This is a genomic window from Nocardioides sp. B129/18, assembly GCF_055282735.1.
This window is the reverse complement of record NZ_JBUZJI010000002.1, coordinates 69,802-125,210: the sequence shown is the minus strand read 5'-3', so window position 1 is coordinate 125,210 and position 55,409 is coordinate 69,802. Positions and strand designations below refer to the sequence as shown.

Here is a 55,409-nt window from a genome sequence, read left to right as displayed (position 1 = left end):
CGACTACCCGTTCACCACCCTCGTCCCGAACCTCGGCGTCGTCACCGCCGGTGACACCGTCTTCACCGTGGCCGACGTCCCGGGGCTCATCGAGGGGGCCAGCGAGGGCCGCGGCCTGGGCCACGACTTCCTGCGCCACATCGAGCGGTGCGCCGCGCTCGTCCACGTCATCGACACCGCCAGCATCGAGCCGGGGCGCAACCCCGCCGACGACCTCGACGTCATCGAGAACGAGCTGGCCCGCTACGGCGGCCTCGAGGACCGTCCCCGCCTGGTGGCCCTCAACAAGGTCGACGTGCCCGACGGCTCCGACATCGCCGACCTCGTCATCGACGACCTGCGCGCCCGGGGCCTGCGGGTCTTCCCGGTCTCGGCGGCCTCCGGCGCCGGCACCCGCGAGCTGACCTTCGCGATGGCCGAGATCGTGCAGGCCGCCCGCGCGGCGAAGCCGGTCGTCGAGGCCACCCGCATCGTGCTGCGTCCGCGCTCGGCCGACGGGTCCTCGGACTTCACCGTGGCCCGCGACGGCGACGGCTGGCGGGTGCGCGGCGAGAAGCCCGAGCGCTGGATCCGCCAGACCGACTTCAGCAACGACGAGGCCGTCGGCTTCCTCGCCGACCGGCTCAACCGCCTCGGCGTCGAGACCGAGCTGGTCAAGGCCGGCGCCGTCGAGGGCGACGCCGTGCTCATCGGTCACCCCGACAACGCGGTGGTCTTCGACTTCCGCCCCAGCGTCGACGCCGGCGTCGAGATGCTCGGACGCCGCGGCGAGGACCAGCGCTTCGAGGAGCAGCGGCCCGCCTCGCACCGCCGCCGCGCGATCGAGGAGAAGATGGACGACCGCGGCGAGAACGAGACCCGCGCCGACGTCGCCCGCCGCATCGACTCGCCCGACGTCTACGGCCCCACCTCCTACGAGATCGGCACCGCCGCCGACCCCGACTGGGACGAGTACGACCCCGACTCCGAGCAGGGCCGCTCGTCATGACCGCGGCCCGGGAGCCGGTGCTGGCGGCGCGCCGCGTCGTCGTCAAGGTCGGCTCCTCCTCGCTCACCACCGCCGAGGGCGGGCTGGACCCCGAGCGCCTGCGCGCGCTCGTCGACGTCCTGGCCGCCGTGCGGGAGCGGGGCGCCGAGGTGGTGCTGGTGTCCTCCGGCGCGATCGCGGCCGGGCTCGCGCCGCTGGGCCTGACCCGGCGTCCTCGCAACCTGCCCGCCCAGCAGGCCGCCGCGTCGGTGGGGCAGGGGCTGCTCGTGCACCGCTACACCGAGGAGCTGCGTCGCCACGGGCTCACCGCGGGCCAGGTGCTGCTCACCGTCGACGACGTCACCCGGCGCACCCACTACCGCAACGCCGCCCAGACCTTCGCCCAGCTGCTCGAGTACGGCGTGCTGCCGATCGTCAACGAGAACGACACGGTCGCGACCTCCGAGATCCGCTTCGGCGACAACGACCGGCTCGCCTCCCTGGTGGCGCACCTGGTGCACGCCGACCTGCTCGTGCTGCTCTCCGACGTCGACGGTCTCTACGACGGGCCGCCCAGCCGCCCCGGTGCCCGCCTGATCACCGACGTGCGCGGCCCCGAGGACCTCCTCGAGGTCTCGATCGGCAGCGTCGGCTCGGCCGTGGGCACCGGCGGGATGGTCACCAAGGTCGACGCCGCCCGCATCGCCACCGGTGCCGGCATCCCCGTGGTGCTCACCAGCGCCGATCGCGCCGCGGCCGCCCTGGCCGGCGAGGAGGTCGGCACGCTGTTCCACGCCACCGGCAAGCGGGTGCCGACCCGGCTGCTGTGGCTGGCCCACGCCACCGAGCCCAAGGGCGCCCTGGTGCTCGACGCCGGCGCCGTGCGCGCCGTCCTCGAGCGGCACGCCTCGCTGCTCGCGGCCGGGCTCACCGGCGTCACCGGCGAGTTCGAGGCCGGCGAGCCGGTCGACCTCATCGGCCCCGACGGCGCCCGCATCGCCCGCGGGCTGGTGAACTTCGACGCCGCGGAGATCCCGGCGCTGCTGGGCCGCTCCTCCAGCGACCTCAAGCGCGAGCTCGGCGCGGCCTACGAGCGCGAGGTCGTGCACCGCGACGACCTCGTCCTGCTCTGACCTGACACGACGCGGCACGACGCGGCACGACGCGCCCCGACGCGCCGCCGTCATCGGCCCGCAACACCGCGGGGCTAGCGTCGCAGCCGTGAGCGCGCCGTTCGTCGTCCCCGCCCTCGACCTGGGGCCCTACGTCGGCGACGGCACGCCGGCCGAGCGGGCCGCCTGCGCCCGGGCGCTCGACGACGCCTGCCGCCGCACGGGCTTCATGCAGGTGCACGGCCACGGCGTCCCCGACGCCGTGCTCGCCGGGCTCGGGACGGCGATGGACGACCTCTTCGCGCTGCCCGAGGACGTCAAGCGGCGGTGGATCCGCCCGCCGGAGGAGAACCGCGGCTACACCCCGCCGCGCACCGAGCGGCTGGGCCTGAGCCTGGGGCTCGAGGGCGTGCGGATGAACGACCTCTTCGAGGCCTTCAACGTCGGCGTCGGCCTCGCCGACCTGCCCGATCCCGCCGCGGTGCCCGCCGAGCTCGCCGGCCACTACGCCCCGACCACCTGGCCCGACGTCCCCGGCTTCGAGCCCCGGGTGCGGGCGTGGTTCGCCGAGGCCGCGCGGGTGGCCCGCACGCTGGGTGATGGCCGATGCCCTGGGACTGCCGTCCACGGCCTTCGACGACCTCGCCGGCCACGGCATCCAGGTGCTGCGGCTCAACCACTACGCCCTGCCGCCCGGCACGCCCGTGCCGCCGGGGAGCGACCTGACCGGCATGGGCGAGCACACCGACTTCGGCCTGGTGACGGTGCTCTGGGCCGACGACGAGCCCGGCCTGCAGGTGCTCGGCGCCGACGGCGTGTGGCACGACGTCTCGCCCGAGCCCGGCGCGCTGCTGGTCAACCTCGGCGACCTCACCGCCCGCCTCACCAACGAGCGCTGGCTCTCGACGCTGCACCGGGTGCGGCCGCCGATCCTCGAGGGGACGGTGCGGCGTCGTCGCAGCGCCGCGTTCTTCCACGACGGCGACGCCGACGCGCTCATCGCCCCGTGGCCGGCGCTGCTCGCGCCGGGGGAGGAGCCGCGCTACGACCCCGTCACCGTCGACGCCCACGTGCGCGCCAAGCTCGCCGGCTCGCGCGCCGGCGTCCGCAACGGCGCCGCCGAGCGCGAGCTCGCCCGGGTGCGGGCCGCCGCGGCGCGCTGACGGGGCTCCGACGCGGGCACCGTAGGCTGGACCCGAGATGTCCGCCCGCACCGTCTACCTCGATCACGCCGCCACCACCCCGATGGTGCCTGCGGCTATCGAGGCGATGACCGCCGAGATGGCGGTCGTCGGCAACCCCAGCTCCCTGCACGCGGCCGGGCGCCGCGCCCGCCGCGTCGTCGAGGAGGGGCGCGAGCAGATCGCGGCCGCGCTGGGGTGTCGTCCCGGCGAGGTGGTGTTCACCTCCGGCGGCACCGAGGCCGACAACCTCGCGCTCAAGGGCATCGCCTGGGCGCGCCGCGAGGCCGACCCGCGCCGCCGCCGCATCGTCTCCTCCGCCGTCGAGCACCACGCGGTGCTCGACCCGCTGGCCTGGCTCGCGGAGTCCGGTCACGCCGAGGTCGACCTCGTCGACGTCGCCGCCGACGGCCGCCTCGACCTCGACGCGCTCGACCGCACCCTCGCCGCGGATCCCGCGAGCCTCGCGCTGGTCTCGATCATGTGGGCCAACAACGAGAGCGGCGCAGTGCAGCCGCTGCCCGAGGTCGTCGAGCGGGCCGCCCGCCACGGCGTCCCGGTGCACTCCGACGCCGTGCAGGCGCTCGGCACCCAGCCGGTCGACTTCGCCGCCAGCGGCCTCGACGCCCTCAGCCTCAGCGCACACAAGATCGGCGGCCCCATCGGGATCGGCGCGCTCGTCGTGCGCCGCGAGGTCGCCGTGACGCCGCTGGTGCACGGCGGCGGCCAGGAGCGCGACATCCGCAGCGGCACCCTCGACGCCCCCGCGGTGGCCGGCTTCGCGGCCGCCGTCGAGCTGGCCGTCGAGCAGCGCGACGCCCACGCCGCCCGCCTCGCCGGCCTCTCCGAGCGCCTGGTCGCCGGGCTGCGCGCGGCGGTGCCCGGCGTCGTCGTCAACGGGCCGGCCGACCCCGCGCTGCGGCTGCCCGGCGTCGTCCACGCCTCGTTCCCCGGCTGCGAGGGCGACTCCCTGCTCATGCTGCTCGACGCCCGCGGCATCGAGTGCTCCACCGGCTCGGCCTGCTCGGCCGGCGTGCCGCAGGCCTCGCACGTGCTGCTCGCCATGGGCCACGACGAGGACGAGGCCCGCTCCTCGCTGCGGTTCTCGCTGGGCCACACCTCCACCGAGCGCGACGTCGAGGCGGTGCTGGAGGCGATCCTCCCCTGCGTCGAGCGCGCCCGCGCGGCGAGGGCCTGAGACCGTGCGCGTCGTCGCCGCCATGTCCGGCGGGGTGGACTCCGCCGTGGCCGCCGCCCGCGCCGTCGAGGCCGGCCACGAGGTCACCGGCGTGCACCTCGCGCTCTCGCGCAACCCGGCGTCCTACCGCACGGGGAGCCGCGGCTGCTGCACGATCGAGGACGCCGACGACGCCCGCCGCGCCGCCGACGTGATCGGCATCCCCTTCTACGTCTGGGACCTCTCCGAGCGCTTCCACGACGACGTCGTCGAGGACTTCCTCGACGAGTACGCCGCCGGCCGCACGCCGAACCCGTGCCTGCGCTGCAACGAGCGGATCAAGTTCGCCGCCGTGCTCGAGCGGGCCCTCGCGCTGGGCTTCGACGCCGTCGCCACCGGCCACTACGCCCGCCTGCGCACGGGCGCCGACGGCCTCGTGGAGCTGCACCGCGCGGTCGACGACGCCAAGGACCAGTCCTACGTGCTCGGCGTGCTCGACCAGCGCCAGCTGCGCCACTCGCTGTTCCCGCTGGGGGAGTCCACCAAGCCCGAGGTGCGCGAGGAGGCGGCCCGCCGCGGGCTGCGGCGCGTGGCCGGCAAGCCCGACAGCCACGACATCTGCTTCATCTCCGACGGCGACACCGCCGGGTTCCTGCGCGAGCGGCTGGGGGAGCGGGCGCCCAACCACGGCGGCGCGATCGTCGACGACGCCACCGGCGAGGTGCTCGGCGAGCACGCCGGCACCTACGGCTACACCATCGGCCAGCGTCGCGGCCTGCGCCTGGGACGTCCGGCGCCCGACGGCCGGCCTCGGTTCGTGCTCGACATCGAGCCGGTCTCCGGCACCGTCCGCGTCGGCCCCCGCGAGGGCCTGGCCGTCCACGCTCTGCGCGCCACCGCGCCGCGCTGGGCCGGCACCGCCCCCGACGTCCTCGACGAGGCCACCGTGCAGCTGCGCGCCCACGGCGCCGAGCACCGTGCGCGCGTGCGGGTCGAGGACGACGTCGTGCACGTCGAGCTGCTCGAGCCGGCCAGCGGCATCGCGCCGGGCCAGGCCGTGGTGATCTACGACGGCACCCGCGTGGTCGGCTCGGCCACCATCGACGCCACCGTCCGCGAGGGGAGCCCCGCATGAGCGTGCGCGCCACCGGCGTCGGCTCCCACCCCGGCGACGACCAGCCCGCCTTCGACGACGCCCTGCAGGTCGTGCTGCGCGAGCTCGCCGAGGAGCCCGGCCTGCCCTACCTGCCGGAGGTGCCGGGCCGCGGCGCGGTCGCCGCGATGACCGGGCGGACGCTCGCCGTCGTCGCCGAGCTCGGGGCGGACCTGCAGCCCGCCGGCTGGCGGCTCACCGGCGGTGGCTCGGGCGTCGACCACCGCCGTGCTCGCAGCCTGCTGGCCCAGGACCTCGACGCCCTCGAGGAGCACGCCGCCGGGTACGCCGGCGACTGGAAGGTGCAGCTGGCCGGCCCCTGGACGCTGGCCTCCACGGTCGAGCGTCCGCGCGGCGACCGCGTCCTGGCCGACCACGGCGCCCGTCGCGAGCTGGCCCAGGCGCTGGCCGAGGGCGTCGGCACCCACGTGCGCGACCTGCGGCGCCGCCTGCCCGACGCCGCCCGCCTCGTGGTGCAGGTCGACGAGCCCGCGCTCGCCGCCGTCCACCACGGCCAGGTGCCCACGGCGTCCGGCTTCCACCGGCACCGCAGCGTCGACCGGCCCGAGCTCACCGAGACCCTCGCCGGGGTGATCGACGCGATCCGCGCCGCCGGGGCGGAGCCGTGGGTGCACGCCTGCGCTCCCGACACCCCCTGGGACCTCGTGCGCGCCGCCGGCGCCGCGGGGCTCCTCGTCGACCGCGGCACCCTCGCGCCGCGTGACCTCGACCAGCTCGCCGAGGCCCTCGAGGCCGGCGTCGTCCTCGGGCTCGGCGTGCTGCCCGGCCTGGCGCCCCGCGGCTCGGCGGTCCCCAGCGGCGACACCGTCGTCATCGAGGGCGTGCTGCGCTGGCTCGACCTGCTGGGCCTGGACCCCGCCGAGCTCGGCGACCGGCTCGTGCTCACGCCGGCCTGTGGCTTCGCCTCGGCCGATGCCGCCTGGGCGCAGCGCGCCCTGCGGCTGCTGCGCGGCGCCGCTCGCGGCGTCGCGGACTCCGCCGGCTGACCGCGCCGACGCACGAGGGCCCCGGACCGATCGGTCCGGGGCCCTCGTGCTGGTGCAGGAGCGGGATCAGCCCACGTGGACGCCCTCGGGCGCCTCGCCGGCCAGCTCGGTGTGCTTGACGCCGAGCAGCGACCAGACGATGAGCGAGGCGGTCCAGATCATGAAGGCGCCCACGAGGAACGCGTGGGTGGCGCCCTCGGTGAAGGCTCCGAAGTAGGCCTGGGTGCGCAGCGCGGCCTGGTCGACGCCGGCGAGGTCCGGGCCGAGACCCTGGAGCGCGCCGGTCAGCGAGCCGAGCTTGTCGGTGGTGTAGTGCGCGGCCACCGTCGAGAGGCTGGCCAGGCCGAGCGCGCCGCCGACCTGCTGCATGGTGTTCAGGACGCCCGAGCCGATGCCGGAGTCCTCGGCGCGCACGCCGTGGACGGCCACCAGCGTCATCGGGACGAACGTCAGGCCCATGCCCAGCGCCATCACGACGATGAACGGCGCGATGTCGGTCCAGTAGCTGACGCTGTCGCCGAGGCTGCTCTGGCCCTTGGCGGCGGCCACGACGGCGGCGGCCGACACGTCGGCCTGCAGCCGGGAGAACATCAGCAGCGCGAAGCCCGCGAGCAGGGTGCCGGTGCCGGCCAGGAAGCGCGGGTCGACGCGGGCGATGAGCTTCGAGGACGTCGTCGCTCCGACGACCATGCCGATCGCGAACGGCAGGAACGCGAAGCCGGTGCGCAGCGGGCTGTAGCCCATGACGTTCTGGACGTACTGGGAGAGGAAGAAGAACATCGCGAACATCGCGGCCGGGGTGATCATCATGGCCACGAAGGCGACGGCGCGGTTGCGGCTGGCGAAGATCCGCAGCGGCATGATCGGGTGCGGGCTGCGGGTCTCGACGAACACGAAGACCGCGAGGAGCACGACGCCGAGCGCGATGAACGTCAGCGCCATCGGGTCCGACCAGCCGTAGGTGTTGCCGGCGCTGTCGCTGTTGCCGGTGCGGGTGATGCCGTAGACCAGGGCCAGCAGGCCGCCGGTGCCGAGCACCGCGCCGGGGACGTCGAGACGGCCGGCGTGGTGGGAGGTGTCGGGCAGGACGCGCGGCGCCAGGAAGGCGGCGCCCAGGCCGATCGGCACGTTGATGAGGAAGGTCAGGCGCCAGCCCCAGCTGGGGTCGAGGTCGGTGAGCCAGCCGCCGAGGATCAGGCCGATGGCCGCACCGAGGCCGGACATCGCGGCGAAGACCGAGAACGCGCGGTTGCGCTGCGGGCCGGCCGGGAAGGTCGTGGTGATCAGCGCGAGCGCGGTGGGCGAGGCCAGCGCGGCACCGACGCCCTGCAGGCCTCGCGAGCCCAGCAGCATGGCCTCGTTCTGGGCCAGGCCGCCCAGGGCGGAGGCGAAGGCGAACAGCGCGACGCCGATCATGAACACGCGACGACGGCCGTAGAGGTCGCCGAGACGGCCGCCGAGCAGCAGCAGACCGCCGAAGGCCAGGGCGTAGCCGGTGACGATCCACGAGAGGTTCGTGCCGACGATGTCGAGGTCGCGGCCGATGAACGGCAGCGCGATGTTGGCGATGGTGGAGTCGAGCACCACCATCAGCTGCGCGGAGCAGATGAGCACCAGGGCCAGCGCCGCGTTGGCGTGACGCGGCGCGTCGACGACCTCCGCTGCGGAGGCGTCGTCAGGACCGAGGTCCTCGACGGGCTTGGTCAGATCGGTCATGGGTTCCCTCTGTCGTGTCGGGCGGTTCAGGGCGGTTCAGGGCGGTTCAGGCGGTCGGTCGGGTCGGGCGCGTCAGGCGGGCCGGCGATGGGCGGCGACGGGCAGCACGATCTGGTCGATCACGCGCTCGACGAGGTCGGCGTCGGGCTGGTCGCCGAGCACCAGCGCGCGGTGCAGGACGATGCCGGGCAGGGCGGGGACGAGGAGGTCGAGGTCGACGTCGGGGGAGATCTCGCCTCGCTCGACGGCGCGCTCGAAGACCGCCCGGGTCAGGGCGGCCTTGGGGCCGATGACGCGCGAGCGGAACTCGTGGGCGAGGTCGGCGTCGCGGTGCATGGCGGTGATGACGCTGGCGAAGATCGAGAGCTGCTCGGGGGCGAGCGCGCCGCCCATGCCGCAGAAGGCCGCCAGGAGGTCGCCGCGCAGGGTGCCGGTGTCGACGTCGGCGGGCTGCTGCTGGCGCTTGTGGTGCACCAGGGCGTCGACCACGAGGTCGGACTTGCCGGCCCAGCGCCGGTAGAGCGTGGCCTTGGACGCCCGCGCGGCGGTGGCGACGGCGTCCATGGTGAGGCGGTCGTAGCCGACCTCGCCGAGCACGGCGAGCGCGGCCTCGAAGATCTCCTGCTCGCGGTCGCCCTCGATCCGCGGACGCGCGGCGGGCGCCTCGGACTCGGAGCGGTCGAGCGTGGTCACGGTGCCTCCCGGCGGAGATGGAACGAAACGGTTTCGTTCCACCCGAACCGTAGGACCCCTCCGGTCATTCCCGGACATCCACGATCGCCGTGTGGCCTGGACCACACGGAGCACCCGGACCTCCGGTCGCGGGGGACGCTCAGTCGCGCAGGAGGGAGAGGCTCTGCTCGCGGGCGACGTCGTTCCACGCCGAGATGCGGCGCAGCATGTAGTGGCCGACGTGGCCCATGTCGACGAAGTCCGTCGACGCCGCCACCTCCGCAGCGCGTCCGACCAGGGCACGGGTCGCGCGGTAGGAGGTGATCTTGTCGGCCGCGCCGTGGGCCGCGCGCAGGTGACGTCCGCGGAGGGGCTCCACCGAGGTCTCCGGCGGCCACCAGGGCGCGAGTCCGACGACGCCGCGCACCTGCGGGGCGTCGCACACGTGCAGGGCGGTGCGTGCGCCCATCGAGTGGCCCAGCAGCACGACGGGGACGTCGTCGTAGGTGCGGGCGATCTGCTCCAGTGCCCAGCGGGCGTCCGCGATGGGCGACTCGCCGGTGTCGTTCCAGCCGCGCACCCGGTAGCGCAGCAGCCAGGTGGCCACGCCCGAGCGGTGGGCCTGGGGCGTGACGGCCCGCTGGATCGCGGCCATCCGGTGCCACGACGCGCTGCGGCCGTCGACGACCTCCTCGGAGTGCTCGGTGCCGCCATGGAGCAGCAGGACGACGCCGCGCACGACGCCGCCGGGGTCCTGGCGGGTCAGGGAGGGGAGGGGAGGGCTCGTCACAGGGGTCACCACATCACGGTGTTCGGCGTCGGCGCCTCATCGGATCGGCGGGGGTCGGGGCTGTCGGAGGTCCCCGGCATGATGAGGCCATGACCAGCGCGCCCACCCCGGTCCCCGACGCCGCCCGCGAGGAGCACCGCGCCCTCGCCGACGAGGTCGAGGACGCCCGCTGGCGCTACTACGTCCTCGACTCCCCGGCCCTCGACGACGCCGACTTCGACCGTCGTCTGCGCCGCCTCGAGGCGCTGGAGGAGGAGTTCCCCGAGCTGCGCACGCCCGACTCGCCCACCCAGAAGGTCGGCGGGGCGGTCTCCACCGAGTTCACCCCGGTGGCCCACCTGCAGCGCATGGAGAGCCTCGACAACGCCTTCTCCGCCGACGAGCTCGCCGCCTGGCACGCCCGGCTCGAGCGCGACGGCGTCACCGCGCCGGCGCTGCTGTGCGAGCTGAAGGTCGACGGCCTGGCCATCAACCTGCTCTACGAGGACGGCCGCCTGGTGCGCGCCCTCACCCGCGGCGACGGCACCACCGGCGAGGACGTCACCCCCAACGTCCGCACGATCGCCTCGATCCCGCACCGGCTCGCCGGCACCGACGAGCACCCCGTGCCGCGGCTGGTCGAGGTGCGCGGCGAGGTGTTCCTGCCCGTGGCGGCCTTCGAGCGGCTCAACGAGCAGATGCTCGAGGCCGGCCGCCCGATCTTCGCCAACCCCCGCAACGCCGCCGCCGGCTCCCTGCGGCAGAAGGACCCGCGCGTGACGGCGTCCCGGGCCCTCGACATGGTCTGCCACGGCATCGGCGCCCGCGAGGGCTTCGAGCCGGTCAGCCAGTCGCAGGGCTACGAGGCGCTGGCCGCCTGGGGCCTGCCCACCAGCGAGCGCGTGCGCGTGCTGCCCGACCTGGCGGCGGTGCAGGAGTTCATCGCCCACTACGGCGAGCACCGTCACGACGTCGAGCACGAGATCGACGGCGTCGTGGTGAAGGTCGACGAGGTGGCCCTGCAGCGTCGACTCGGCTCCACCAGCCGGGCGCCGCGCTGGGCGATCGCCTTCAAGTACCCGCCCGAGGAGGTCAACACCCTCCTCAAGGACATCCGCGTCAACGTCGGCCGCACCGGCCGCGTCACGCCGTTCGGCGTCATGGAGCCCACCCGGGTGGCCGGCTCCACCGTCGAGAACGCCACGCTCCACAACGCCCACGAGGTCAGGCGCAAGGACGTCCGTCCGGGCGACACCGTCATCCTGCGCAAGGCCGGCGACGTCATCCCCGAGATCCTGGGCCCCGTGCTCTCGCTGCGCCCCGAGGGCCTGCCGGAGTGGGTGATGCCGGCGGAGTGCCCCGCCTGCGGCACCCCGCTGGTGGAGCAGAAGGAGGGCGACAAGGACCTCCGCTGCCCCAACCACCGGCTGTGCCCCGCGCAGGTGCGCGAGCGGGTCTTCCACGTCGCCGGCCGTGGCGCCTTCGACATCGAGGGTCTGGGCTACGAGGCGGCCGTCGAGCTGCTCGAGCACGGCGTCATCGCCGACGAGGGCGACGTCTTCGACCTCGACGCCGAGCGGCTGCTGCGCACCGAGCTGTTCACCCGCGCCCCGAAGAAGGGCGAGGAGGGCCGCCAGCTCACCGCCAACGGCGTCAAGCTGCTGGAGAACCTGCAGAAGGCGATGACCGTCCCGCTGTGGCGGGTGCTCGTGGCGCTCTCGATCCGCCACGTCGGCCCCACCGCCGCCCGGGCGCTGGCCACCCAGTTCGGCTCCATGGAGGCCATCCGCGCCGCCGACCACGACTCCCTCGCCGCCGCCGAGGGCGTCGGCCCCACCATCGCCGAGGCGGTGCTGGAGTGGTTCGAGGTCGACTGGCACACAGCGATCGTGGAGAAGTGGGCCGCGTCGGGGGTCACGATGGCCGACGAGCGCGACGAGTCCGTCCCGCGCACCCTCGAGGGGCTGACGGTGGTCGTCACCGGCTCGCTGGTCGGCTTCAGCCGCGACTCCGCCAAGGAGGCGATCCTCGCCCGCGGCGGCAAGGCCGCGGGCTCGGTGTCGAAGAAGACCGACTTCGTCGTCATCGGCGAGAACGCCGGCTCCAAGGCCGAGAAGGCCGAGCAGCTCGGCGTCCCGATCCTCGACGAGGCGGGCTTCGTCAGCCTGCTCGAGAGCGGTCCGCCCGACGTCGTCGACGGCCCGCTCGCGTAGCGACCCAGTGCCCGAGGCCGAACCCGAGAGCGATCGGTGTCAGGGCGGCCAGAGCCAGGACGCCCGTCGTCGTGGAGGCCAGGAGCCGGAGAATCTCCGAGAGGATCCACATCGCGGTCAGGAGCCCGCCGATCACGAGGGCCGGCAGCAGTCCGAACCGCGCCAGCGCGCCACGAACGCCGCCGCCCTGCACCCGTCTCTCGATGACCCTGTCGAAGCCGCCGGCCCACCGGAAGAACCAGCCACGGCGGTGGAACTCCGAGCCGAGCGCGTGAGGCTCGACGATCCGTACGGAGGGATCCACCTGTGCATCGATCAGGCCAACGGCCTCTGCGCCACCGTGCCACTGGTGCGGGTCGACGGTGATCGCGTAGCCGCCAGCGCCGACGATGTGCCGTGCCCCGTCGTCGCCGACGTGCATGCCCACGACGTCATCGAGGGCGATGCGCCGCGCGATTCCGGACTCCACCAAGGCGATCCCCTCGGTGTCGATGCTGAGCCGTTCGCCGATCCACGGCGCATCCTTGTGCCGGAAGGTCCGCGCCTCAGCGGGCATCGGCGACTCCGCAAAGCGCAGGAGCGGGACGATGCCGCCCAGCACCCGATGGTCCTGAGTCGGACTTGCGCCGGGCAGTCCGATGAGGAGCGAGTCGTGCCAGTCGGTGAGCGCGTCGGCGACGTTCGCGACGTCGAGGCCCACCACCTGCCGGATTAGGTCGTCGCGCGTCGTCTCAGCCCGTCCCTCCAGCCAGCGGAGACCGGCGGTCCACGCCGCCGATGCCGCGGCCCGCGGATCTGCGAGATCCTGGAGCCGCGACGCCCGCAGGTGCTCCAGGTCGCTCGCGAGCGGACCCCGCGCGAGGTACTGCTCGAAGGCGAACAGGGCGCGTGCGGCGCCATCGCGTCGTAACGGATCGGCGAGGTCCGTGCCTGCGATCATCAGCGCTCGGTGAGCGTCCACGGGCTCGTAGAGCGACCACGGGGCATAGGCGCCCGCCGCCTCCTCCCGCAGCTCGCGCTCCAGCACGGTCCGCACGAGCTCGTGCGCGATCCACAGCAGCCCGGAGCGGTCGACGAGTCCTGACAGCACAGCACCGGACTCCTCGACGTACGCCGCCGGGAAGGTGTCCTCGACGGGACTGGCCTCGGGCACCGCGAGTCGTCGACCCTCCCGGAGGAGCAGCCGCAGATCCGGCGGGGGAGGACCGTCGAGGACCAGGACGGCGTTCTCGCGGGCGAACACCCGTCGTGTTCGATCGAGCAGCCCATCCTCGTCGACGCGTCCGAGACCGGGCTCGCCCTGAGCGACGACGCCCGCACCGCTCGCCCCGAATCGCCGGCCGAGCGCGCGACTCACGGGGCCGCTGTCTCCTCGCAGCTGCCTCTCGGCGGCGAGCACGGCCGCCTCGTGCTGGACAGGGCCGAGGTCCGGTGAGCTCAGCCAGGCAGTCAGGTCCTGCAGGTGCGCTGCGACTACGTCTGCCGGCCCGTGGGCATGGAAGCCGGTGGTCAGCAGGCGGACTGCTCCGTTGACGTGGAGCGCTCCCTTGCCTCGCCCGTGCAGGGCGCAGTGCTCTAGCAGGTGTTGCCAGCCCGCCTCGGCGTAGGGCTCGTCGGCCTGGCCGAACCGGAAGATCAGCTCGGCGGACAGGCTCGGGAGGCCGGAGTCGACCCAGAAGCATCGGACGCCGTCGACGTCCGTGGAGTGCACCGAGGTCACCGGCGGAACGGTAGTGCGGGCGTGAGCGGTGCGCGCGGGAATTCGCCAGACCGCGGGCGACGGCCGGGTCGGCGGGTCCCGGTGCGCCTCCCTAGGATGGGGGCCATGCCTGAGATCTCCCGTGACGAGGTCGCCCATCTGGCGACCCTCGCCCGGATCGACCTGTCCGACGCCGAGCTCGACCACCTCGCACCGCAGCTGTCGGTGATCCTGGAGTCGGTCGCCTCGATCAGCGGCGTGGCCGGCGACGACGTCGCTCCGACCTCGCACCCGCTGCCGCTGGTCAACGTCTTCCGCGACGACGTCGTCCGCCCGAGCCTGACCCCCGAGCAGGCGCTGTCGGGCGCCCCGGCCGCCGAGGAGCAGCGCTTCATGGTCCCGCGCATCCTGGGGGACGAGCAGTGAGCGACCTGACCCGCCGGTCCGCCTCGGACCTGGCCGACGCCCTCGCCGCGGGCGAGATCACCTCCGTCGAGCTGACCCAGGCCCACCTCGACCGCATCGCCGAGGTCGACGGCGCCGTCCACGCCTTCCTGCACGTCGACGCCGAGGGCGCGCTGGCCGCGGCCGCCGAGTCCGACGCCCGGCGTGCCGCCGGCACCCCGGCGTCCGCGCTCGACGGCGTGCCGATCGCCGTCAAGGACGTCCTCACCACCACCGGCCTGCCCACGACGTGCGGCTCGAAGATCCTCGAGGGCTGGATCCCGCCCTACGACGCCACCGTCGTCGCGCGCCTCAAGGCGGCGGGCCTGCCGATCCTCGGCAAGACCAACATGGACGAGTTCGCGATGGGCTCCTCCACCGAGCACTCCGCGTACGGCCCCACCCGCAACCCGTGGGACCTCGACCGCATCCCCGGCGGCTCCGGCGGCGGCTCGGCCGCGGCGCTGGCCGCCTTCGAGGCGCCGCTGGCGCTCGGCACCGACACCGGCGGCTCGATCCGCCAGCCCGGTGCCGTCACCGGCACCGTCGGCGTGAAGCCCACCTACGGCGCGGTCTCGCGCTACGGCCTGGTCGCGATGGCCAACAGCCTCGACCAGGTCGGCCCGGTCACCCGCACCGTGCTCGACTCCGCGCTGCTGCAGGAGCTCGTCGGCGGGCACGACCCGCTCGACTCCACCTCGATCGTCGACACCCTGCCCTCGCTCGTCGACGCCGCCCGCCAGGGCGCGGCCGGCGACCTCTCGGGCCTGCGCGTGGGCGTCATCCGCGAGCTGTCCGGCGAGGGCTACCAGGACGGCGTGCTCGCCCGCTTCCAGCACGGCGTCGACCTGCTCGTCGCCGCCGGCGCGGAGGTCGTGGAGGTGTCCTGCCCGAGCTTCGTGCACGCGCTGGCCACCTACTACCTGATCATGCCGTGCGAGGTCTCCAGCAACCTCGCCAAGTTCGACGCCATGCGCTACGGCCTGCGCGTCCAGCCGGCCGGCATCGACTCCCCGAGCGCCGAGGAGGTCATGCGGGCCAGCCGCGACGCCGGCTTCGGCGACGAGGTCAAGCGCCGCATCATCCTGGGCACCTATGCGCTGTCCAGCGGCTACTACGACGCCTACTACGGCACCGCGCAGCGCGTCCGCACCCTCATCAAGGGCGACTTCGACGCCGCCTTCGGGCAGGTCGACGTGCTTGTCAGCCCCACCTCGCCCACCACCGCGTTCAAGCTCGGCGAGAAGCTCGACGACCCGCTGGCGATGTACCTCAACGACCTCGCCACGATCCCGGCCAACCTCGCCGGCGTCCCCGGCATCTCGCTGCCGGCGGGCCTGGCCGACGACACCGGCCTGCCCGTCGGCTTCCAGGTGCTCGCGCCCGTCATGGCCGACGACCGCCTCTACCGCGTCGGCGCCGCCCTCGAGGCCGCGCTGGAGTCCGAGTGGGGCGGGCCGCTGCTGGCCCAGGCCCCGGCCCTGGAAGGAGCCACCCGATGAGCGGCGCCACCGAGACCCTCGTCCCGTTCGAGGACGTCCTCGCCTCCTACGACCCCGCGCTGGGCCTCGAGGTCCACGTCGAGCTCAACACCGCCACCAAGATGTTCTGCGGCTGCTCGACGGTCTTCGGCGGCGAGCCGAACACCCAGGTCTGCCCGACCTGCCTGGGCCTGCCGGGCGCGATGCCGGTGGTCAACGGCACGGCGGTGGAGTCGGCGATCCGGATCGGCCTGGCCCTGAACTGCTCGATCGCCGAGTGGTGCCGCTTCGCCCGGAAGAACTACTTCTACCCGGACATGCCGAAGAACTTCCAGACCTCCCAGTACGACGAGCCGATCTGCTTCGAGGGCTGGATGGACGTCGAGGTCGACGGCGAGACCTTCCGCGTCGAGATCGAGCGCGCCCACATGGAGGAGGACACCGGCAAGTCCACCCACGTCGGTGGCGCGACGGGCCGCATCCACGGCGCCGACTACTCGCTGGTCGACTACAACCGCGCCGGCATCCCCCTCATCGAGATCGTCACCAAGCCGATCGTCGGGGCGGGGGAGAAGGCCCCCGAGGTCGCCCGCGCCTACGTCCAGCAGCTGCGCGACCTCATCGTCGCGCTCGGCGTCTCCGAGGCCCGGATGGACCAGGGCAACCTGCGTGCCGACGTCAACCTCTCGCTCTCGCCGAAGGGCAGCGGCGTGCTCGGCACCCGCACCGAGACCAAGAACGTCAACTCCTTCCGCTCCGTCGAGCGGGCGGTGCGCTTCGAGATGCAGCGGCACGCCGCGATCCTCGGCGGCGGCGGATCGATCCTCCAGGAGACCCGCCACTGGCACGAGGACACCGGCATCACCACCAGCGGCCGGGAGAAGTCCGACGCCGAGGACTACCGCTACTTCCCCGAGCCCGACCTCGTCCCGGTCGCGCCCTCGCGCGAGTGGGTCGAGCAGCTGCGCGGCACCCTGCCGGAGAACCCGACCCAGAAGCGGGCGCGCCTGCAGGCCGCCTGGGGCTTCTCCGACCTCGAGATGCGCGACACCGTCGGCGCGGGCGCCCTCGGCCTGGTCGAGGAGACCATCGCCGCCGGCTCCGCCCCGCAGGCGGCCCGCAAGTGGTGGCTCTCCGAGCTGGCCCGTCGGGCCAACGACGCCGGCGTCGAGCTCCCCGAGCTCGGCGTGACGCCCGCCCAGGTGGCGGCCGTCCAGGCGCTCGTGGACGCCGGCTCCCTCAACGACAAGCTCGCGCGCCAGGTCTTCGACGGCCTCATCGCCGGCGAGGGCACGCCGGAGGAGATCGTCGCGGCCCGCGGTCTGGCGATCGTCTCCGACGACGGCGCCCTCTCGGCGGCCGTCGACAACGCGATCGCCGCCAACCCCGACGTCGCCGACAAGATCCGCGACGGCAAGGTCGCCGCGGCGGGCGCGCTCATCGGCGCGGTCATGAAGGAGATGCGCGGCCAGGCCGACGCCGGCCGGGTGCGCGAGCTGATCCTCGAGAAGCTCGCCTGACCAGGGACCGATCCCGGCTCCGATCCCGGCTCCGTCCCACGGCCCCCGTCCGCACCCCGGTGCGACGGGGGTCTCGTCTTGCCGCTCCCGCCCCGGGCGGCACGGCCGGCGAACCGGGGTAGAGTCCGCAGCGACACATCCACAGACCACGCCCGTGGCGAGGGGAAGCCGGTCCAAGTCCGGCGCTGACCCGCAACCGTAGGCCGCTCTCCTGCTCGGACAGGGAGCGGCGAGCCGGACCGCCTCCCATGACGCGTCCTGATCCCACGCTGTCGAGGAAAAGCAGCGGGCGGTCGCGCCGGTCCCGGCGTCCACGTCCGCTGTGCAGCGGAAAGGACCACCATGACCGCCACCCCGCGTCGCCGCCTCGCGACGCTCGCCTCCGCCGTCGTCGCGCTCGCGACGGCCGCCGCTCTCGTCCCCGGCGCCGCCGATGCCGACGTCGCCGCCGGCACCGCCGCCAACTCCCGCAACGACGCCTACGGCTGGCTCGCGCGGCAGATCAACGCCGACGGCGTGGTCTACAACGCCCAGTACGACTTCACCGACATCGGCCTGACGATCGACACCGTCAGCGCCCTGCGCGGCTCGGGCCGCTTCGCCGGCACGATCGCCCGCGCCGACCAGGCGCTGCGCGCCAACGCCGCCTCCTACGCCGGGTCCACCGGCGGTGCCGCGAAGCTGGCCGCCTACGCCACCGACGCCGGCCTCGACGCCACCTCCTTCGGCGGCGTCGACCTGGTCGCGAAGGTCGAGGGCGCCATCGCGACCTCCGCGCCGATCGCCGGTCGTCTGCAGCAGAGCGAGAACGACTACAACAACGTCCTCACCCAGGCCTACGCCGTCGAGGCGCTCGCGCGCTCGAAGTCGGCGAGGACCCGCTCGGCGATCTCCTTCCTGGTCCAGCAGCAGTGCTCCAACGGCGCCTTCCGCGAGTCGCTGACCGCCGACAAGACCGCTGCCGAGCAGGGCTGTGTCGACGGCGCCGCGGGCAGCGAGGCCAGCACCGACGCCACCGCCATCGCCGTCCTGGCCCTCCTCGACGCGCCCGGCTACTCCAGCCTCACGCGCCCGGCGCTCACCAAGGCCCGCCGCTGGCTGATCGACCACCAGTGGGCCTCCGGCGCCTTCACGCAGGGCACCGGCAAGGGCGTCAACACCAACTCCACCGGCCTCGCCGGCGCCGCCCTCGGCGCGCTGCAGGCCTGCGGCCCGGCCTCCGACGCCGCGCGCTACGTGTACGGCCGCGAGGTCGAGCGTGGCCTCAGCGGCCCGCTCAGGACGCAGGTCGGCGCCATCGCCTACGACGGCACCGCGCGTCGCATCGGCAGCAGCGAGGGCATCACCGTCGAGACCCGCGACCAGTGGCGTCGCGCCTCGGCGCAGGCCGCGCCCTCGCTGGAGAACCTGCGGGTCATCGAGTGCCGCTCCTGAAGCGCCTCGGCGCCGTCGCGGCCCTCGTGGTCACGGCGGCGCTGACCTCCGTCGGCGTCGGGGCCACCCCGGCGTCGGCGGCGGCCTGCTCGGACGCCGGCGGCATCACGGTGGTCGTCGAGGCTAACTCCCTCGGCGGCACCGACGTCGCCTGCGTGTCGGCGTCCGCCCCGACGCTGGCCTCCGCGCTGTTCCCGAACGCCGGCCACCCGCTCACCTACGCCCAGCAGCAGCCGGGCTTCGTGTGCCGGGTCGACGCCGTGCCGGCCGACGCCGGCTGCCAGCAGGCCTCCCCGGCCTCGGCCTACTGGGGCCTGTGGTGGAGCGACGGCACCGACGGCTCCTGGACCTACAGCTCCCTGGGCGCCCGCTCCCTGCGCGTGCCCCCCGGCGGCTCGGTGGCCTTCGCCTGGGACGACCGCTCCGGTCAGGTGCGTCCGGCCACGTCGGCGCCGCGCACCCGCACCAGCGCGGGCTCCGGCTCGGGCGGTTCGGGCAGCGGCTCCGGCAGCGGTACGAGCAGCGGCTCGGGCAGCGGCTCGTCGGGCGGCTCCTCGAGCGGCGGCGGCTCGACGTCCGGCGGCGGCAGCACCGCTCAAGGCAGCACCGGCAGCACCGGCAGCGGCACCCGCGGCACGGGCTCGCCCTCGCGCGCGGCCTCGCCGAGCGCGTCGTCCTCGACGTCCGCCTCGCCCTCGGCGTCGCCCTCCGCCAGCGCGACGAGCTCGCCGAGCCCGTCGGACGCCTCGCCGTCCGCGGCCGCGACCCTCGCCGCCGACCCCGACGCCTCGAACGCCTCCTCCGACGCCGCCCAGCCCGCCGCCGACGGCTCGGGCCTGCCGGTGTGGGTGGCCCCGCTGCTGATCGTGGCGGCCCTCGGCGTGGGTGGCGTGGTCGTGCTGCGCCGCCGTCGCGGAGCCTCGTCGTGAGCGCGCCGCGGCTGGCCCGAGACCTCCACCCCGCCGCCTGGTGGGCGTGGTCGATCGGGCTGGCCGCGGCCGCCTCCTTCACGACCAATCCGCTGTCCCTGCTGCTGCTCGTCACCGCGGCCTGGCTGGTGGTCGTCGCGCGCCGGGGCGACCAGCCCTGGGCGGCGTCGTTCCGGCTCTACCTGCTCATGGGCCTGGCCATCGTCGTGCTGCGCGTGGCCTTCCGCCTCGTGCTCGGCGGCTCCTACCCGGGCCTGGTGCTGGTGGACCTGCCGACGGTGCCGCTGCCGAGCTGGGCCGCCGGCATCACGCTGCTCGGCCCGATCACCCGCGAGTCCGTGCTCTCCGGCCTCTACGACGGCATGCGCCTGGGCGCGATCGTCGTGTGCATCGGCGCGGCGAACGCGCTGGCCAACCCCAAGCGGCTGCTGCGCTCGGTGCCGCCGGCGCTCTACGAGGTCGGCACCGCGCTCGTCGTCGCCGTCACCGTCTTCCCGCAGTTCGCCGAGAGCGTGCGCCGGGTGCGCGCCGCGCAGAGCCTGCGCGCCGGCGCCACCGGACGGATCGGCCGGCTGCGTCGCTTCCTCGTGCCCGTCCTCGAGGACGCCCTCGACCACTCGCTGGCGCTGGCCGCCGGCATGGACGCCCGCGGCTACGGCCGCGCCGGCGAGCGCAGCCGCGCCGAGCGCCGGCGCACCGGCGCGCTGCTGCTCACCGGGCTGATGGGCCTGTGCCTGGGCGTCTACGCCACGCTCGACGGCACCCTGCCCGGCTGGCTCTCCCACCCGGCGCTCCTGCTCGGCGTGCTGCTCGCCGCCGGCGGTCTGCTCAGCGCCGGCCGCTCCGTGCAGCGCACCCGCTACCGCCCCGACCCCTGGGGCTGGCCCGAGACCGGCGTCGCCGTGGCCGGCGTGCTCGCCGCCGCGCTGATGCGCCACGCCAGCCTCCACGAGACCTCCATCGCCTACCCGGGCCTCGCGAGCGTCCCCACGATCAGCCTCCTGGTGCTCGCCGCCGTCGGGGCCGCGCTGGCCGGTGGCCTGATCAGCCCGCCGGTGCGTCGCGCGGAGGTGGCGGCGTGATCGAGCTGCGCGAGATCACCGTCGGCTACGACGGCGCCCCCATCCTCGACGGCGTGAGCCTGGAGGTCGGCGAGGGCGAGCTGGTGCTGGTCGCCGGCCCCACCGGCGTGGGCAAGTCGACGCTCCTGGGCGTCGTCACCGGGCTGGTGCCGCGCTTCTCCGGCGGCGTGCTCCACGGCGACCTCCTCCTCGACGGCGCCTCCATCGTCCGCACGCCCCCGCGCGACCGCGCGCACGTCATCGGCCACGTCGGTCAGGACCCCGCCCGCGGCTTCGTCACCGACACCGTCGAGGAGGAGCTGGCCTACGGCATGGAGCAGCTCGGGCTCCCGGCGGCGACGATGCGGCGCCGCGTCGAGGAGGCCCTCGACCTGCTCGGCATCGCCGACCTGCGCGCTCGCGACCTGCGCACCCTCTCCGGAGGCCAGCAGCAGCGCGTCGCGATCGGCTCGGTGCTCACCATGCATCCGCGGCTGCTCGTGCTCGACGAGCCCACCTCGGCGCTCGATCCCACCGCGGCCGAGGAGGTGCTGGCCACCCTGACCCGCCTCGTCCACGACCTCGGCGTCTCGGTGCTGCTGGCCGAGCACCGGCTCGAGCGCGTGGTGCCCTTCGCCGACGCGATGTGCCTGCTCGACGGCACCGGCGGCCTGCGCGTCGGCGACCCCGCGGACCTGCTGCTCGACTCGCCGGTGGCGCCCCCGCTCGTCGAGCTCGGCCGGGCCGCCGGCTGGCGGCCGCTCCCGCTGAGCGTGCGCGACGCGCGGCGCAAGGTCCGCGGCCTGCCCGACGGCTGGGGCGAGCGGGTGCTCGCGGCGCTGCCCACCGACGCCGCGGAGGTCGCGGCGGGGGAGGGCGAGCCGGTGCTCGAGGCCCGCGAGGTCACCGTTGCGCACGGCTCGGTCGTGGCGCTGCGCGAGGTCGACGTCGCGCTCGTGCCGGGGCGCGTCACCGCCCTCATGGGCCGCAACGGCGCGGGCAAGTCCACGCTGCTGTGGACCCTCCAAGGCACCCGCGAGCGCCGCAGCGGACGGCTGCGCGCCGACGGCGTCGACCCCGCTCGCGTCGAGCCCGGACGCCGCCGCCACCACGTCGGCCTGCTGCCGCAGAACGCCGCCGACCTGCTCTACCTCGAGACCGTCGCCGAGGAGTGCGCCGCCGGCGACGCCGGCACCGGCGAGTGCCGGGCGCTGCTGGAGCGCCTGGTGCCCGGCATCCCCGACGACGTCCACCCGCGCGACCTCTCCGAGGGCCAGCGCCTGGCGCTGGCGCTCTCGCTGGTGCTGGTGGCCCGGCCCCCGGTGCTGCTGCTCGACGAGCCCACCCGCGGCCTCGACTACGCCGCCAAGCACGCCCTCGCGCAGATCCTGCGCGACCTCGCCGCCGACGGCCGCGCCGTCCTCGTGGCCACCCACGACGTCGAGTTCGTCGCCCAGTGCGCCGACGACGTCGTCGTGCTCGCCGAGGGCGAGGTCGTCTCCTCCGGGCCGGTGCGCCGGGTGGTGGCGGAGTCGCCGGCCTTCGCGCCGCAGGTCACCAAGGTGCTCGGGCCGCCGTGGCTGCGGGTCGACGAGGTGCTCACCGCCTGGGAGTCGGCGTGAGCGGCATCCGCCCCGTCGCCGTCCCGCTCTCGCGTCGCTCGGTGGCCACGCTCGCCCTGGCCACCCTCGGCGGGCTGATGATGTTCCTGTGGCCGCTGCTGCTGCGCGTCGAGCCGACCGCCAGCGGCCAGCCCACGCTGCAGCCGCCGTTCCTCTTCCTGCTCCTGCTGCCCGTGCTGGTCGTCGTCGTGCTGGCCGAGGTCAGCGAGGGCGGCCTGGACCCGCGGGTGCTGGCGATCCTGGGCGTGCTGGCGGCGGTCAACGCGCTGACCCGCGCGCTCTCGCCGGGCCTGGCCGGCATCGAGCTGGTCTTCTTCCTGCTCGTGCTCGCCGGGCGGGTCTTCGGGCCGGGCTTCGGATTCGTGCTGGGCGCCACCTCGCTGTTCGCCTCCGCGCTGCTGACCGCCGGCGTCGGGCCCTGGCTGCCCTACCAGATGCTCTGCGCGGCCTGGGTCGGCATGGGCGCGGGCCTCCTGCCCCGGCGGGCGCGCGGACGCGCCGAGATCGCGCTCCTCGCGGGCTACGCCGTCGTCGCCGCCTACGTGTTCGGCGCGCTGATGAACCTCTCCAGCTGGCCCTTCGCGCTCGGCGTCCAGGTGCCCGGCCACGCCGGCTCGCTGGCCTACGTCGCCGGAGACCCGATGCTCGACAACCTGCGGCGCTTCGGGCTCTACACCCTGCTGACCTCCACCGGCGGCTGGGACACCATGCGCGCGATCGCCAACGCCACGGCCATCGTCGTGCTCGGGCCGGCCGTGCTGGTGACGCTGCGACGGGCGAGCCGGCGGGCGCTGGTGGTCGGCCGGGTCGTCGGCTCGGTGGTCGACGCGGCCACGCCTCAGGCGCCGTCGACCGGATCGCCGGTGCCGGCGTCGACCCGCACGGTGCGCCGGCCCGAGGTCAGCAGCAGCACGTCGTCGCCGAGCGAGGTCAGCGCGTCGACCGAGGAGCGCGCCAGCTCGTAGGCCACGGGGTTGCCGGCGCGGGCGCCGTCGACGTCGAGGCGCCACACCCGGCCCGTGGACGTGCCGACCCACACGTGACTGGCCGTGACCAGCAGCGAGGTGGGACGCGCGTCGTCGGCCCAGGCCGTGACCGGCGTCAGCGTGAGCGGACCGGTGGGCGCTCCCTCGGGCAGGCTGGCGACGCCCAGGCGCAGGCTGCCGCCGTCGGCGACGACGCTCCACACGCGGTCGGTGACGTCGCTGGGGGGCGTGGCGGGCACCTCGGCGCCGTCGGCGACGAGATCGGCTGCGTCGACGGCCACGGGCGCCCCGCCCGCGGTCAGGCCCACGGCGTCAGGGGCGTCGACGACGTCGGTGAGCCGCGCCCGAGTGCCGGTGCCGCCCCAGGTGACGACGCCCGTGCGGGCCGGCTGGCCGACCGAGCGCCACAGCACCACCGCGCGGCGCGCCGATGCGTCGGGCACGACGACGTCGCGAGGGGTGCCCGGGAGCGCGACGAGGCGCTGCGGACCACCGGCCAGGCGGAGCAGCTCGTCGGGGTTGGCGGTGGCCAGCACGGTGCCGGTGCGCGCCGCCGACGTGGCGGCACGGACGCCGGAGAGCCCGGCGCCGGCCGGGCCGATCACCGAGGGGTCGCGGTCGCCGGAGGGCAGGACGGGGGCGTCGCTGCTCTCCTGCGAGGGCCCCGAGGCGTCGGCGGACGGGCTGCTCGACGTGCCCGGCGCCAGCGTGGTGACCTCGACGTCGGAGCGGGTGCCCTCGGCCAGGCAGCCCGAGAGACCGCCGGTCGTCACGACCAGGCCGGTCGCGACGGCCAGGGCGGCGCGCCTCATCCGACCGTGCTGAGGAAGTCGAGGAGGAGGTCGTGGACGACCTCGGGCTGCTCCATGGCGATGAAGTGGGTGCCGTCGAGCTCGGTGAAGCTGGCGCCGGGGATGCGGGCGGCGGCGCTGGCCATGTCGCGCGAGCCGGCCAGGACGTCCCACTTGCCGGCCACGAAGGCGACGGGCACCCGGATGTTGCGCAGCGAGACCCGCGCGTGCTCGGAGGTGCGCAGCGCCAGGTGGAAGTACCAGTCGAGCGGGGTGGTGAGGAACTCCTGCACCGCGACGGCCGCGAGGTCGGGGTCGGGCACGGGCAGCATGAAGCCGCTGTGGCTGATCATCCGCACCGCGCGCTCGCCGATCGGCAGCCGGGAGGCGATGGGGGTGAGCGCGGGCCCGGCCAGGCGCAGCGCCCGCGAGGCGTTGACGGTGATCGCCCGCGCCAGCGCGTGCGGCAGGTGCAGCGGGCCGAGCATGGTGGCGAAGGTGTCGCCGGGGACGCCGGCCACCGCGAAGAGGCCAGCGACGCGCTCGGGGTGGCGGAAGGCCAGCTCGAACATCGTGTTGACGCCCATCGACCAGCCCATCAGCACCGGGCGCTCGAGACCGAAGTGGTCCATCACCGAGAGGCCGTCCTCGACGAACTCCTCGATGCCGCAGCGCTGCGGGTCGGCCGGGCGGGCCGAGCCGCCGACGCCGCGGTGGAACCACGAGACCACGCGCACCGAGCAGTCGGGCTCCAGCAGCGCCGGCCAGGTCCAGGGGTTGGTGCCCAGGCCGTTGCACAGCAGGACCGTCGGCCCGGTCTTGGTGCCGTCGGGGTCGTTGGTCCAGGCGCGCAGGCGCGTGCCGTCGTCGGAGAGCACGTGGTGGAAGCCGAGCGAGGCGTGGCTGGCGGCGCGCGCTGCGGAGGTACGCATGGGCCGATTCTGCCTGAGCGCGTCGTCGGCGGGGGCCGGCGTCCGCGATGGGTGCGGCGCCCGGGCGGCCCGCGGCAGGCTCAGCCCGACGCGGCCTGGTCGCCGTCGGCCAGGTAGGCCTCGACGTCCTCACGCTGCGCGCGGAGCACGGCGAGGCGTCCGGTGGCCATCTCGGCGTTGCGCCGCGCGATCCGCTGCGACTCCACCGACCACCGCTCCACGGCCGTGCGCACGACGCGGACGGCCTGACGGGCGGCCCGCGGGGGCCGGACGGCGGCGGGAAGCACGCGGGGGGTGAGCGACATCGGGACTCCGGGGGGGTGTGGTGCGGTGGTGCTCCTCCAGGCTAGCCCCGCGGACGAGCCGTGCCGTCACGCCGAGGTGACGGTGGGATGGAGCGGGGCGTCCGGGTCGACCGGCGCGATCGCGCGGGCCCCGGCGCGGGTGGCGCCCGCGCTGGCCACGACGACGCACGCGATCGCCAGCCACTGCCACGGGCCGAGCCGCTCGCCGACGACCACCAGGCCGGCCAGCGCGGCGGCCGCGGGCTCCAGGCTCATCAGGACGCCGAGGGTCGCCGGGGCGAGGGTGCGCAGCGCGATGAGCTCGAGGGAGTAGGGCACGACCGAGCTCATGACGCCGACGAGCGCGCCGAGCACGAGCACGTGCCAGGCCGTGAGCTCGCCGGGGGAGCCGAGCAGCACCAGCGGCAGCAGCAGCGCCGCGGCGACGGCGCTGGCGACCACCAGGCCGTCGAGGCCCTCCCAGCGGCGTCCGGTGTGGGCGCTGAGCAGGATGTAGGCGGCCCACGCGCCGCCGGCGAGCAGGGCGAACCCGACGCCGGACCACGTCAGCGACGCGCCGTCGAGCCCGAGCAGGGCGACGCCGACGCCCGCCAGCCCGACCCACGCGAGGTCGCGGGCGCGGCGCGACCCGAGCACGGCCACCAGCAGCGGACCGGTGAACTCCAAGGTGACCGCGACGCCCAGCGGGATCCGGGCGAAGGACTGGTAGATCGCCCAGTTCATCGTCGCCAGCGAGAGCCCGAAGCCGATCGCGACGGCCCAGTCGTCGCGGGTGCGTCCGCGCAGCCGGGGCTGCGCGATCGTCAGCAGCACCAGCAGCGAGGCGGTCAGCCGCAGCCACACCAGGCCGGTGGGGGAGACCTCGTCGAAGATCCGCTTGGCGATCGAGGCGCCCACCTGCACCGAGACGATGCCGATGAGCACGAGGATCACCGGCCGACGCATGGGGACACCGTAGGCGAGCGCTCGGGCCTCCTCCCGCGCAGGCCGACCGCGCACCGGGATCGCGGGCCGTCACGTCGGGCGCGCGGTCTACGCTGACGTCCATGACCGGCCCGGACGACTCCGCCCAGCACGACCTCAAGCCCCGCTCCCGCGACGTCACCGACGGCCTCGAGCGCGCCGCGTCGCGCGGCATGCTCCGCGCCGTCGGCATGGGCGACGACGACTGGGAGAAGCCCCAGATCGGCGTCGCGTCGAGCTGGAACGAGATCACCCCCTGCAACCTGCCGCTCGACCGGCTCGCGAAGGCCGTCAAGAACGGCGTCCACGCCGCCGGCGGCTACCCGCTCGAGTTCGGCACCATCTCGGTCTCCGACGGCATCTCGATGGGCCACGAGGGCATGCACTTCTCGCTGGTCTCCCGCGAGGTCATCGCCGACTCCGTCGAAGTCGTCATGAGCGCCGAGCGCCTCGACGGCTCGGTGCTGCTGGCCGGCTGCGACAAGTCGCTGCCCGGCATGCTGATGGCCGCCGCGCGCCTCGACCTCGCCAGCGTGTTCCTCTACGCGGGCTCGATCATGCCCGGCAACGTCGACGGCAAGGACGTCACGATCATCGACGCCTTCGAGGCCGTCGGCGCGTGCCTGGCCGGCAAGATCAGCCGCGAGGAGGTCGACAAGATCGAGCGCGCGATCTGTCCCGGCGAGGGCGCCTGCGGCGGCATGTACACCGCCAACACGATGGCCGCCGTCGGCGAGGCGCTCGGCATGTCGCTGCCCGGCTCCGCCGCGCCGCCGGCCGTCGACCGCCGCCGCGACGGGTTCGCCCACAAGTCCGGCGAGGCCGTCGTCGGCATGCTGCGCAAGGGCATCACCGCCCGCCAGATCATGACGCTGGAGGCCTTCGAGAACGCCATCACGGTCGTCATGGCCCTCGGCGGCTCCACCAACGCCGTGCTGCACCTGCTGGCGATCGCCCGCGAGGCCGGCGTCCCGCTCACCATCGACGACTTCAACCGCGTCGGCGACAAGGTCCCGCACCTGGGCGACCTCAAGCCGTTCGGCAAGTACGTCATGAACGACGTCGACAAGATCGGCGGCATCCCGGTCGTCATGAAGGCGCTGCTCGACGCCGGCCTGCTGCATGGCGACGTCCTCACCGTCACCGGGCGCACGATGGCCGAGAACCTCGCCGAGATCGCCCCGCCGCCGCTCGACGACGACGTCATCCGCAGCCTGGAGCGTCCGATCCACCGCACCGGCGGCCTGACGATCCTCAAGGGCTCGCTGGCCCCCGAGGGCGCGGTGGTCAAGAGCGCCGGCTTCGACGAGACCGTCTTCCGCGGCACCGCCCGGGTCTTCGACGGCGAGCGCGCCGCCATGGACGCCCTCGCCGAGGGCCGCATCGTCGCCGGCGACGTCGTGGTCATCCGCTACGAGGGCCCCAAGGGCGGCCCGGGCATGCGCGAGATGCTCGCCATCACCGGCGCCATCAAGGGCGCGGGCCTGGGCAAGGACGTCCTGCTGCTCACCGACGGCCGGTTCTCCGGCGGCACCACCGGCCTGTGCGTGGGCCACGTGGCGCCCGAGGCCGTCGACGGCGGCCCGATCGCGTTCGTCGCCGACGGCGACCCGATCGTCCTCGACGTCGTCAACCGCACCCTCGAGGTCGAGATCGCCGACGACGAGCTCGCCCGCCGTCAGGACGGCTGGCAGCCGCTGCCGCCGAAGTACACCTCCGGCGTCCTCGGCAAGTACGCCCGCCTGGTGTCCTCCGCGGCCCACGGCGCCGTCACCGGCTGATCCCGCACGCCGCGCCCGCCCGGCCCCCACGTAGGGTCGGGCGGGTGAGCGAGCCGACCATCACCTCGACCTGGGACTTCCTCTTCTCCTGGCTGCTGATCGGGGTGGAGCGCGCCGAGCGTCGCTTCGCCGCTGCGCAGACGCCGTCGGGCGGCCCGGCCGTCGCGGTGTTCTCCCAGGAGGACCTGGCCCGCGAGGCGATGCCCACCGACGTCTTCGACATCCAGGTCATCACCGCCCGCGATCTGCTGCAGATGATGCCCGCCGACGTCGCGATCGTCGTCGACCCGGGCGCCGAGCACCCGATCCTCATCGAGCCCGACCAGGTCGTCGAGCTGGGCCGGCTCACCGAGCCGTTCCCCGAGGGCGTCCGGGCCGAGCTCGCCCTGTGGCCCGACCTGCCCGACCACGTCGGCCGCGAGGTCGCGACGCGGGTGGCCGAGGTCGCCGGCGCGGGCCGAGTGTGGGCGCTGTCCTACACCCTCGCCGACAGCCCGCGGCTGGGCTGCCTGGTCTTCGAGGCCGACGGCGAGGAGTCCCGCGAGGCGGCCGGCGAGGCGATCGTCGCCGCGCTCGCCGCGGCCGAGGAGGCCCGTGCCGTCGAGGGCCTCGAGGTCGCCACCGTCAACATCGTGCCGCTCACCGACCTGCCCGACGAGCTCGTCGAGGCGCTGCCCGACGAGGCGCTGCTGACCGTCTGACCCGCAGGGGTTTGAGCGGCCCCTCCACCGGGGATCTGGTGATAGCGCCGGTGGGAGCCGGCGCATGTGCCCGCACGTCTCGGAGGAGGACACCATGGCCGATCGGCTCTCGGTCGACGTCGCCGGCCTCAGCGCCGCCTCGACCTCCATGCGCACGGTGGCCGACGGCCTCGACGCCACCCACGGCGATGCTCGCCAGGGGGAGTCGGTGGTCGGCTCCAGCGACCTCGCCGACGCCCTGAGCGACTTCGAGGACCACTGGGACGACGGCCGCGGTCGCATCAAGGACAACATCGAGGGCATGACCAAGGCCCTCGACGACTCCCACAAGGCCTACGCCGACGCCGACGTCCAGCTGCGCGATGCCCTGAAGAAGGACCAGCACCAGGTCGTCGACCACCGGGGTGCCATGTGAGCAGCACCGGCACCGGTCCGGCGATCGCGGGTCTCGAGGGTCGCCTCGGCTACACGATCCTCGTCCCGGACAGCTGGTACGAGCTCGACCTCCACCCGCCCACCCGGGAGGAGTCGATCCGTCGGCTCGTCGTGGAGCGGCTCGACGACCCCGAGCAGCGCGGCGGTCTGCAGCGGCTCCTGCTCGAGCAGGCCCGTCAGGCCCGCGACTCCGGCGCCACCTACTGCGCGTCCTTCTCCTTCCCCACCGACGCCGGCCCGGTCACCGGCTCGGTCATGGTGAGCCTCCACGACGACCCGGCCGACGGCGACCTCGAGATCCTGGGCGAGGCGTTCCGGCCCGTCCCGCGCAAGCCCGCCGCCGACGGCTCCGAGGTCGACCTCGAGCCGTGGACCGACGTCGCGCCGATCGAGATCGGCGAGCGCCGCGCGGTGCGCAGCAGCGGCATCAGCGACACCCCGCTCGGCGAGGGCCGGTGGCTGCGCAACGTCTCGATGGTCACCGTCGTGCCGCTGCCCGAGCACCGCCGGGCCTTCATGATCACCTGCAGCTCTCCCGTCGTCGCGCTCGCCGACGACCTCCTCGACCTCTTCGACGCCGTCACGGACTCCTTCCGCGTGGTGTCGCTCGACGACTCGGCGCCCCTGGAGGAGCGATGACCCGACCCACCGACTGGCAGTCCGTCCTCGGCATCCCCGACCCCACCCCGGGCGACCCGTACGAGGTCCGCGCGATGGCGCGTCGCTGGGGCCAGGTCTCCGACGCCGCCGAGCTCGCCGAGGGCAAGCTGCGCGGCTTCCTCGGCGACGGCGCCGTCACCAGCTGGATCGGGGACGCCGGCGACGCCTTCCGCAGCCACTCCTCCGACCTGCCCGGCCAGCTCGGCAAGGCCAAGGACTCCTACCGGCTCGGCTCCGAGGCGCTGTCGTGGTGGGCGGGTCGGCTGGAGATCCACCAGCACGACGCCGACCGCGCGCTCGAGCAGGGCCGTCAGGCCAAGATCGACCTCGAGGCCGCCCAGGCCCGGCTGGCCGACGCCACGCACGGCGTCTCCGCGGCCGCCGGCGTCGACGTCCTGAGCCCGTCGGCCGCCTACGCCGCGCACCCGCCGACCTCCGAGCAGATCACCGCCGCCCGCGGTCGCCTCGAGGCCGCCCAGGCCGCGCAGTCGCGCAGCGAGGGCCTGGTCAGCGACGCCCGCTCCCGCCTCGACGCCGCCCGTCGACTCGCCGAGGAGGCCGGCTCGCTGCGACGCTCCGACGGCCGCACGGCCGCCCAGCGCGTCCACGAGGCCGCCGACGCCGGCATCAAGCCGCGCTCGCGCTGGCAGAAGATCAAGGACGGCCTGGCCAAGGCCTGGGACATCCTCATCACCATCGCCAAGGTCGTCGTCGCGGTGCTCGGCGTCGTGGCGCTCATCATCGGCGGGCCGCTGGCGTGGGTCGTGTTCGCGGCGGCGCTCCTGGTGCTCGCCGACACCCTCGTGAAGTACTTCAAGGGGCAGGCCTCCGCGCTCGACGTGCTGCTGGCCGCGGTCTCGTGCATCCCCGGCACCAAGGGCCTGACGACCCTCGCGGCGCTCAAGGGCGCGTTCCAGGCCGGAGGCGTCATCGGCGCCGTCGCGCACGTCGCCACCGCCGGGCTCGACGCCATGAAGGCGCTCAAGACGCTGCCGACGATGGCCAACGACATCCGCAAGGGCCTCGTCCCGAGCATCAAGGCCGCGGTGGAGGTCCTCGGCGAGGGCACCTCGACGGTCAGCCCGTCGCTGCGCACCACGCTGCGGGAGATGAGCAGCGCGTTCTCCCAGAGCATGGGGGAGTCGCGCAGCCTGCTCACCGAGGCCCGCAACTGGCAGGGCAGCGGCTCGTTCCCCGGCGTCGACGACTACTCGGTGGTGCGCCTGCAGCCCGGCACGAGCCTCGAGGTCGGCTTCCCCGGCGTCAGCAACTACTCGATGCCCGGTGGCACGGCCGCGGCCAACGGCCACTCCGCCTCGGGGGTCTGGGAGGGCGTGCAGGTCGGCCCGCAGGACCTCGCCTCGGCTCACCCCGGCTACCGTGGTTCGATGGTCGAGCTGCACGTGAACAACCCCACGAACATGGCCACGGGCACCACCCTGGCCAACCCGGAGTACGGCGCGGGCGGCACCACGCAGTACTTCGCGGACCTCAAGGCGCACATCGCCAACGGCAACATCTCGGTGCTCGACCACGCCGGTCAGCCGATCGCCATGCCGCACGGCATCACGCCCGACCAGGTCAACGGCCATCTCGGCTCGGTGCTCGGCGGCTCGGGCACGATCAGCCTGCACGGCGCCGGCAGCTGGAACCCCGGCATCCTCACCCAGCAGCAGGTCGCCGCGACCACCGGTCACCTCGGCTCGGGCGCGAACGCCCCGGTCCCCACGATGCACGAGCTGAACACGATCCTGCGCGGCGCGGGCTACGTCTCCACCGGCGCCGACGTCGTGGGCGCCCGATGAGCGCGCCGGTCTTCGCCACGCGCTGGCAGTTCCTCTTCTCCTGGCTCCTCATCGGCGTCGACCGCGGCGACGGCACCTGGGCCGGCGGTCCCCAGCCCGACGGCACCCCGTCGGTGGTGGTGTGGACCGATCCCGCTCTGGTCGACGCTCCCAGCGAGCGCTTCCAGGTCGCCCAGATGACCGCCCGGCAGCTGGTCCAGACCCTGCCGCCCGGCGTCGGCGTCACCGTCAACCCGGGGCGCGAGGACGGCATGCTCGTCGACGCCGCCGAGATGGAGCGGCTGCGCGGGCTGTGCCACCCGTTCCCGGGTGGGCTCCCGATCGAGTTCAAGACCTGGACCGACCTCCCCGCCTCCGTGGCGTCGGGGGTCGTCGCCGCCGTCGAGGCCCGCCCCTTCATCACCGAGGTGCGCGCCTTCCTCTACACCGTCGGCGACAGCCCCTACCTCGGCTGCCTGGCCTACGAGGCCGAGGGCGGCGAGGAGTCGCAAGAGAGCACCACCGCCGAGCTCCAGCGGGTGCTCTCCGCCAGCACCGACCTCGCCACGCTCGACGTCGCCACCGTCAACATCGTCGGCCTCGTCGACCTTCCGACCGGCGTGCGCGACGACCTGCCGCCGGAGACGCTGCTCTATCGTCGGTGACCTGATGGTCGCCTCGTTCCTCGCCGACGTCGCCGCGCACCTGCAGGCTCAGGGGCACCGCGTCGATCACCACTTCCCGGACGGCGGCCCGCGCGGGGAGCCGCCCACCTACCGGCTCGACGGCGCGCTCGACCGCGCGGAGATCGAGGCGAGGTTCGACCTCGGACCTCTGGCGCGCTGGGGCATCCTGCCGACGCGGGGCTGGTGCCTGACCGACCTCGCCACCTGGACATGGCTGGAAGGCGCGACACCGATGGCCGCCTGGCCGCCCGCCGCGCGGGGCGAGGTGGCCGGACGCGTGCGGATCGGCTGGCCCGACCAGGAGCCCCGGCTCGTGCGGGAGCGGCCGGTGCCCACGCCGCAGCAGGAGCTGGCCGTGCTCGAGGGCCGGCTGGACGGGGCCGAGCTGGTGGCGGAGCTGGGCGGCCAGTCGGCCTGGGGCGTCGTCACGCCGCGCGAGGGCGTCTCCCCGGCACACCTGCGCGCGTCGCTCGCCGCGCTCGTGGGCGCGATCGGAGACGGGACCGGTCGTCCCGAGGACCTTCCTGCGTGGCTCGGCGACGCCAGGGTCGACGATCGCGACCAGGCCTGGTGGGACCGCTGGGCCGCCAGGGCCGGCGAGCCGATGGAGCCGAGCGAGCGGAGCCTGCTGCGGGCCGAGGCGCACTGGACGCGGGACCACCTGCTCCAGGCGCTCGCGCCGGGCCAGCGCACCTGGTGGGTCGCGCAGGCCGTCGACGTGCCGGACGGACTCGCGCTGCGGGTCGTGACCGCCGCGAGCCACCTGAGCAGCTCGCTCGCCTGGCCTCTCCATCAGGCAGGAGCCGTGGACTGTCGACGCGCCGCTCTCCCGGAGGGTGCCCTCGACGTGCCCGACCGCTGGGTCTCCGCGTCCGATCCGGGCCCTGACGGCCTCCTCGTCGCCGAGGCCCATCGGCTGCTCGGCCTGCCCGACCGGCTGCCGTTCCGCCTGACCACCGGCGGCTTCTGGGAGCACGCGGTCGATCGTCGGCTCGCGCTCGACGCGAGCAGCACCCCGGCCCCGGGCGTCCAGGTCTCGCCCCGCGCAGTGGGCGGCCTGCATGTCGACGGCAGCCAGATCGTCGGCACCGACGCGCCCCGTGCCGCGCAGCCGAGCAGTGGGCGTCGTCGACGCTGGTGGTCGCGATGAGCGCGGCCGGGTACCCACCCGTGCCCGATCGCACGGCCATGGGCTTCCTCGCCGACGTCGTCGAGCTGCTGGAGGACGCCGGCCACGAGGCGCGCGTCGAGACACCCCTCGCCGACGTCCGCGGGGACGCCCCGCGCTGGTCCTTCGTCGGCGGCGTCGAGCGCGCCTGGCTGGAGGAGCGCGTCGACCTCGGCCCGCTGGCCGGATGGCGGCGCAGGCCGACCGGGCACTGGGACCTCGTCGACGTGTCGAGGCCCGGATGGGGCTGGCCGACGATCACCGGCTTCGGCGGGCGGATGCCGCTCCCGGATCCCGCCCCGGCCGGCCGTCGACTCCTCGCGTCGGCCAGCCAGGAGCCGCGGCTGCGGCGCGCCTACCCCGTCCCGACCCGCAGGCACGAGTGGGCCGTCCTGGCCGGCGAGGTCGACGGCGCGGCCGAGGTCGTGCGGCTCGGCGGACACCTCAGCAGGCGGGTCCTGCGTGCTCGGTCAGGGTCCGCGGGCGCGCTGCGGGCCAGGCTGCGTCAGGCGTTCGACGCGCTGACCGGCTCGGGTCCGGTCCCCGACTGGCTGGAGGCCGAGCCGTCCCATCCCGGGGAGAGCGCCGAGCCTGCCTCGTGGACGGTCGCGCGGCTGCGACGCGCCTGTGCGCCGGGGGAGCGCACCTGGTGGATCGCCCAGGTGGCCGAGGTCGACGACCTGCTCGCCCTGCGGACCTTCGGCGTCCCCTCGGCTTCGACGCCGTGCTGCTCGAGGTGATCGAGCGGGCCGGCGGCGAGGCCGTCTCGACCGTCCCGCCCGAGGTGGGGACGGCGTTGCAGGTGCCGCCCCGACACGTGGGTCGTGGCTCGGTCCACGCCGGCCCTGACGAGCAGCTGGTCCGCGACAGCGCCCCCGTGATGGGCCTCGGCGTGGACGGCGACGTCGCCTTCGAGCTCGTCGACGAAGGCACCTGGGGCACGTGGGTGCACCGCCTCCCGCGGCCGATCCCCGACCGTGACGACGTGCGCGCCCTGCGCGGCTATCGGCTCCGGCGCGACGGCGTCACGATCTCCGCGGGGGCCTCGCGGTTCGAAGGACCTCCGCCTGCCGAGCCCGGCTCGGCGCAGCGACCTGCGCGTCGAGGCTGGCTCCGGCGCGGCTGAGCCCCGGCCCGGCGGACGGCTCATGGCGTGACAGGATCGGACGCGATGTCCGAGACCGACCCCACGTCCCGTCTCCAGCCGCCCCGAGCGCCCAGCACGCTCACGCCGGTGGCGGTCGTCCTGGCCCTGCTCGTCGGGCTGATCGCGCTGGCCGGCGGCGTCGAGCACCTCGGTCGCCACGGCGACGACGGCGCCGCCCCGGCCGCGGCGCCGGCGGCGCAGCCGACCGGCGACCGGCGAGGGTCGACGGCCACGCGGCCCTACCGCCTGCCCGGCGGCGGCACGCAGATCTTCGGCAGCGGCCGGTTCCTGGTGGCCTACTACGGCACCGCCGGCACCGGGGCCCTCGGCGTGCTGGGGGAGGATCCGCCCGCGGTGATGCACCGCCGGCTCGAGCGGGCGGCGCGGCCCTTCGCCGGGCGGGGGCGTCCGGTGGTGCCGGTCTACGAGCTCATCGTCACCGTCGCCGACCGTCATCCCGGGAGGCGGAAGGTGCACAACCACGACATCGCCCGGTGGCGGGTCGAGCAGTACGTCCGCGCCGCCCGCGTGCACGGCGCGCTCCTGCTCCTGGACCTCCAGACCGGCCAGGACGACTTCCTCACCGCCGCCCGCCGGTGGGCGTGGGCGCTGCGCGAGCCGCACGTCGGCCTGGCGATCGACCCCGAGTGGCGGATGCCGGCCGGTGTCGCGCCCGGCAGCCGGATCGGCAGCGTCGGGGCCGCGGAGATCAACCGCACCTCGGCCTGGCTCAGCGCGCTGGTGCGGCGCGAGCGGCTGCCGCAGAAGCTCTTCGTCATCCACCAGTTCCGCACCGCCATGGTGCGCGGCATCGCGCAGGTGCGACGGCGTCCGGGACTGGCGATGGTGCAGCACGTCGACGGGTTCGGCACGCGTCGCGACAAGCTGGCGACCTACCGCGCGGTGGCGCGTCCGCGGCAGTTCACGATGGGCTTCAAGCTCTTCTACGACGAGGACGTGCGCCGCATGGGCGCCACCACCGTGCGCGCGATCCGGCCGCGGGTCCGCTTCGTCAGCTTCCAGTGACGAGCCGCCCCCGCGGCCGGGCCGCGTGGACGCAGGCTCACCCGAAGCAGGTCTGACGGGTGTCGAGGAGCAGCAGCTCGCTGACCGTGCCCGCGCGGTCGAAGCCCAGCTGGTAGGCGCGGTGCCCGGGCAGCGCCACGACGCGGTAGCCGTTGGCGTCGGCCCTGGACAGGCGCGGGTAGGCCGCCTTGGCCTCGCGCAGGGTGCTGCCGAGGTGGACGCCCTCGGTGGTGCGCATGTCGTCGCGGGCGAAGATCGCGACGACGCCGCGGCCACGCTGCAGGTACCCGTCGGTGCTGTCCGGCTCCGCCTCGCGGCCCGGGAGCACGACGCCGCGGCAGTGGTCGGCGGCGCGGCCCTGGAGGGTGGCGCCCGCGGCGAGCGCCTCCCGGCCGGAGTCGCCGATCGTGAGCCGGCCGACGCCGGTGTGGCCGAGGATCTGAGCGGGCCGAGGGGCGGCCTCCGGGGCCTGCTGGGCGGCCTGGGCGCCGGAGGCGAGGACCGGGCCCGCGGCGGCGACGGCGAGGAGGAGGGCGGCGGCGGGACGGGGGCGGCGCAGGGACATGACGATCTCCCAGATGGGGAGCCACGGGGGTGTGGCGTGCTGGATGGACGCCCCTTCGATGCCGTCGACCCGCCCCTGGTTGCGGCCGTCGACCAGCAATGCTCGCGCCGTTCCGGGGCAACCCTCAGCGCGCCGAGCGCGTCCGCGCGGGGCGGTCCAGGGCCCTCAGGTAGCGCGAGGTCTGCAGGTGCTGGGCGACCCGTCCGGCCGGCCCGGCCAGGCGCGCCGGCAGCGTCCCGGGCCGGGAGAACGCGGCGACGGTGAGCCGCAGCGCGCCGTCCTCGAGCCGCTCGAGGAGGAAGAGCTCCTCGCCACGCTCGGGATGTCCGGCGAGCGTGCCGTAGACGAAGCCGGCACGCTCTGGCTCCTCGATCACCGTCACCACCCGACACGGCGCCGTGACCGCCAGCGGCCCCAGGCCGATGCGGATCTCGACGACCGCGTCCTCCTCCACCCGCGGGTGCGAGGCGCGCACGACCAGGCCGGCTCGCTCCTGCACCTGCCAGTGCAGGACGTCCTCCGCGGCGGCCGCGAGGTCGCGGCGCTCCAGCACCCGGCTGCGTCGGAACGCCGGCCACCGCGGCGGGGGAGAGCCCAGCGTCGCGCCGACGTCGTCGTAGGTGAGGCGAGCGGCTCGCAGACGGGCGACCGAGGCGTCGTCGAGGGCGGAGACCATGCCCCATCGTGGCCGACGTCCCCAAGCGGGCTCCTCCCGTGCCGCGGGGATCGCGGCGGCGGGTAGCGTCCGACCCGTGCCGACCTCCGCCGCCGCCCTCGACGCCGCCGACCCGCTCGCCGCGCACCGCGCGCGCTTCGTCGGAGCCGCCGACCCGCTGGTCTACTTCGACGGCAACTCGCTGGGCCGCCCGCTGGCCGCCACCGCGCCGCGGCTGGCCGCCTTCGTCGAGGAGGAGTGGGGCGGGCGCCTCATCCGGGGCTGGGACGAGGCCTGGCTCGCGCTGCCCACGGAGGTCGGCGACGAGATCGGCCGCATCTGCCTGGGCGCCGCCGCGGGCCAGACGGTCGTGGCCGACTCCACCACCGTCCTGCTCTACAAGGCGCTGCGCGCGGCCGTGGCCGCCCGCCCGGGCCGCACCGAGATCGTCGTCGACACCGACAACTTCCCCACCGACCGCTACGTCGCCGAGGCCGTCGCCCGCGAGCGCGGACTCACGCTGCGCTGGATCGAGGCCGACCCCGAGGCGGGCGTGACGCCCGCGCAGGTGGCCGAGGTCGTCGGGCCCGACACCGCCGTCGTCCTGCTGAGCCACGTCGCCTACCGCTCGGCGTGGCTGGCCGACGCGACCGCCATCACCGCGCTCGTGCACGACGCCGGGGCGCTGGTGGTGTGGGACCTCAGCCACTCCGGCGGCTCCGTCGAGCTCGCGCTGGACGCCTGGGACGTCGACCTCGCGGTCGGCTGCACCTACAAGTACCTCAACGGCGGACCGGGCGCCCCGGCCTACCTCTACGCCGCCGCCCGCCTGCACGACGCGCTCGAGCAGCCCATCGCCGGCTGGATCGGCCACGCCGACCCGTTCGCGATGGGCCCGGAGTTCACCCCCGCCCCCGGCGTGCGCCGGATGATCTCCGGCACGCCGCCGGTGCTCGGGATGCTGGCGATGCAGGACATGCTCGCGCTGCTCGACGAGGCCGGCATGCCCGCGGTCCGCGCGAAGTCCGTGGCGCTGACGACGTTCGCGATCGAGCGGTCCGAGGAGCTCCTGACGCCGCTCGGCGTCGCCCTGGCCAGCCCGCGCGACCCCGCGCGACGCGGCGGCCACGTGACGCTGCGCCACCCCGCCATGCGCGAGGTCGTCGCCGCGCTGTGGGCCCAGGACGTCATCCCCGACTACCGCGATCCCGGCGGCCTGCGCATCGGGCTCTCGCCGCTCTCGACGTCGTTCGCGGAGGTCGAGGACGGCCTGCAGCGCGTGCGCGAGGTGCTCGCCGCGCAGTAGCGGGACGACTCAGATCCAGCCGAGCCGTCGCGCGGTGGCCACGGCCTCGTGCCGGTTGGCGGCGTCGAGCTTGGTGGCCGCCTGCGAGAGGTAGTTGCGCACGGTGCCGGGGGAGAGGCTCGCGCGGCGAGCGATCTCCTCGATGGGCGCGCCGTCGGCCGCCAGCTCGAGCACGTCGGCCTCCCGCGCGGTGAGCGGGGAGTCGCCCACCGCGATCGCCTCCGCGGCCAGGGCCGGGTCGACGTGGCGTCCACCGGCGTGCACGGTGCGCACGACGGAGGCGAGGGTGTCGGCCGAGGCCGTCTTCGGCAGGAACCCGCGGACGCCGGAGCGCAGCGCGCGCTTGAGGTGACCGGGACGCCCGTGGCTGGTGACCACGACCGAGGCCAGGCGCGGGTGCAGCGTGCTGAGCGCCTCGGCGGTGGCGATGCCGTCGAGCGGGCCGCCGAGCTGGAGGTCGAGCACCGCCACGTCGATCTCGACGGTGCGCGCTCGCGCGAGGGCCTCCTCGCCGCTGGCGGCCTCGACGACGACCTCGAGGTCGTCCTCGAGGTCGAGCAGGCGCACCAGGGCGGTGCGGATGAGGTGCTCGTCGTCGGCGAGCAGCAGGCGGATCATCGAATCACCTCGGTCGGGGAGCGGTCGGCGATCGCGCCGAGGTCGGCCCGCAGGCCGAACCCGTCGGGGCCGGCGACGACGTGCAGGGTGCCGCCGTGCGCCGCGAGCCGGTCGCGCAGCGAGGCCAGGCCGGAGCCGCCCCCGGTCGCTGCGGTCGCGGGGCTCTGGGGGCTCTCGGCGGCGCGGCCGTCGTCGTCGACGCGCAGCACGCCGTCGCGGTAGGCCAGCACGACGGTGCGGGCGTCGCTGTGCCGCAGGATGTTCGTGACGGCCTCGCGCACCACCCAGCCCGCCGGCTCGCGATGGGCGTCGGGTACCTCGTCGAGGTGCGCCTCGAGCCGCACCCCGGCCGACTCCAGCAGCGAGCGGGCGCCGGCCACCTCCTGCGCGAGGTCGACCCCGCGATAGCCGCGGGCCAGCGCGCGGGCCTCCGCGAGCGCGCTGTGCGCGATCTCGCGGACCTCCTCCATCGTCGACTCGGCTCCGTCGAGATCGCCGCGGCGCACCAGGCGCGTGGCGAGGTCGGCGTGCAGGCCGATCGCCGAGAGCCGCCGACCGACGACGTCGTGCACGTCGCGTCCGAAGCGCAGTCGCTCCTCCGCCAGCGCCAGGGCCACGCGGGTGGCCCGCGCCCGATCGAGCTCGTGGACGACCTCGAGGAACCACAGGGAGCCGCGGACGGTGGCGACGATGATGGCCCCGACGAGCAGGGCCACCGCGGCCCCGCCGGGCGCCCGCACGAGGACCGCGCCGATGACGGCCACCCCGCCGAGCAGGAGGCCGGTGTCGCGGGGGCCGCGCACGGCGCCGGCGCCCCAGCACACCGCTGCGGTGAGCACGCCGAGGGCGAGTGCCCGGCTGCTCGCGGGCAGCGGTGCGGCCGCGAGCGTGCCCAGCACGACGACGGCCACGAGCGTGCGCATCTCACGCCAGGCGGGCGCGCGACCCAGGCGCGCGGCCGCGATGCCGCGCTCGAGCGTGAGGTGCACCAGGGCGCTCAGCGCGAACGCGAGGACCATCACGACGACGAGCAGCACGCGGTCGGCGTCGCGCAGCCGGTCGGCGACCTGGGCGAGGATCAGCGGGGGGGTCAGCCAGACCAGCGCCAGCAGCGTCCAGCGGGTGTAGACCTCGACGCGCCGGGTCTGGTCGAGCGCGTGCCAGCGCCGGGCCGGGGCGAGGAGCAGGGAGGTCACGGGCGCCAGCCTGCCCCGGGGCCGGTCGGACCAACCCCGGGGCGAGGACGCGGCAGCGTCCGGGACGTCTCAGACACGCGGCGCCCAGCGCATCCGGCTGCGAGCCAGCCAGAGGGCCGCGATCGTCCAGCACGCGATGACCACCAGCGGCGGCGCGGCCGCGGCGAACGTCTCGCCGAACGACAGCGTCGCGTCGGTGCCGGGCACCTCGAGCCCGAACCACGCGGCCCGGACGACCTCCACCAGCGCACCGCCGGGCGTCGAGCCGAGGATGGCCCGGCCGGTCTCGCCGAGGGAGGGGGCGAAGGACCCGGCCGTCGTGATCAGGAGCACCGGGGCGCTGGTCAGCTGGGCGGACTCCGCGGAGCGGGTGAACGCGGCCGTCGCGACGGCGAGCGCGGAGAACAGCACGATCATGAGGACCACCGCGAGGGCCAGCAGCAGCGGGTTCAGCGGCAGCGGCGCCCCGAGGAGCGTCGCCAGCCCGACCGAGGCCAGGCAGACCGCCGCGGCGATGACCGCGCCCGGCAGCGCCAGCGAGAGCAGCAGCTCGCGGTCGCTCACCTCGCCGGTGCGCAGGCGCTGCAGGAGCAGCTCGTCGCGGCGCGTGACGACCATCGAGAGCAGCGCGTAGAACACCGGGAAGAGCATCGCGAGCATGATCACCAGCTCGGTCGACGCCGCCCGCGAGGCCACCGAGTCGGGTCCGGCGAGCATGAGCGCGAGCGGCGCCAGCGGCACCACGACCGCGTAGAAGAGCGTCGTGCGGTTGCGGCGCAGCAGCAGCGCGTTGGCGCGGGCCAGGCCGAGCACGCGGCGGGCCGAGGCGCGCCAGGAGGTCTCGTCGCGCTCGAGCACGTCGGCGGCGGGGGCGGTGGGAGTGAGGGCGCTCATCGGTGGTCTCCTCGGGAGTGGGCGTCGGTCTGGACGTCGGTGCCGTGGGCGGCCTGCTCGGCGACGGCGAGGAACGCCGCCTCGAGGGTGCCGGGCCGCACCTCCAGCCGCTCGAGGGCGACGCCGTCGCGTTCGGCACGCTGCAGCAGGGCCAGCAGGTCGCGCTGGGCGTCGTCGGTCTCGACGCTGCGCAGACGCTCCTCCCCGGGCACCCGGTAGCGGATCACGGTGGGCTGGTCGCGGACGACGTCGGCGAGCGCGCCCGAGCGCACCACGCGTCCGGCGGCCATCAGCGCGATGCGGTCGGCGAGGGTCTCGGCCTCCTCGAGGTGGTGCGTCGTCAGCAGCACGGTGCGGCCACGGTCGGCCAGGCCGCGCACGAGCTGCCAGACGCGGTTGCGGCTCTCGGGGTCCAGGCCGGTGGTCGGCTCGTCGAGGACGATCAGCTCGGGGTCGCCGAGCAGGGTGCAGGCCAGGTCGACGCGGCGACGCTCGCCGCCGGAGAGCGAGACCACGCGGGTGTCGGCGCGCGACTCCAGGTCGAGCTCGGCCAGCAGCGCCTCCACGGGCCGGGGCCGCGACAGCGTCGAGGCCCACATGCGCAGGGTCTCCGCGACGGTGAGGTCGCCGGCCAGGCCGCTGCTCTGCAGCAGCACGCCGGTGCGCGGGCGCAGCCGCCGGCGGTCGCGCACCGGGTCGAGGCCGAGCACCCGCACCTCGCCGGAGGTCGCCGGGGCCAGGCCCTCGAGGATCTCCAGGGTCGAGGTCTTGCCGGCGCCGTTGACGCCGAGCAGCGCGGTGATCGAGCCGCGCGGGACGGCGAGGTCGAGGCCGCGCACGGCCTCGAAGGCGGTGGGGCCGGTGCCGTAGACGCGGCGCAGTCCGCGGACCTCGACGGCGAGGCCGTCGACGGCGTCGTGCGCCGGGGACCCGACCGGGGCGGGGGCGGTGAGGGGGTTCATGTCCACCAGCCTCCCGGCGGTCGGTCGTCGTCGGCAGTCCGCTGCGTCATCAGGGGTGCATGACATTCGTCAGATCCGGCCCGGAGCACCCCGATCGACCCGCGGCTCACCCCATCCGGCTCCCGCGACGGGCGCGGGTGCGGCTAGAACGGCAGCATGCGGCTCCCGACCCCTCCGGACCCCACCCACGACGCCGACGCCGTCGTCGGCTGGGTGCGCGAGCACCTCGGCGATCTCGCGCTCGAGGGCGCCGACGGCGTCCGCGCCGGAGGTCTGCGCGGCGGGCAGACGGCGGCCGACGCCGCGCTCGCCGGCCTGGAGGTCCGCGGCTACGCCGCGCGCCGCAGCAACGTCCTGCCCGTCTCGAGCCGCGGCGCCACCCGCATGTCGCCCTACCTGCGCCACGGCCTGCTGACGCTGCGCGAGGTCTGGGACGCCGCCGCCGACGCCCCCGCGCGCGACCGCGAGAAGTACCGCGACGAGCTGCTCTGGCAGGAGTACGCCCGCCACCTCTACGCCCGCACCGGCGCCGCGCTCGGCCGCGCTCTGCGCAGCGAGCAGCCGCGCAGCCCGCAGCCGTGGGAGGACCCCTGGACCACCGAGATGCGGTGCATGCAGGAGGTGCTCGGCGAGCTCCACGAGGATGGCTGGCTGGTCAACCAGACCCGCATGTGGATGGCCTCGCAGTGGGCCGTGCGCGGCGGCGCCGACTGGCGCGACGGCGAGGACGCCTTCTTCTCCCACCTGCTCGACGGCTCGCGCGCGGCGAACCGGCTGGGCTGGCAGTGGACCGTCGGCACCGGCTCGGGCAAGCCCTACGGCTTCAGCCGCTGGCAGGTCGAGAAGCGCTCGCCGTCGCTGTGCGGCTCCTGCGCCCTGCGTCAGCGCTGCCCCATCCAGGACTGGCCCGACACCCCGCCCACCTCCTCCGCCGACGGTCCCGACCTCGGCCGCGGCGAGATCCCGGCCGGGCCCGCCGCCGTCGAGGGCGGGGGAGCCGCCGAGGTCTGGCTCACCGCGGAGTCGCTCGGCGACGTCGACCCCGCGCTGCGGGCCGACGACGCGCGTCCGGCGGTCTTCGTCTTCGACGAGCCGCTGCTGCGGCGGCTGCGGCTCTCGGGCAAGCGGCTGGTGTTCCTGGCCGAGTCGCTCGGCGACCTCGCCGCCCGGCGTCCGCTCGAGGTGCGACGCGGCGACGTCGCCGAGGAGCTCGCGGGCCGGTCGCTGGCCGTCACCCACGCGCCGGTGCCCGGGTTCGCGCGCCGGGCCGCGGCGCTGGGGCCGGCCGAGGTGCACCCGTGGCCGTGGCTGGTGCGGCCGCGCCCGGCGCCGGTGCGCTCCTACACGGCCTGGCGCAAGGCGGTCGGCTCCCCGCGCTGAGACCGTCGGCTCGCGCGGACCCCTCGTGCCTGTCGGCGGTCTGTGCTTGGGTCGAGCCATGGACCAGCGGCTCTCGTTCCTCACCCTGGCCGTCGACGACCTCGCCGCCTCGCGGCGGTTCTACGTCGACGGCCTCGGCTGGTCGCCGTCCTTCGACGACGCCGACGTGCTCATGCTCAAGGTGGGGGAGCGGATCGTGCTCTCGCTGTGGAGCCGGGCGTCGTTCGAGGAGGAGTGCGGTCCGGCCACCCGCGGCGACGCGCCGCTCACCCTGGCGCACAACGTCGCCACCCGCGCGGAGGTCGACGCCGTGATGGCCACGGCCGTCGCGGCCGGCGCCACCCTGCACCGGCCGGCCCAGGAGCGGGCGTGGGGCGGCTACACCGGCTACGTCGCCGATCCCGACGGCTACCGCTGGGAGATCGCCCACAACCCGGGCCCGCTGGGCCAGGAGGTGCTCTGAGATGCCCATCCCCGCCGCCGACCTCGTCCGGCTGACCCCGCAGCAGGTGCTCGACGCCGACCTGCCCGACTGGCGCTTCGTGTTCACCAGCATCGAGGCCGTCTTCACCACCCCGTCCTACGGCGCCGGGCTGGCGCTGGTCGCCGCGGTGGGGGAGGCCGCCCAGGCCGCCGACCACCATCCCGACCTCGAGCTGCGCTACGGCACGGTGCACGTGCGGCTCACCAGCCACGACGTCCGCGCCGTCACCGAGCGCGACGTCCGGCTCGCCCGTCGCGTCTCCGCCCTGGCCGCCGAGCACGGCGCCGTCGCGCACCCTGCGCGGGTGCAGGCGCTCGAGCTCGCGCTCGACACCGCCGACCACGCCCGCATCCTCCCGTTCTGGGCGGCGCTGCTCGGCCTCGACGGCTCCCTCGGCAAGGACGACGAGATCGTCGACCCCGACGGCCGCCTGCCGCTGGTGTGGTTCCAGGGCACCGAGCCGCACGAGCCGCACGAGCCGCACGAGCCGCACGAGCCGCACGAGCCGCACGAGCCGTCGGGGCCGCCCCGGCAGCGCTGGCACCTCGACGTCCGGGTGCCGCCCGAGGAGCTCGAGGGCCGGCTGGCCGCCTGCCTGGCCGCGGGCGGGGAGCTCGTCGACGACTCCGCGGCGCCGGCCTTCTGGGTGCTCGCCGACGCCGAGGGCAACCGGGCCTGCCTCACCACCTGGCAGGGCCGCGACTGACCGGCATGCGGGACTCTCGTCCCGCATGCTGGGACGCGCTGTCACACTGGTGTGACCGCCGACGGTGCACCGGCTACGGTGAGGGCATGCGCCAGGACATTCTCGTACGCACGCGACGCGTGAGCTGAGCTCGAGCGACCCGAGCCAGGCCTGCGCGTCCCCCTCCGTTGCCCGTCGGGCCGGGGGGTTTTTTCATGGGCCCGCACCGGCCCGCAGCACTGCACCAGCCAGCAGAACCGATCGAGGGACACAGATGAGCGCAGCAGCACCGCAGCAGGGACGGGAGATGACCGGGGCCCAGAGCCTGGTCACGTCGCTGGAGGCCGCCGGCGTCGAGACCGTCTTCGGCATCCCGGGTGGCGCGATCCTCCCGGCCTACGACCCGCTGATGGACTCCACCGTCCGCCACATCCTCGTGCGCCACGAGCAGGGCGCCGGTCACGCCGCGCAGGGCTACGCCGCGGCCACCGGCAAGGTCGGCGTCTGCATGGCCACCTCCGGCCCGGGCGCCACCAACCTCGTGACGCCGATCGCCGACGCCTACATGGACTCCGTCCCGCTCGTGGCCGTCACCGGCCAGGTCGGCGCCAGCCTCATCGGCACCGACGCCTTCCAGGAGGCCGACATCCGCGGCATCACGATGCCGATCACCAAGCACAACTTCCTGGTCACCGACCCCGCCGACATCCCGCGCACGATCGCGGAGGCCTTCCACGTCGCCTCCACCGGACGTCCCGGCCCCGTGCTCGTCGACGTCGCGAAGTCCGCGCTGACCTCCCAGACCCGCTTCGAGTGGCCGGCCGAGCTGCAGCTGCCCGGCTACCGCCCGGTCACCAAGCCGCACGCCAAGCAGATCCGCGAGGCCGCGCGCCTGATCCTCGAGGCCCGCAAGCCGGTCCTCTACGTCGGCGGCGGCGTCATCCGCGCCCGCGCGGCCGTCGAGCTGCGCGTGCTCGCCGAGCTCACCGGCATCCCGGTAGTCACCACGCTGATGGCCCGGGGCGCCTTCCCCGACAGCCACCCCCAGCACCTCGGCATGCCGGGCATGCACGGCACGGTCGCCGCGGTGGCCGGTCTGCAGAAGAGCGACCTCATCATCAGCCTGGGCGCGCGCTTCGACGACCGCGTCACCGGCAACCTCGACTCCTTCGCGCCCGGCGCGAAGGTCATCCACGCCGACATCGACCCCGCCGAGATCGGCAAGAACCGGCACGCCGACGTCCCGATCGTGGGCGACTGCCGCGAGGTCATCAGCGACCTCGTCGTCGCGCTGCGCGCCGAGGCCGAGGCCGGTCGCCAGGGCGACTACGAGGGCTGGGTGCAGTTCATCTCCGGGGTGAAGAGCCGCTACCCGCTGGGCTACGACGTCCCCGCCGAGGGCCTCTCGCCGCAGTACGTCATCCAGCGCCTGGGCCAGATCGCCGGCCCCGAGGCCATCTACGCCTCCGGCGTGGGCCAGCACCAGATGTGGGCCGCGCAGTTCATCGGCTACGAGAACCCCAACACCTGGATCAACTCCGGCGGCCTGGGCACCATGGGCTACTCCGTGCCGGCCGCGATGGGCGCGAAGGTCGGCATGCCGGAGTCCACCGTGTGGTCCATCGACGGCGACGGCTGCTTCCAGATGACCAACCAGGAGCTCGCCACCTGCGCGATCGAGGGCATCCCGATCAAGGTCGCGATCATCAACAACGAGTCGCTCGGCATGGTCCGCCAGTGGCAGACGCTCTTCTACAACGAGCGCTACTCCAACACGAACCTGCAGAAGCACGCCGGCCCGGTGCGCATCCCCGACTTCGTCAAGCTCGCCGACGCCTACGGCTGCGTCGGGCTCTCCTGCGACAGCGCCGACGACGTCGACGCCACCATCGAGAAGGCCATGGAGATCGACGACGTCCCCGTGGTCGTCGACTTCCGCGTCCACCGCGACGCCATGGTGTGGCCGATGGTCGCCGCCGGCACCAGCAACGACGAGATCAAGTACGCGCGAGACCTCGCGCCCGAGTTCGACGAGGACGACCTCTGATGAGCAAGCACACGCTGTCGGTGCTGGTCGAGAACAAGCCCGGCGTGCTCACCCGCATCGCGGGCCTGTTCAGCCGCCGCGGCTTCAACATCGACAGCCTGGCCGTCGGGCCCACCGAGCACGCCGAGATCTCGCGGATGACCATCGTCGTCAACGTCGAGGACTCACCGCTCGAGCAGGTCACCAAGCAGCTCAACAAGCTCGTCGAGGTCATCAAGATCGTCGAGCTCGACCCCACCGCCTCGGTCGACCGCGAGCTGGTCCTGGTGAAGGTCGCGGCCACCGTCGAGACCCGCGGCAGCGTCCTGGACACCGTCCAGCTCTTCAAGGCCAAGGTCATCGACGTCGCCCCCGATGCCGTCACCATCCAGATCACCGGCAACGCCGGCAAGATCGCCGACTTCCTGCGGGTGCTCGAGCCCTTCGGCATCCGCGAGCTCGTCCAGTCCGGCATGGTCGCGATCGGTCGTGGCTCCCGCTCGATCTCCGAGCGGTCGCTGCGTCCGGTGGCCGTCCCGGCCCCGCCGCCGGCCAACGCCGTCGGCTGACCTGCTCGTCCCCGCACCGCCACCCATCCGGCCCCAGCGGCCCGACCAGAAGGAGAAGCCCCCGTGGCTGAGATGTTCTACGACGACGACGCCGACCTGTCCCTGATCCAGGGCAAGAAGGTCGCGGTCATCGGCTATGGCAGCCAGGGTCACGCGCACGCCCTGAACCTGCGCGACTCCGGCGTCGACGTCCGCGTCGGCCTCAAGGAGGGCTCGAAGAGCCGCGCCAAGGCCGAGGAGGAGGGCCTGCGGGTCCTGACCCCCGACGCCGCCGCCGCCGAGGCCGACGTCGTCGTGATCCTCGCCCCCGACCAGGTGCAGCGTCACCTCTACACCGAGTCGATCGAGGCCAACCTCCACGAGGGCGACGCGCTCGTCTTCGGCCACGGCTTCAACATCCGCTTCGGCTACATCACCCCGCCGGCCGGCGTCGACGTCCTCCTGGTCGCCCCGAAGGCTCCCGGCCACACCGTGCGGCGCGAGTTCGTCGCCGGTCGCGGCATCCCGGACATCATCGCCGTCGAGCAGGACGCCACCGGCGGCGCCTGGGACCTCGCGAAGTCCTACGCCAAGGGCATCGGCGGCACCCGCGCCGGCGTCATCAAGACCACCTTCACCGAGGAGACCGAGACCGACCTGTTCGGTGAGCAGTCGGTGCTCTGCGGCGGCGTCTCGCAGCTGATCCAGTACGGCTACGAGACCCTCACCGAGGCCGGCTACCAGGGCGAGATCGCCTACTTCGAGGTGCTCCACGAGCTCAAGCTCATCGTCGACCTCATGTGGGAGGGCGGCATCGCCAAGCAGCGCTGGTCGGTCTCCGACACCGCCGAGTACGGCGACTACGTCTCCGGCCCGCGGGTCATCACCCCGCAGGTGAAGGAGAACATGAAGGCCGTCCTCGCCGACATCCAGTCCGGCGCGTTCGCCGAGCGCTTCATCGGCGACCAGGACGCCGGCGCCCCGGAGTTCCAGGAGCTGCGCGCCAAGGGCGCCGCCCACCCGATCGAGGCGGTCGGCCGCGAGCTGCGCTCGCACTTCTCCTGGAGCCACCAGGACAAGGACTACGTGGAGGGCTCGGCCGCGCGCTGACCCCCGCTGCACGCAGACGACGGCCCGGCAGGAGCTCCTGCCGGGCCGTCGTGCGTCCGGGGCCGGTGCAGCCCCTCGAGCGTGCGGGTCAGCGGTCCTCGTCGCCGGCGCTGGTGACGCCGTGGTGCACGGCCTCGAGCAGCGCCGAGCAGAAGGCCGGCAGGTCGTCGGGGTTGCGGCTGGTGATCAGGTTGCCGTCGACGACCACGCGCTCGTCGACCCACGAGGCGCCGGCGTTGGCGAGGTCGGTCTGCAGGCTGGGCCACGAGGTCAGGGTGCGGTCGCGGACGACGTCGGCCTCGATCAGCGTCCACGGGGCGTGACAGATCGCGGCGACCGGCTTGCCGCTGGCGATGAACTCGCGGACGAAGGACACCGCGTCGGCGTCGGTGCGCAGGGCGTCGGGGTTGGCGACGCCGCCGGGCAGCACGAGCGCGTCGTACTCCGCGACGTCGGCGCCCGCGACGACGCGGTCGACGGCCTGGGTGCCGGCGCGGTCGAGGTGGTCGAAGGTCTCGACCTCGCCCTCCTCGGGGCTGAGCAGCACGGCCCGGTGGCCGGCGTCGGTGACCGCCTTCCAGGGCTCGGTGAGCTCCACCCGCTCGATGCCCTCGGAGGCGACGAGGAAGGCGACGGTGCGGGTCTGCTCGGCGGTGGGCGTGCTGGTCATGCGTGACTCCTCGGGTAGACGTGGTCTCTGCCGTCCCGTACCCGAGGCGCCCCGGCGGCTACCGCCGCCCCGCCCCCCGGGTGAGGCCGCTCGCCGGGTGTCGCGCCTGTCACCGGGCCGCCGGGAATGGGGCGGCCGCGTCGCGGCTTGCAGCAGACGTGCGCATCGAGATCTGGAGTGACGTCGTCTGCCCGTGGTGCTACGTGGGCAAGCGACGCCTGGAGTCCGCCCTGGCCGAGTTCGAGCACGGCGACGACGTCGAGGTCGTCTACCGCTCCTTCGAGCTCGACCCCTCCGCCCCGCGCGGAGGCACCGACAAGACCCTCCCGCAGCTGGCCCGGAAGTACGGCCGTCCGGAGCAGGAGATGGAGGCGATGATGCACCAGCTCATCGACACCGCCGCCGCCGACGGCCTGGACCTGCACCTGCTCGACACCGTCCACACGAACACCGTCGACGCCCACCGTGTGCTCCACCTCGCCCTCGCCGAGGGTGGTCCCGCGCTGCAGCGCTCGCTCAAGGAGGCGCTGCTCGCCGCGTACTTCACGCGTGCGGAGAACGTCGGCGACCACGCCGTCCTCGCCGCCGCGGCCGCCTCGGTCGGCCTCGACGCCGACCGTGTCGCCGCCGTGCTCGCGGGGGAGGAGTTCGCCGACGCCGTCGCCGCCGACGTCGCGCAGGCCCGCGCCTACGGCGCCACCGGCGTCCCGTTCTTCGTCGTCGACGGCCGCTACGGCATCTCCGGCGCCCAGCCGGCGGAGGTCTTCGGGCAGGTGCTCGAGCGCGCCTGGACCGAGTCGCACCCCGCCGTCGAGATGGTCGGCGGCGCCGCCGACGGCGTCTGCGGCCCCGACGGCTGCGCGATCTGACCCCTAGGCTCCCGGATCCGGCTGCAGGACCTTTCGGCTGGCGTTCGAACCTTCGGACGCCAACCGTGCGTTTCGGCGGCCAGCCGCCGAAGCTTCAGCGGTCGGCCGCCGAAACCCCCACAACTCAGCCGAGGCTTACCTCACTTTGGTTAGGCAACCCTGACTCCCAGGGTCTAGAGTGACCGGTCGTGCTGGGAAACTTCCTCATCGGACTGCGCGAGGGCCTCGAGGCCGCGCTCGTCGTCAGCATCCTGGTGGCCTACCTGGTCCGGATCGAGCGGCGTGATCTGCTGCCGCGGATCTGGGGCGGCATCGCCTTGGCGGTCGGCGTGTGCGCGGCGATCACCGTCGGGCTGGGGCTGCTGGAGCGTCAGCTGACCTTCCAGTCCCAGGAGCTCATCGGCGGGACGCTGTCGATCGTCGCGGTCGGCTTCGTCACCTGGATGATCTTCTGGATGGCCGGCGCCGCCCGCACCATGGGCTCCGAGCTGCGCGGCCGGGTCGACGCCGTCAAGGACGGCGGGCGCTGGGGCCTGGTGCTCGTGGCCGTGCTCGCGGTGGGCCGCGAGGGCCTGGAGACCACGCTGTTCCTCTACACCGCCACCGAGCAGGCCACCGACGGCGGCGCGTCCTCCACGACGACGCCGATCCTCGCCGCCCTGCTCGGCATCGCCGTGGCCGTCGTGCTCGGCTACCTGATGTACCGCGGCGCGGTCAGCATCAACCTCACCCGCTTCTTCACCTGGACCGGCGCGTTCCTCGTGATCGTCGCCGCGGGCGTGCTCGCCTACGGCGTCCACGACCTCCAGGAGGCCGGCGTCCTGCCCGGCCTGAACACCCTGGCCTTCGACGTCAGCGCCCAGATCCCGCCGGGCTCCTGGTACGGCACGCTCCTCAAGGGCGTCTTCAACTTCTCGCCGGCCACCACGGTGCTCGAGGCGACGGCCTGGCTGCTCTACGCCGTCCCCACCATGACCCTGTTCGTCCTCGGCGTGCGTCGTCGCTCCGCCCCCGCTCCCCAGAAGGTCCCCACCCATGTCTGAGCCCCGCCACTTCCGCACCGCCCGGCCCGCCCGGCCCGCCCGGATCACCCGGATCGCCACCACCGTCGTCGCCGGCGGCGCCCTGGCCGCGAGCCTGGCCGCCTGCACCGAGAGCACCGCCGAGTCAGGCGACACGTCCAGCCCGCGCAGCCTGGCCGTCAGCTCGACGGCGAAGGCCTGCGACCTCTCCGCCACCACCGCGCCCGCGGGCACCCTCACCTTCCGGGTCGAGAACCAGGGCTCGGAGGTCACCGAGTTCTACCTGCTCGCCGCCGACGGCCAGCGCATCGTCGCCGAGATCGAGAACATCGGGCCGGGCCTGACCCGCCAGCTCGTCGTCGACGCCGCCGCCGGCACGTACGTCACCGCGTGCAAGCCCGGCATGAGCGGCGAGGGCATCCGCGCCGACTTCACCGTCACGAAGAGCAAGGACGCCCCGACGGTGTCCGCCGACGACCAGCGCCTGGTCGACACCGCGGTGTCGAACTACGCCGTCTACGTCAAGGACCAGACCGACCAGCTGCTCGTGAAGAGCAAGCAGTTCCTCGCCGCGTACACCAGCGGCGACGACGAGCGCGCCCGCGAGCTCTACCCGGTGGCCCGCACGCCGTGGGAGCGCATCGAGACGGTCGCGGAGTCCTTCGGCGACCTCGACCCCAAGACCGACGCCCGCGAGGCCGACCTCGAGCCGGGTCAGGCCTGGACCGGCTGGCACCGCATCGAGAAGGACCTCTGGGCGCCGGCCGGCTTCACGCCGTCCTCGAAGGCCGAGCGCGCGCGCCTGGCCGCCGACCTGATGAAGAACCTCACCACCCTCGACACCCGCGTGCGCAGCCTCGACTACACCGTCGACCAGATCGCCAACGGCTCGCGCGGCCTGCTCGAGGAGGTCGCCACCGGCAAGATCACCGGCGAGGAGGAGGCCTGGTCGCACACCGACCTGTGGGACTTCCAGGCCAACGTCGACGGCGCCCGCGTCGGGTTCGAGGGCCTCGAGCCGATCCTCAAGGTCAAGGACCCCGAGCTCGCCTCGCAGCTGACCCTGCGCTTCGCCGACCTCCAGCGCCTGCTCGACGCCCAGCGCCAGGGCGACGGCTTCCGCTCCTACGACCGGGTCGACACCGCCGAGCGCAAGCGGCTCTCGGACGCCGTCAACGCGCTCTCCGAGCCCCTCTCGCGGCTGACCGCCGCGGTCCTGGCATGAGCCTGTCGCGACGCGGCCTGATCGGCGGCGGCGCGGCCGCGGCCGGTCTGGCCGGCCTCGGCGGCGTCGTCGCCGCGCGCGGCGGGGGCGCCTCCGCGGCCGCACCCGAGCTCGCCTACGCCTTCCACGGCGAGCACCAGGCCGGCATCGTCACGCCGGCCCAGGACCGGCTGCACTTCGCGGCGTTCGACGTCCTCACCGACGACCGCGACGAGCTCGTCGCGCTGCTGCAGGCCTGGACCGACGCCGCGGCCCGGCTCACCGCCGGCCGCGCTGCCGGTCCGGTCGGGCCCACGCAGGGCGCGGCCGACCTGCCGCCCGACGACACCGGCGAGGCCATCGGCCTCCCGCCCGGCGGCCTGACGCTCACCTTCGGCGTCGGCCCCGGCCTGTTCACCGACGCGCAGGGTCGCGACCGCTTCGGCCTGGCCGCCCGTCGTCCGGCCGCGCTCGAGGAGCTCCCGCACTTCCCCGGCGACCAGCTGGTGGCCTCCCGCAGCGGCGGCGACCTCTGCGTCCAGGCCTGCGCGCAGGACCCGCAGGTGGCCGTGCACGCCATCCGCAACCTGGCCCGCATCGGCTTCGGCACCGTCAGCGTGCGCTGGTCGCAGCTCGGCTTCGGCCGCACCTCCAGCACCACCGCCGCGCAGGAGACCCCGCGCAACCTGTTCGGCTTCAAGGACGGCACCGCCAACGTCCTGGCCGAGGAGACCGACGCCCTGGCCACGCACGTCTGGGTCGCCGAGGACGACGATCCCGACGCCGCCTGGCTGGCCGGCGGGTCCTATCTCGTCGCCCGCCGCATCAACATGGGCCTGGAGGTCTGGGACCGCCAGACCCTGGGCGACCAGGAGGCCTTCATCGGCCGCACCAAGGACACCGGTGCCCCGCTCTCCGGCGGCCAGGAGCACACCGCGCCCGACTTCGCGATGGCCGGACGCGGCGGGCCGATCATCCCCGCGGGCGCCCACGTGCGCGTCGTCCACCCCGACCAGAACGACGGCGCGCGGATGCTGCGGCGCGGCTACAACTTCGTCGACGGCACCGACGACCTCGGCGGCCTGGACGCCGGGCTGTTCTTCGTCGCCTTCGTCCGCGACCCGCGCGTCGGGTTCATCCCGGTGCAGCAGCGGATGGCGCGCTCGGACGCCCTCATGGAGTACCTGAAGGTCACCGGCTCGGCGCTGTTCGCGGTGCCGCCGGGCGTGCGCCGCGGCGAGCACATCGCTCAGTCGCTGTTCGCCTGAGGCCCGCGACGGCTCAGCCCTGCTGGGTCCGCCACTCCTCGAGCGTCGTGGAGAACAGGCGCGACTCGCCCTGATACCACCGCTCGTGGACGCCACGGTCGGTCATGCCCAGCCGACGCATGACCTCGATCGAGGGCTCGTTGTCGGGGAAGGACGTCGCCCAGATCTGCGGCAGGCCGTGGTCGAACCCGTGGCCGAGGACGGCGCGCGCGGCCTCGGTGGCGTAGCCGTGGCCCCAGGAGTCGGGGTGCAGGTGCCAGCCGATCTCGACCTCGCCGTCCTCGGCGTTCGGGAGCACCGAGAGCAGCACCGTGCCGGCGACGACGCCGTCGGGTCGCTCGATCGCCCAGAACCCCAGCGGCGGCTCCGCGCTGAGCTCGTGATCGCGGTCGATGCGGCGGCGGGCGGCGTCGAGGTCGGCCATCAGCACCACCTCGCCGTCGCCGAGCCAGCGCATCACCTCGTAGCGGCCGAGGATGTCGAGCATCCGCGGCGCCTCCTCGTGGCGCCACGGCCGGACGACCAGCCGCTCGGTCTCCAGACGCAGCGGGTGCGGGGCGGTGCTCATCGGTCCTCCTGATCGGTGGGGTCTGCGGACACGACAGGGTCGGTCAGATCGATCACCCGGGCGACGTCGACGTCCTCGAGCAGCGTCTCGTCGTGGGTGACCAGCACGAGCGCGCCCTCGTAGGCGCCCATGGCCTCCACGAGCGCATCGTAGGAGGCGAGGTCGAGGTCGTTGGTGGGCTCGTCGAGCAGGAGCAGCTGGGGCGCTGGGTCGGCGAGCAGCAGCGCGGCCAGCGTCGCGCGGAACCGCTCGCCGCCCGACAGGGTGCCGACGAGGTGGTCGGCGGCCGCGCCGCGGAAGAGGAACCGTGCGAGCCGGGCCCGCACGGCCTGGTGCTGCGCCTGCGGCACCCGGGCGGCCACGTTGGCGGCGACGCTGAGGTCGTCGTCGAGGAGGTCGAGACGCTGGGGGAGCAGGGCCACCGGCACGTGCTGCTCGACCTGTGCCGCAGGCGAGGTCGAGCCGACGTGGGGGAGCCCCGCGAGCTGGTGCAGCACGGTGGTCTTGCCGACGCCGTTGGGCCCCACGAGGGCGATCCGCTCGGGGCCGACCACCTCGAGGTCGAGGCGTCGCCCGTCGGGCAGGACGAGCCCGCGCGCGGTGAGCACCCGGCGTCCGCGGGGGACGGCGGTGCCGGGCAGGTCGACGCGGATGGCGTCGTCCTCGCGCACCCGCTCCTCGGCCTCGGCGAGCGCGGAGCGGGCCTCGTCGAGCCGATGCTGGTGCAGGCGCCGGTAGTCGCCGGCGTTGCGCTCGGAGCGGTTCTGCCAGAAGTCCTGGGCGCCCTTGCCCATGTTCGAGCGCTGGGCGGTGCGCGCCCCCTGGCGCTTGCGCTGGGCCAGCAGACGCTCGGCCTCCTGACGGTCGCGCTGCTGACGCCGGACGTCGGCCTTGGCGGTGGTGACCTCCTGGAGGGCCGCATGCTGCTCGGCCTCGACCTGCGCGGCGTACGCCGCGAACCCGCCGCCGTACCAGCGCACGCCGAGGGAGCCACCGCGCCGGCGCAGGTCGCCGATGCGGTCGACGTGCTCGAGCAGCCCGCGGTCGTGACTCACGACGAGGAGCGTGCCGCTCCAGCCGTCGAGCACCTCGGCGAGCAGACGGCGCGCGCCGGCGTCGAGGTTGTTGGTGGGCTCGTCGAGCAGCAGGACGTCGGGCGGGTCGAGGAGGTGACGGGCGAGCGCGACGCGCACGACCTCGCCACCGGAGAGCTCGCCGACGCGCCGCTCGAGCACGGTGGGGTCCAGGCCGAGGCGGGCGAGCGCGGCGGCGGTGCGCTCCTCGACGTCCCACGCCTCGCCGACGACGTCGTAGTCGGCCGGGTCGACCGAGCCGGCCTCGATGCGGGCCAGCGCGGCGCGGATCGGGGCGAGGCCGAGCAGATCGGCGGCGGTGTCGTCGGTGCGACGGCCCAGGCCCTGGACGAGGTGGCCGACGCGGCCGCCCTGCGGGCCCTGGACGACGACGCGTCCCGAGGTGGGCGCGAGCTCGCCTGCGAGCAGGCGCAGCAGCGTCGACTTGCCGCTGCCGTTGACGCCCACCAGCCCGGAGCGGCCGGGCGGGACGTGGAGGTCGAGGCCATCGAGCACGGGCGTGCCGTCGGGCCAGGAGAAGTGGAGATCGCTGACGGCGATCGTCGCCGGGACGGCGTCGAGTGACATGGGTGCTCCTGGGTCCGGGGAGGGTCGACGGCGCTGCGCGGCGTCGACCGGGTGCGGGGGACCTCAACGGAGCACGGCTCACCTCGAGCGCTCGGGGGCAGGACGCCGACGACGGTACGCCGAGTCGCCTGGTCCGTGCACCCGGTTTTCGGAGCTGCGCGAGGGCCTCGGCGTCACCCTGATGCTGGCCGTGCTC

52 protein-coding genes and 1 pseudogene (1 of these 53 running past the window's edge) are annotated in these 55,409 nt (G+C 74.7%); 37 read left to right on the top strand and 16 right to left on the bottom strand.

Annotated features, from left to right (window positions below; genetic code table 11):
• The 7 genes and pseudogenes from obgE to ACZDWJ_RS02220 all read left to right on the top strand — a co-directional run.
• Positions 1–988 carry the 3' portion of a GTPase ObgE gene (gene obgE, locus ACZDWJ_RS02250; RefSeq protein WP_463519287.1) on the top strand. The gene continues 566 nt to the left of window position 1, outside the view, so 988 of the gene's 1,554 nt are visible here — the last part of the coding sequence; its start codon lies off the left edge, out of view; its stop codon occupies positions 986–988.
• The gene (gene proB / locus ACZDWJ_RS02245) at positions 985–2,100 is read left to right on the top strand and encodes a glutamate 5-kinase (protein ID WP_463519286.1); all 1,116 of its coding nucleotides are present in this window, start codon (positions 985–987) and stop codon (positions 2,098–2,100) included. Before obgE ends, proB begins: the two co-directional genes overlap by 4 nt.
• An 88-nt stretch (positions 2,101–2,188) precedes the next feature.
• Positions 2,189–2,545: pseudogene (locus ACZDWJ_RS02240) on the top strand (2-oxoglutarate and iron-dependent oxygenase domain-containing protein); the annotation flags it as partial.
• 133 nt (positions 2,546–2,678) lie between these two features.
• On the top strand, positions 2,679–3,242 hold the full coding sequence (locus ACZDWJ_RS02235) for a 2OG-Fe(II) oxygenase family protein (protein ID WP_463519285.1): 564 nt from the start codon (positions 2,679–2,681) through the stop codon (positions 3,240–3,242).
• A 37-nt stretch (positions 3,243–3,279) separates the two neighbouring features.
• Positions 3,280–4,458 (top strand): cysteine desulfurase family protein, encoded by a 1,179-nt coding sequence (locus ACZDWJ_RS02230; protein WP_463519284.1) that lies wholly within the window; start codon positions 3,280–3,282, stop codon positions 4,456–4,458.
• 4 nt (positions 4,459–4,462) lie between these two features.
• On the top strand, positions 4,463–5,572 hold the full coding sequence (gene mnmA / locus ACZDWJ_RS02225; RefSeq protein WP_463519283.1) for a tRNA 2-thiouridine(34) synthase MnmA: 1,110 nt from the start codon (positions 4,463–4,465) through the stop codon (positions 5,570–5,572).
• Entirely contained in the window at positions 5,569–6,597 is a 1,029-nt protein-coding gene (locus ACZDWJ_RS02220) for a uroporphyrinogen decarboxylase/cobalamine-independent methonine synthase family protein (protein WP_463519282.1), read from the top strand. Before mnmA ends, ACZDWJ_RS02220 begins: the two co-directional genes overlap by 4 nt.
• Before the next feature lie 66 nt (positions 6,598–6,663).
• Here ACZDWJ_RS02220 and ACZDWJ_RS02215 read toward each other — a convergent pair whose 3' ends face one another.
• The 3 genes from ACZDWJ_RS02215 to ACZDWJ_RS02205 form a co-directional block, all read right to left on the bottom strand.
• Complete coding sequence (locus ACZDWJ_RS02215) at positions 6,664–8,313, bottom strand: MFS transporter (protein WP_463519281.1); 1,650 nt, start codon at positions 8,311–8,313, stop codon at positions 6,664–6,666.
• Between the two features lie 72 nt (positions 8,314–8,385).
• Complete coding sequence (locus ACZDWJ_RS02210) at positions 8,386–9,006, bottom strand: TetR/AcrR family transcriptional regulator (protein WP_463519280.1); 621 nt, start codon at positions 9,004–9,006, stop codon at positions 8,386–8,388.
• 139 nt (positions 9,007–9,145) lie between these two features.
• Entirely contained in the window at positions 9,146–9,775 is a 630-nt protein-coding gene (locus ACZDWJ_RS02205; RefSeq protein WP_463519279.1) for an alpha/beta hydrolase, read from the bottom strand.
• An 89-nt stretch (positions 9,776–9,864) separates the two neighbouring features.
• Here ACZDWJ_RS02205 and ligA point away from each other — a divergent pair, with 89 nt between their 5' ends.
• Positions 9,865–11,967 carry an NAD-dependent DNA ligase LigA gene (gene ligA / locus ACZDWJ_RS02200; RefSeq protein WP_463519278.1) on the top strand — a complete coding sequence of 701 codons (2,103 nt, stop codon included), beginning with the start codon at positions 9,865–9,867 and terminating at the stop codon, positions 11,965–11,967.
• Here ligA and ACZDWJ_RS02195 read toward each other — a convergent pair.
• On the bottom strand, positions 11,915–13,687 hold the full coding sequence (locus ACZDWJ_RS02195) for a peptidase M16 family protein (RefSeq protein ID WP_463519277.1): 1,773 nt from the start codon (positions 13,685–13,687) through the stop codon (positions 11,915–11,917). The genes ligA and ACZDWJ_RS02195 overlap by 53 nt on opposite strands.
• Positions 13,688–13,792: 105 nt before the next feature.
• Between ACZDWJ_RS02195 and gatC the strand changes: the two genes are divergently transcribed.
• From gatC to ACZDWJ_RS02155, 8 genes are all read left to right on the top strand, one after another.
• The gene (gene gatC / locus ACZDWJ_RS02190; protein WP_463519276.1) at positions 13,793–14,092 is read left to right on the top strand and encodes an Asp-tRNA(Asn)/Glu-tRNA(Gln) amidotransferase subunit GatC; all 300 of its coding nucleotides are present in this window, start codon (positions 13,793–13,795) and stop codon (positions 14,090–14,092) included.
• On the top strand, positions 14,089–15,612 hold the full coding sequence (gene gatA, locus ACZDWJ_RS02185; protein ID WP_463519275.1) for an Asp-tRNA(Asn)/Glu-tRNA(Gln) amidotransferase subunit GatA: 1,524 nt from the start codon (positions 14,089–14,091) through the stop codon (positions 15,610–15,612). The genes gatC and gatA overlap by 4 nt, the downstream gene beginning before the upstream one ends.
• Positions 15,609–17,111 (top strand): Asp-tRNA(Asn)/Glu-tRNA(Gln) amidotransferase subunit GatB, encoded by a 1,503-nt coding sequence (gene gatB, locus ACZDWJ_RS02180; protein WP_463519274.1) that lies wholly within the window; start codon positions 15,609–15,611, stop codon positions 17,109–17,111. The genes gatA and gatB overlap by 4 nt, the downstream gene beginning before the upstream one ends.
• A gap of 342 nt (positions 17,112–17,453) precedes the next feature.
• Complete coding sequence (locus ACZDWJ_RS02175) at positions 17,454–18,545, top strand: hypothetical protein (RefSeq protein ID WP_463519273.1); 1,092 nt, start codon at positions 17,454–17,456, stop codon at positions 18,543–18,545.
• Positions 18,533–19,474, top strand: coding sequence for a hypothetical protein (locus tag ACZDWJ_RS02170; protein ID WP_463519272.1), 942 nt, complete (start codon positions 18,533–18,535; stop codon positions 19,472–19,474). Before ACZDWJ_RS02175 ends, ACZDWJ_RS02170 begins: the two co-directional genes overlap by 13 nt.
• On the top strand, positions 19,471–20,556 hold the full coding sequence (locus ACZDWJ_RS02165; protein WP_463519271.1) for an energy-coupling factor transporter transmembrane component T family protein: 1,086 nt from the start codon (positions 19,471–19,473) through the stop codon (positions 20,554–20,556). Before ACZDWJ_RS02170 ends, ACZDWJ_RS02165 begins: the two co-directional genes overlap by 4 nt.
• Positions 20,553–22,157, top strand: coding sequence for an ABC transporter ATP-binding protein (locus tag ACZDWJ_RS02160; protein WP_463519270.1), 1,605 nt, complete (start codon positions 20,553–20,555; stop codon positions 22,155–22,157). Before ACZDWJ_RS02165 ends, ACZDWJ_RS02160 begins: the two co-directional genes overlap by 4 nt.
• Positions 22,154–23,122, top strand: coding sequence for an ECF transporter S component (locus tag ACZDWJ_RS02155; RefSeq protein WP_463519269.1), 969 nt, complete (start codon positions 22,154–22,156; stop codon positions 23,120–23,122). Before ACZDWJ_RS02160 ends, ACZDWJ_RS02155 begins: the two co-directional genes overlap by 4 nt.
• A gap of 829 nt (positions 23,123–23,951) precedes the next feature.
• Here the strand turns inward: ACZDWJ_RS02155 and ACZDWJ_RS02150 are convergent.
• The 3 genes from ACZDWJ_RS02150 to ACZDWJ_RS02140 form a co-directional block, all read right to left on the bottom strand.
• Positions 23,952–24,866 carry an alpha/beta fold hydrolase gene (locus ACZDWJ_RS02150; protein ID WP_463519268.1) on the bottom strand — a complete coding sequence of 305 codons (915 nt, stop codon included), beginning with the start codon at positions 24,864–24,866 and terminating at the stop codon, positions 23,952–23,954.
• An 80-nt stretch (positions 24,867–24,946) separates the two neighbouring features.
• Entirely contained in the window at positions 24,947–25,171 is a 225-nt protein-coding gene (locus ACZDWJ_RS02145) for a hypothetical protein (protein WP_463519267.1), read from the bottom strand.
• Between the two features lie 66 nt (positions 25,172–25,237).
• Positions 25,238–26,116 (bottom strand): EamA family transporter, encoded by an 879-nt coding sequence (locus tag ACZDWJ_RS02140; protein WP_463519266.1) that lies wholly within the window; start codon positions 26,114–26,116, stop codon positions 25,238–25,240.
• Positions 26,117–26,217: 101 nt separating this feature from the next.
• Here ACZDWJ_RS02140 and ilvD point away from each other — a divergent pair, with 101 nt between their 5' ends.
• From ilvD to ACZDWJ_RS02090, 10 genes are all read left to right on the top strand, one after another.
• Positions 26,218–27,915, top strand: coding sequence for a dihydroxy-acid dehydratase (gene ilvD, locus ACZDWJ_RS02135; RefSeq protein ID WP_463519265.1), 1,698 nt, complete (start codon positions 26,218–26,220; stop codon positions 27,913–27,915).
• 44 nt (positions 27,916–27,959) lie between these two features.
• Positions 27,960–28,616, top strand: a complete 657-nt coding sequence (locus ACZDWJ_RS02130; RefSeq protein ID WP_463519264.1) for an SseB family protein — start codon at positions 27,960–27,962, stop codon at positions 28,614–28,616.
• Between the two features lie 94 nt (positions 28,617–28,710).
• Positions 28,711–29,031, top strand: coding sequence for a type VII secretion target (locus ACZDWJ_RS02125; protein ID WP_463519263.1), 321 nt, complete (start codon positions 28,711–28,713; stop codon positions 29,029–29,031).
• A complete protein-coding gene (locus ACZDWJ_RS02120; RefSeq protein ID WP_463519262.1) occupies positions 29,028–29,690 on the top strand; it encodes a type III secretion system chaperone family protein in 663 nt (220 codons plus the stop codon). The genes ACZDWJ_RS02125 and ACZDWJ_RS02120 overlap by 4 nt, the downstream gene beginning before the upstream one ends.
• The gene (locus tag ACZDWJ_RS02115) at positions 29,687–31,516 is read left to right on the top strand and encodes a putative T7SS-secreted protein (protein WP_463519261.1); all 1,830 of its coding nucleotides are present in this window, start codon (positions 29,687–29,689) and stop codon (positions 31,514–31,516) included. The genes ACZDWJ_RS02120 and ACZDWJ_RS02115 overlap by 4 nt, the downstream gene beginning before the upstream one ends.
• Positions 31,513–32,160 carry an SseB family protein gene (locus ACZDWJ_RS02110; protein WP_463519260.1) on the top strand — a complete coding sequence of 216 codons (648 nt, stop codon included), beginning with the start codon at positions 31,513–31,515 and terminating at the stop codon, positions 32,158–32,160. The genes ACZDWJ_RS02115 and ACZDWJ_RS02110 overlap by 4 nt, the downstream gene beginning before the upstream one ends.
• Positions 32,161–32,164: 4 nt before the next feature.
• Positions 32,165–33,331 carry a hypothetical protein gene (locus ACZDWJ_RS02105; protein WP_463519259.1) on the top strand — a complete coding sequence of 389 codons (1,167 nt, stop codon included), beginning with the start codon at positions 32,165–32,167 and terminating at the stop codon, positions 33,329–33,331.
• A 20-nt stretch (positions 33,332–33,351) separates the two neighbouring features.
• A complete protein-coding gene (locus ACZDWJ_RS02100) occupies positions 33,352–34,089 on the top strand; it encodes a hypothetical protein (protein ID WP_463519258.1) in 738 nt (245 codons plus the stop codon).
• The gene (locus ACZDWJ_RS02095) at positions 34,074–34,475 is read left to right on the top strand and encodes a hypothetical protein (RefSeq protein ID WP_463519257.1); all 402 of its coding nucleotides are present in this window, start codon (positions 34,074–34,076) and stop codon (positions 34,473–34,475) included. Before ACZDWJ_RS02100 ends, ACZDWJ_RS02095 begins: the two co-directional genes overlap by 16 nt.
• 45 nt (positions 34,476–34,520) lie before the next feature.
• Positions 34,521–35,522, top strand: coding sequence for a hypothetical protein (locus tag ACZDWJ_RS02090; protein WP_463519256.1), 1,002 nt, complete (start codon positions 34,521–34,523; stop codon positions 35,520–35,522).
• Positions 35,523–35,559: 37 nt separating this feature from the next.
• Here ACZDWJ_RS02090 and ACZDWJ_RS02085 read toward each other — a convergent pair whose 3' ends face one another.
• On the bottom strand, positions 35,560–36,087 hold the full coding sequence (locus ACZDWJ_RS02085; protein WP_463519255.1) for a hypothetical protein: 528 nt from the start codon (positions 36,085–36,087) through the stop codon (positions 35,560–35,562).
• 124 nt (positions 36,088–36,211) lie between these two features.
• Positions 36,212–36,763 carry a DUF1990 family protein gene (locus tag ACZDWJ_RS02080; protein ID WP_463519254.1) on the bottom strand — a complete coding sequence of 184 codons (552 nt, stop codon included), beginning with the start codon at positions 36,761–36,763 and terminating at the stop codon, positions 36,212–36,214.
• Between the two features lie 76 nt (positions 36,764–36,839).
• On the opposite strand from ACZDWJ_RS02080, the gene ACZDWJ_RS02075 reads away from it, so the two are divergent.
• Positions 36,840–38,048: a kynureninase gene (locus tag ACZDWJ_RS02075; protein WP_463519253.1), complete on the top strand. Its 1,209-nt coding sequence runs from the start codon at positions 36,840–36,842 to the stop codon at positions 38,046–38,048.
• A gap of 9 nt (positions 38,049–38,057) precedes the next feature.
• Here the strand turns inward: ACZDWJ_RS02075 and ACZDWJ_RS02070 are convergent, their stop codons facing one another.
• From ACZDWJ_RS02070 to ACZDWJ_RS02055, 4 genes are all read right to left on the bottom strand, one after another.
• Positions 38,058–38,666: a response regulator gene (locus ACZDWJ_RS02070; protein WP_463519252.1), complete on the bottom strand. Its 609-nt coding sequence runs from the start codon at positions 38,664–38,666 to the stop codon at positions 38,058–38,060.
• Positions 38,663–39,862 (bottom strand): sensor histidine kinase, encoded by a 1,200-nt coding sequence (locus tag ACZDWJ_RS02065; protein WP_463519251.1) that lies wholly within the window; start codon positions 39,860–39,862, stop codon positions 38,663–38,665. The genes ACZDWJ_RS02070 and ACZDWJ_RS02065 overlap by 4 nt, the downstream gene beginning before the upstream one ends.
• Before the next feature lie 69 nt (positions 39,863–39,931).
• Positions 39,932–40,756 (bottom strand): ABC transporter permease, encoded by an 825-nt coding sequence (locus ACZDWJ_RS02060; protein WP_463519250.1) that lies wholly within the window; start codon positions 40,754–40,756, stop codon positions 39,932–39,934.
• Positions 40,753–41,718, bottom strand: a complete 966-nt coding sequence (locus ACZDWJ_RS02055; protein WP_463519249.1) for an ABC transporter ATP-binding protein — start codon at positions 41,716–41,718, stop codon at positions 40,753–40,755. The genes ACZDWJ_RS02060 and ACZDWJ_RS02055 overlap by 4 nt, the downstream gene beginning before the upstream one ends.
• Positions 41,719–41,874: 156 nt before the next feature.
• On the opposite strand from ACZDWJ_RS02055, the gene ACZDWJ_RS02050 reads away from it, so the two are divergent.
• From ACZDWJ_RS02050 to ilvC, 6 genes are all read left to right on the top strand, one after another.
• Positions 41,875–43,098, top strand: a complete 1,224-nt coding sequence (locus ACZDWJ_RS02050) for an FAD-binding domain-containing protein (RefSeq protein WP_463519248.1) — start codon at positions 41,875–41,877, stop codon at positions 43,096–43,098.
• A 58-nt stretch (positions 43,099–43,156) separates the two neighbouring features.
• Positions 43,157–43,561, top strand: a complete 405-nt coding sequence (locus tag ACZDWJ_RS02045) for a VOC family protein (RefSeq protein WP_463519247.1) — start codon at positions 43,157–43,159, stop codon at positions 43,559–43,561.
• A gap of 1 nt (position 43,562) precedes the next feature.
• On the top strand, positions 43,563–44,288 hold the full coding sequence (locus ACZDWJ_RS02040; protein WP_463519246.1) for a 4a-hydroxytetrahydrobiopterin dehydratase: 726 nt from the start codon (positions 43,563–43,565) through the stop codon (positions 44,286–44,288).
• Between the two features lie 253 nt (positions 44,289–44,541).
• Positions 44,542–46,314 (top strand): acetolactate synthase large subunit, encoded by a 1,773-nt coding sequence (locus ACZDWJ_RS02035; protein ID WP_463519245.1) that lies wholly within the window; start codon positions 44,542–44,544, stop codon positions 46,312–46,314.
• Positions 46,314–46,862: an acetolactate synthase small subunit gene (ilvN, locus tag ACZDWJ_RS02030; protein ID WP_463519244.1), complete on the top strand. Its 549-nt coding sequence runs from the start codon at positions 46,314–46,316 to the stop codon at positions 46,860–46,862. The genes ACZDWJ_RS02035 and ilvN overlap by 1 nt, the downstream gene beginning before the upstream one ends.
• Positions 46,863–46,925: 63 nt before the next feature.
• Positions 46,926–47,951 carry a ketol-acid reductoisomerase gene (ilvC, locus tag ACZDWJ_RS02025; RefSeq protein WP_463519243.1) on the top strand — a complete coding sequence of 342 codons (1,026 nt, stop codon included), beginning with the start codon at positions 46,926–46,928 and terminating at the stop codon, positions 47,949–47,951.
• Between the two features lie 88 nt (positions 47,952–48,039).
• On the opposite strand, the gene ACZDWJ_RS02020 is transcribed toward ilvC, so the two are convergent.
• Positions 48,040–48,621 (bottom strand): type 1 glutamine amidotransferase domain-containing protein, encoded by a 582-nt coding sequence (locus tag ACZDWJ_RS02020; protein WP_463519242.1) that lies wholly within the window; start codon positions 48,619–48,621, stop codon positions 48,040–48,042.
• A gap of 158 nt (positions 48,622–48,779) precedes the next feature.
• On the opposite strand from ACZDWJ_RS02020, the gene ACZDWJ_RS02015 reads away from it, so the two are divergent.
• The 4 genes from ACZDWJ_RS02015 (at position 48,780) to efeB (ending at position 52,984) form a co-directional block, all read left to right on the top strand.
• Positions 48,780–49,490: a DsbA family oxidoreductase gene (locus ACZDWJ_RS02015; protein ID WP_463519241.1), complete on the top strand. Its 711-nt coding sequence runs from the start codon at positions 48,780–48,782 to the stop codon at positions 49,488–49,490.
• Positions 49,491–49,678: 188 nt separating this feature from the next.
• Positions 49,679–50,533, top strand: coding sequence for an iron uptake transporter permease EfeU (gene efeU / locus ACZDWJ_RS02010; protein ID WP_463519240.1), 855 nt, complete (start codon positions 49,679–49,681; stop codon positions 50,531–50,533).
• Positions 50,526–51,737, top strand: coding sequence for an iron uptake system protein EfeO (gene efeO, locus ACZDWJ_RS02005; protein ID WP_463519239.1), 1,212 nt, complete (start codon positions 50,526–50,528; stop codon positions 51,735–51,737). The genes efeU and efeO overlap by 8 nt, the downstream gene beginning before the upstream one ends.
• Positions 51,734–52,984, top strand: coding sequence for an iron uptake transporter deferrochelatase/peroxidase subunit (gene efeB / locus ACZDWJ_RS02000; protein ID WP_463519238.1), 1,251 nt, complete (start codon positions 51,734–51,736; stop codon positions 52,982–52,984). The genes efeO and efeB overlap by 4 nt, the downstream gene beginning before the upstream one ends.
• Positions 52,985–52,997: 13 nt before the next feature.
• On the opposite strand, the gene ACZDWJ_RS01995 is transcribed toward efeB, so the two are convergent.
• Together ACZDWJ_RS01995 and ACZDWJ_RS01990 are read right to left on the bottom strand one after the other, a co-directional pair.
• Complete coding sequence (locus ACZDWJ_RS01995; RefSeq protein WP_463519237.1) at positions 52,998–53,552, bottom strand: GNAT family N-acetyltransferase; 555 nt, start codon at positions 53,550–53,552, stop codon at positions 52,998–53,000.
• On the bottom strand, positions 53,549–55,213 hold the full coding sequence (locus tag ACZDWJ_RS01990) for an ATP-binding cassette domain-containing protein (protein WP_463519236.1): 1,665 nt from the start codon (positions 55,211–55,213) through the stop codon (positions 53,549–53,551). Before ACZDWJ_RS01990 ends, ACZDWJ_RS01995 begins: the two co-directional genes overlap by 4 nt.
• Between the last annotated feature and the right edge of the window lie 196 nt (positions 55,214–55,409).

Bases quoted from the DNA above. Each gene is read 5' to 3' on its own strand.
- ACZDWJ_RS02140 (WP_463519266.1), bottom strand. From the start codon at position 26,116: ATGCGTCGGCCGGTGATCCTCGTGCTCATCGGCATCGTCTCGGTGCAG.
- ACZDWJ_RS02175 (WP_463519273.1), top strand. From the start codon at position 17,454: ATGACCGCCACCCCGCGTCGCCGCCTCGCGACGCTCGCCTCCGCCGTC.
- ACZDWJ_RS02090 (WP_463519256.1), top strand. From the start codon at position 34,521: ATGTCCGAGACCGACCCCACGTCCCGTCTCCAGCCGCCCCGAGCGCCC.
- ACZDWJ_RS02235 (WP_463519285.1), top strand. From the start codon at position 2,679: ATGGCCGATGCCCTGGGACTGCCGTCCACGGCCTTCGACGACCTCGCC.
- ACZDWJ_RS01995 (WP_463519237.1), bottom strand. From the start codon at position 53,552: ATGAGCACCGCCCCGCACCCGCTGCGTCTGGAGACCGAGCGGCTGGTC.
- ACZDWJ_RS02145 (WP_463519267.1), bottom strand. From the start codon at position 25,171: ATGTCGCTCACCCCCCGCGTGCTTCCCGCCGCCGTCCGGCCCCCGCGG.
- ACZDWJ_RS02105 (WP_463519259.1), top strand. From the start codon at position 32,165: ATGGTCGCCTCGTTCCTCGCCGACGTCGCCGCGCACCTGCAGGCTCAG.
- ACZDWJ_RS02060 (WP_463519250.1), bottom strand. From the start codon at position 40,756: ATGAGCGCCCTCACTCCCACCGCCCCCGCCGCCGACGTGCTCGAGCGC.
- gatC (WP_463519276.1), top strand. From the start codon at position 13,793: ATGCCTGAGATCTCCCGTGACGAGGTCGCCCATCTGGCGACCCTCGCC.
- ACZDWJ_RS02220 (WP_463519282.1), top strand. From the start codon at position 5,569: ATGAGCGTGCGCGCCACCGGCGTCGGCTCCCACCCCGGCGACGACCAG.
- ACZDWJ_RS02020 (WP_463519242.1), bottom strand. From the start codon at position 48,621: ATGACCAGCACGCCCACCGCCGAGCAGACCCGCACCGTCGCCTTCCTC.
- ACZDWJ_RS02125 (WP_463519263.1), top strand. From the start codon at position 28,711: ATGGCCGATCGGCTCTCGGTCGACGTCGCCGGCCTCAGCGCCGCCTCG.
- ACZDWJ_RS02045 (WP_463519247.1), top strand. From the start codon at position 43,157: ATGGACCAGCGGCTCTCGTTCCTCACCCTGGCCGTCGACGACCTCGCC.
- efeO (WP_463519239.1), top strand. From the start codon at position 50,526: ATGTCTGAGCCCCGCCACTTCCGCACCGCCCGGCCCGCCCGGCCCGCC.
- ACZDWJ_RS02085 (WP_463519255.1), bottom strand. From the start codon at position 36,087: ATGTCCCTGCGCCGCCCCCGTCCCGCCGCCGCCCTCCTCCTCGCCGTC.
- ACZDWJ_RS02035 (WP_463519245.1), top strand. From the start codon at position 44,542: ATGAGCGCAGCAGCACCGCAGCAGGGACGGGAGATGACCGGGGCCCAG.
- gatB (WP_463519274.1), top strand. From the start codon at position 15,609: ATGAGCGGCGCCACCGAGACCCTCGTCCCGTTCGAGGACGTCCTCGCC.
- ACZDWJ_RS02230 (WP_463519284.1), top strand. From the start codon at position 3,280: ATGTCCGCCCGCACCGTCTACCTCGATCACGCCGCCACCACCCCGATG.
- ilvN (WP_463519244.1), top strand. From the start codon at position 46,314: ATGAGCAAGCACACGCTGTCGGTGCTGGTCGAGAACAAGCCCGGCGTG.
- efeB (WP_463519238.1), top strand. From the start codon at position 51,734: ATGAGCCTGTCGCGACGCGGCCTGATCGGCGGCGGCGCGGCCGCGGCC.
- ACZDWJ_RS02070 (WP_463519252.1), bottom strand. From the start codon at position 38,666: ATGATCCGCCTGCTGCTCGCCGACGACGAGCACCTCATCCGCACCGCC.
- ACZDWJ_RS02115 (WP_463519261.1), top strand. From the start codon at position 29,687: ATGACCCGACCCACCGACTGGCAGTCCGTCCTCGGCATCCCCGACCCC.
- ACZDWJ_RS02050 (WP_463519248.1), top strand. From the start codon at position 41,875: ATGCGGCTCCCGACCCCTCCGGACCCCACCCACGACGCCGACGCCGTC.
- ACZDWJ_RS02110 (WP_463519260.1), top strand. From the start codon at position 31,513: ATGAGCGCGCCGGTCTTCGCCACGCGCTGGCAGTTCCTCTTCTCCTGG.
- ACZDWJ_RS02215 (WP_463519281.1), bottom strand. From the start codon at position 8,313: ATGACCGATCTGACCAAGCCCGTCGAGGACCTCGGTCCTGACGACGCC.
- ACZDWJ_RS02080 (WP_463519254.1), bottom strand. From the start codon at position 36,763: ATGGTCTCCGCCCTCGACGACGCCTCGGTCGCCCGTCTGCGAGCCGCT.
- ligA (WP_463519278.1), top strand. From the start codon at position 9,865: ATGACCAGCGCGCCCACCCCGGTCCCCGACGCCGCCCGCGAGGAGCAC.
- ACZDWJ_RS02055 (WP_463519249.1), bottom strand. From the start codon at position 41,718: ATGAACCCCCTCACCGCCCCCGCCCCGGTCGGGTCCCCGGCGCACGAC.
- proB (WP_463519286.1), top strand. From the start codon at position 985: ATGACCGCGGCCCGGGAGCCGGTGCTGGCGGCGCGCCGCGTCGTCGTC.
- ilvD (WP_463519265.1), top strand. From the start codon at position 26,218: ATGACCGGCCCGGACGACTCCGCCCAGCACGACCTCAAGCCCCGCTCC.
- ACZDWJ_RS02040 (WP_463519246.1), top strand. From the start codon at position 43,563: ATGCCCATCCCCGCCGCCGACCTCGTCCGGCTGACCCCGCAGCAGGTG.
- ACZDWJ_RS01990 (WP_463519236.1), bottom strand. From the start codon at position 55,213: ATGTCACTCGACGCCGTCCCGGCGACGATCGCCGTCAGCGATCTCCAC.
- ACZDWJ_RS02150 (WP_463519268.1), bottom strand. From the start codon at position 24,866: ATGCGTACCTCCGCAGCGCGCGCCGCCAGCCACGCCTCGCTCGGCTTC.